This is a genomic window from Neisseria sp. 20925_1_37 (assembly GCF_041433255.1).
Lineage (GTDB): Bacteria > Pseudomonadota > Gammaproteobacteria > Burkholderiales > Neisseriaceae > Neisseria > Neisseria flavescens_D.
Genome location: NZ_JAPWBC010000005.1, coordinates 115,343 through 170,668, shown reverse-complemented (window position 1 = coordinate 170,668; position 55,326 = coordinate 115,343). Strand labels below are relative to the sequence as shown.

General features: G+C 48.5%; 72 protein-coding genes (2 of these 72 only partly in view). 15 read left to right on the top strand and 57 right to left on the bottom strand.

Annotated features, from left to right (window positions below; genetic code table 11):
* The 3 genes from O3661_RS06035 to O3661_RS06025 all read left to right on the top strand — a co-directional run.
* Positions 1-649 carry the 3' portion of an ATP-binding cassette domain-containing protein gene (locus O3661_RS06035; RefSeq protein ID WP_199903546.1) on the top strand. Its footprint begins 44 nt before the window's first position, so the window shows 649 of its 693 coding nt (coding positions 45-693); its start codon lies off the left edge, out of view; its stop codon occupies positions 647-649.
* Between the two features lie 309 nt (positions 650-958).
* Entirely contained in the window at positions 959-1,573 is a 615-nt protein-coding gene (locus O3661_RS06030) for a CadD family cadmium resistance transporter (RefSeq protein ID WP_003678684.1), read from the top strand.
* A 283-nt stretch (positions 1,574-1,856) separates the two neighbouring features.
* The gene (locus O3661_RS06025) at positions 1,857-2,954 is read left to right on the top strand and encodes an NnrS family protein (RefSeq protein ID WP_371492648.1); all 1,098 of its coding nucleotides are present in this window, start codon (positions 1,857-1,859) and stop codon (positions 2,952-2,954) included.
* Positions 2,955-3,005: 51 nt separating this feature from the next.
* Here the strand turns inward: O3661_RS06025 and pgi are convergent, their stop codons facing one another.
* From pgi to zwf, 5 genes are all read right to left on the bottom strand, one after another.
* Positions 3,006-4,649: a glucose-6-phosphate isomerase gene (gene pgi / locus O3661_RS06020; RefSeq protein ID WP_371492647.1), complete on the bottom strand. Its 1,644-nt coding sequence runs from the start codon at positions 4,647-4,649 to the stop codon at positions 3,006-3,008.
* 143 nt (positions 4,650-4,792) lie between these two features.
* Positions 4,793-5,641: a DNA-binding transcriptional regulator HexR gene (hexR, locus tag O3661_RS06015; RefSeq protein WP_004519348.1), complete on the bottom strand. Its 849-nt coding sequence runs from the start codon at positions 5,639-5,641 to the stop codon at positions 4,793-4,795.
* 77 nt (positions 5,642-5,718) lie between these two features.
* On the bottom strand, positions 5,719-6,699 hold the full coding sequence (locus tag O3661_RS06010; RefSeq protein ID WP_039861966.1) for a glucokinase: 981 nt from the start codon (positions 6,697-6,699) through the stop codon (positions 5,719-5,721).
* The gene (gene pgl, locus O3661_RS06005; protein WP_371492645.1) at positions 6,680-7,375 is read right to left on the bottom strand and encodes a 6-phosphogluconolactonase; all 696 of its coding nucleotides are present in this window, start codon (positions 7,373-7,375) and stop codon (positions 6,680-6,682) included. The genes O3661_RS06010 and pgl overlap by 20 nt, the downstream gene beginning before the upstream one ends.
* Before the next feature lie 63 nt (positions 7,376-7,438).
* Positions 7,439-8,884 carry a glucose-6-phosphate dehydrogenase gene (gene zwf, locus O3661_RS06000; protein ID WP_371492644.1) on the bottom strand — a complete coding sequence of 482 codons (1,446 nt, stop codon included), beginning with the start codon at positions 8,882-8,884 and terminating at the stop codon, positions 7,439-7,441.
* A gap of 481 nt (positions 8,885-9,365) precedes the next feature.
* On the opposite strand from zwf, the gene edd reads away from it, so the two are divergent.
* Positions 9,366-11,201 (top strand): phosphogluconate dehydratase, encoded by a 1,836-nt coding sequence (gene edd, locus O3661_RS05995; RefSeq protein ID WP_070826583.1) that lies wholly within the window; start codon positions 9,366-9,368, stop codon positions 11,199-11,201.
* A 90-nt stretch (positions 11,202-11,291) separates the two neighbouring features.
* A complete protein-coding gene (locus O3661_RS05990) occupies positions 11,292-11,930 on the top strand; it encodes a bifunctional 4-hydroxy-2-oxoglutarate aldolase/2-dehydro-3-deoxy-phosphogluconate aldolase (RefSeq protein ID WP_003745733.1) in 639 nt (212 codons plus the stop codon).
* A 101-nt stretch (positions 11,931-12,031) separates the two neighbouring features.
* Here O3661_RS05990 and O3661_RS05985 read toward each other — a convergent pair whose 3' ends face one another.
* The 24 genes from O3661_RS05985 to O3661_RS05870 form a co-directional block, all read right to left on the bottom strand.
* On the bottom strand, positions 12,032-12,400 hold the full coding sequence (locus tag O3661_RS05985; protein WP_371492643.1) for a hypothetical protein: 369 nt from the start codon (positions 12,398-12,400) through the stop codon (positions 12,032-12,034).
* A 68-nt stretch (positions 12,401-12,468) separates the two neighbouring features.
* Entirely contained in the window at positions 12,469-14,079 is a 1,611-nt protein-coding gene (locus O3661_RS05980) for an NAD(P)-binding protein (RefSeq protein WP_371492642.1), read from the bottom strand.
* 65 nt (positions 14,080-14,144) lie between these two features.
* Complete coding sequence (locus O3661_RS05975) at positions 14,145-15,860, bottom strand: DUF4178 domain-containing protein (protein ID WP_371492640.1); 1,716 nt, start codon at positions 15,858-15,860, stop codon at positions 14,145-14,147.
* Positions 15,861-15,957: 97 nt separating this feature from the next.
* Entirely contained in the window at positions 15,958-17,784 is a 1,827-nt protein-coding gene (locus tag O3661_RS05970) for a hypothetical protein (RefSeq protein WP_371492639.1), read from the bottom strand.
* Between the two features lie 170 nt (positions 17,785-17,954).
* Complete coding sequence (locus O3661_RS05965; protein ID WP_371492637.1) at positions 17,955-18,536, bottom strand: hypothetical protein; 582 nt, start codon at positions 18,534-18,536, stop codon at positions 17,955-17,957.
* Between the two features lie 25 nt (positions 18,537-18,561).
* Positions 18,562-18,945: an adenosylmethionine decarboxylase gene (speD, locus tag O3661_RS05960; RefSeq protein ID WP_371492636.1), complete on the bottom strand. Its 384-nt coding sequence runs from the start codon at positions 18,943-18,945 to the stop codon at positions 18,562-18,564.
* Positions 18,942-19,088, bottom strand: coding sequence for a hypothetical protein (locus tag O3661_RS05955; RefSeq protein ID WP_162837292.1), 147 nt, complete (start codon positions 19,086-19,088; stop codon positions 18,942-18,944). The genes speD and O3661_RS05955 overlap by 4 nt, the downstream gene beginning before the upstream one ends.
* Before the next feature lies 1 nt (position 19,089).
* Positions 19,090-20,610: a DUF4178 domain-containing protein gene (locus O3661_RS05950; RefSeq protein ID WP_371492635.1), complete on the bottom strand. Its 1,521-nt coding sequence runs from the start codon at positions 20,608-20,610 to the stop codon at positions 19,090-19,092.
* A gap of 160 nt (positions 20,611-20,770) precedes the next feature.
* The gene (locus O3661_RS05945; RefSeq protein WP_070838552.1) at positions 20,771-21,784 is read right to left on the bottom strand and encodes an SPFH domain-containing protein; all 1,014 of its coding nucleotides are present in this window, start codon (positions 21,782-21,784) and stop codon (positions 20,771-20,773) included.
* 50 nt (positions 21,785-21,834) lie between these two features.
* Positions 21,835-22,233: a DUF350 domain-containing protein gene (locus O3661_RS05940; protein ID WP_039861961.1), complete on the bottom strand. Its 399-nt coding sequence runs from the start codon at positions 22,231-22,233 to the stop codon at positions 21,835-21,837.
* A 229-nt stretch (positions 22,234-22,462) separates the two neighbouring features.
* Positions 22,463-23,233 carry a DNA adenine methylase gene (locus O3661_RS05935; protein ID WP_049332814.1) on the bottom strand — a complete coding sequence of 257 codons (771 nt, stop codon included), beginning with the start codon at positions 23,231-23,233 and terminating at the stop codon, positions 22,463-22,465.
* 51 nt (positions 23,234-23,284) lie between these two features.
* Positions 23,285-23,392, bottom strand: coding sequence for a Com family DNA-binding transcriptional regulator (locus O3661_RS05930; RefSeq protein WP_107831888.1), 108 nt, complete (start codon positions 23,390-23,392; stop codon positions 23,285-23,287).
* Between the two features lie 139 nt (positions 23,393-23,531).
* On the bottom strand, positions 23,532-24,743 hold the full coding sequence (locus O3661_RS05925) for a hypothetical protein (RefSeq protein WP_371492634.1): 1,212 nt from the start codon (positions 24,741-24,743) through the stop codon (positions 23,532-23,534).
* Position 24,744: 1 nt separating this feature from the next.
* Complete coding sequence (locus tag O3661_RS05920; protein WP_371492633.1) at positions 24,745-25,212, bottom strand: hypothetical protein; 468 nt, start codon at positions 25,210-25,212, stop codon at positions 24,745-24,747.
* A 2-nt stretch (positions 25,213-25,214) separates the two neighbouring features.
* Positions 25,215-25,838 (bottom strand): hypothetical protein, encoded by a 624-nt coding sequence (locus tag O3661_RS05915; protein ID WP_371492631.1) that lies wholly within the window; start codon positions 25,836-25,838, stop codon positions 25,215-25,217.
* Positions 25,835-28,249, bottom strand: a complete 2,415-nt coding sequence (locus O3661_RS05910) for a tail fiber domain-containing protein (protein ID WP_371492630.1) — start codon at positions 28,247-28,249, stop codon at positions 25,835-25,837. The genes O3661_RS05915 and O3661_RS05910 overlap by 4 nt, the downstream gene beginning before the upstream one ends.
* A gap of 2 nt (positions 28,250-28,251) precedes the next feature.
* The gene (locus O3661_RS05905; RefSeq protein WP_371492629.1) at positions 28,252-28,830 is read right to left on the bottom strand and encodes a phage tail protein; all 579 of its coding nucleotides are present in this window, start codon (positions 28,828-28,830) and stop codon (positions 28,252-28,254) included.
* Positions 28,823-29,938 carry a baseplate J/gp47 family protein gene (locus tag O3661_RS05900; protein WP_371492627.1) on the bottom strand — a complete coding sequence of 372 codons (1,116 nt, stop codon included), beginning with the start codon at positions 29,936-29,938 and terminating at the stop codon, positions 28,823-28,825. The genes O3661_RS05905 and O3661_RS05900 overlap by 8 nt, the downstream gene beginning before the upstream one ends.
* A gap of 41 nt (positions 29,939-29,979) precedes the next feature.
* Positions 29,980-30,357: a GPW/gp25 family protein gene (locus O3661_RS05895; protein ID WP_070822354.1), complete on the bottom strand. Its 378-nt coding sequence runs from the start codon at positions 30,355-30,357 to the stop codon at positions 29,980-29,982.
* A gap of 78 nt (positions 30,358-30,435) precedes the next feature.
* Positions 30,436-31,044: a phage baseplate assembly protein V gene (locus tag O3661_RS05890; RefSeq protein WP_371492625.1), complete on the bottom strand. Its 609-nt coding sequence runs from the start codon at positions 31,042-31,044 to the stop codon at positions 30,436-30,438.
* Positions 31,028-32,128 carry a phage late control D family protein gene (locus O3661_RS05885; RefSeq protein WP_371492623.1) on the bottom strand — a complete coding sequence of 367 codons (1,101 nt, stop codon included), beginning with the start codon at positions 32,126-32,128 and terminating at the stop codon, positions 31,028-31,030. Before O3661_RS05885 ends, O3661_RS05890 begins: the two co-directional genes overlap by 17 nt.
* A gap of 10 nt (positions 32,129-32,138) precedes the next feature.
* Positions 32,139-32,357 (bottom strand): tail protein X, encoded by a 219-nt coding sequence (locus O3661_RS05880; protein WP_371492622.1) that lies wholly within the window; start codon positions 32,355-32,357, stop codon positions 32,139-32,141.
* Complete coding sequence (locus O3661_RS05875) at positions 32,354-33,250, bottom strand: phage tail protein (RefSeq protein ID WP_049332799.1); 897 nt, start codon at positions 33,248-33,250, stop codon at positions 32,354-32,356. Before O3661_RS05875 ends, O3661_RS05880 begins: the two co-directional genes overlap by 4 nt.
* Positions 33,250-35,520, bottom strand: a complete 2,271-nt coding sequence (locus O3661_RS05870; RefSeq protein WP_049332797.1) for a phage tail tape measure protein — start codon at positions 35,518-35,520, stop codon at positions 33,250-33,252. Before O3661_RS05870 ends, O3661_RS05875 begins: the two co-directional genes overlap by 1 nt.
* A 37-nt stretch (positions 35,521-35,557) precedes the next feature.
* Between O3661_RS05870 and O3661_RS05865 the strand changes: the two genes are divergently transcribed.
* On the top strand, positions 35,558-35,764 hold the full coding sequence (locus tag O3661_RS05865) for a hypothetical protein (protein ID WP_049322395.1): 207 nt from the start codon (positions 35,558-35,560) through the stop codon (positions 35,762-35,764).
* Here the strand turns inward: O3661_RS05865 and O3661_RS05860 are convergent.
* From O3661_RS05860 to O3661_RS05725, 28 genes are all read right to left on the bottom strand, one after another.
* Complete coding sequence (locus O3661_RS05860; protein WP_232445004.1) at positions 35,761-35,901, bottom strand: GpE family phage tail protein; 141 nt, start codon at positions 35,899-35,901, stop codon at positions 35,761-35,763. The two genes, O3661_RS05865 and O3661_RS05860, sit on opposite strands and share 4 nt — an antisense overlap.
* 22 nt (positions 35,902-35,923) lie before the next feature.
* Positions 35,924-36,220, bottom strand: coding sequence for a phage tail assembly protein (locus tag O3661_RS05855; RefSeq protein WP_049322394.1), 297 nt, complete (start codon positions 36,218-36,220; stop codon positions 35,924-35,926).
* Between the two features lie 102 nt (positions 36,221-36,322).
* The gene (locus tag O3661_RS05850) at positions 36,323-36,838 is read right to left on the bottom strand and encodes a phage major tail tube protein (protein WP_049322393.1); all 516 of its coding nucleotides are present in this window, start codon (positions 36,836-36,838) and stop codon (positions 36,323-36,325) included.
* Between the two features lie 11 nt (positions 36,839-36,849).
* A complete protein-coding gene (locus O3661_RS05845) occupies positions 36,850-38,244 on the bottom strand; it encodes a phage tail sheath family protein (protein ID WP_371492621.1) in 1,395 nt (464 codons plus the stop codon).
* A complete protein-coding gene (locus O3661_RS05840) occupies positions 38,244-38,747 on the bottom strand; it encodes a Gp37 family protein (RefSeq protein WP_049332827.1) in 504 nt (167 codons plus the stop codon). Before O3661_RS05840 ends, O3661_RS05845 begins: the two co-directional genes overlap by 1 nt.
* Before the next feature lie 2 nt (positions 38,748-38,749).
* Positions 38,750-39,178 carry a gp436 family protein gene (locus O3661_RS05835; protein WP_371492620.1) on the bottom strand — a complete coding sequence of 143 codons (429 nt, stop codon included), beginning with the start codon at positions 39,176-39,178 and terminating at the stop codon, positions 38,750-38,752.
* Positions 39,178-39,444, bottom strand: coding sequence for a hypothetical protein (locus O3661_RS05830; RefSeq protein ID WP_063068501.1), 267 nt, complete (start codon positions 39,442-39,444; stop codon positions 39,178-39,180). The genes O3661_RS05835 and O3661_RS05830 overlap by 1 nt, the downstream gene beginning before the upstream one ends.
* A 2-nt stretch (positions 39,445-39,446) precedes the next feature.
* Positions 39,447-39,779 carry a capsid cement protein gene (locus tag O3661_RS05825; RefSeq protein ID WP_371492619.1) on the bottom strand — a complete coding sequence of 111 codons (333 nt, stop codon included), beginning with the start codon at positions 39,777-39,779 and terminating at the stop codon, positions 39,447-39,449.
* Between the two features lie 3 nt (positions 39,780-39,782).
* Positions 39,783-40,046, bottom strand: a complete 264-nt coding sequence (locus tag O3661_RS05820; protein ID WP_263341770.1) for a Gp49 family protein — start codon at positions 40,044-40,046, stop codon at positions 39,783-39,785.
* Between the two features lie 82 nt (positions 40,047-40,128).
* The gene (locus tag O3661_RS05815; protein ID WP_049322386.1) at positions 40,129-41,064 is read right to left on the bottom strand and encodes a hypothetical protein; all 936 of its coding nucleotides are present in this window, start codon (positions 41,062-41,064) and stop codon (positions 40,129-40,131) included.
* A gap of 46 nt (positions 41,065-41,110) precedes the next feature.
* Positions 41,111-42,244, bottom strand: coding sequence for a 2-oxoacid:acceptor oxidoreductase (locus O3661_RS05810; protein WP_070646938.1), 1,134 nt, complete (start codon positions 42,242-42,244; stop codon positions 41,111-41,113).
* 214 nt (positions 42,245-42,458) lie between these two features.
* Entirely contained in the window at positions 42,459-42,803 is a 345-nt protein-coding gene (locus O3661_RS05805; protein ID WP_079453739.1) for a Mor transcription activator family protein, read from the bottom strand.
* Complete coding sequence (locus O3661_RS05800) at positions 42,796-43,275, bottom strand: gp16 family protein (RefSeq protein ID WP_049322384.1); 480 nt, start codon at positions 43,273-43,275, stop codon at positions 42,796-42,798. Before O3661_RS05800 ends, O3661_RS05805 begins: the two co-directional genes overlap by 8 nt.
* 147 nt (positions 43,276-43,422) lie before the next feature.
* A complete protein-coding gene (locus O3661_RS05795) occupies positions 43,423-43,731 on the bottom strand; it encodes an HU family DNA-binding protein (RefSeq protein WP_160311363.1) in 309 nt (102 codons plus the stop codon).
* Between the two features lie 22 nt (positions 43,732-43,753).
* Positions 43,754-43,939, bottom strand: a complete 186-nt coding sequence (locus tag O3661_RS05790) for a hypothetical protein (RefSeq protein WP_049332783.1) — start codon at positions 43,937-43,939, stop codon at positions 43,754-43,756.
* 2 nt (positions 43,940-43,941) lie between these two features.
* A complete protein-coding gene (locus tag O3661_RS05785; protein WP_049332780.1) occupies positions 43,942-44,553 on the bottom strand; it encodes a DUF3164 family protein in 612 nt (203 codons plus the stop codon).
* A gap of 158 nt (positions 44,554-44,711) precedes the next feature.
* Positions 44,712-45,167, bottom strand: coding sequence for a hypothetical protein (locus O3661_RS05780; protein WP_049332776.1), 456 nt, complete (start codon positions 45,165-45,167; stop codon positions 44,712-44,714).
* The gene (locus tag O3661_RS05775) at positions 45,151-45,639 is read right to left on the bottom strand and encodes a hypothetical protein (protein ID WP_049332774.1); all 489 of its coding nucleotides are present in this window, start codon (positions 45,637-45,639) and stop codon (positions 45,151-45,153) included. Before O3661_RS05775 ends, O3661_RS05780 begins: the two co-directional genes overlap by 17 nt.
* Positions 45,636-45,830 carry a hypothetical protein gene (locus O3661_RS05770; RefSeq protein ID WP_371492616.1) on the bottom strand — a complete coding sequence of 65 codons (195 nt, stop codon included), beginning with the start codon at positions 45,828-45,830 and terminating at the stop codon, positions 45,636-45,638. The genes O3661_RS05775 and O3661_RS05770 overlap by 4 nt, the downstream gene beginning before the upstream one ends.
* Positions 45,827-46,003 carry a hypothetical protein gene (locus tag O3661_RS05765; protein WP_160311362.1) on the bottom strand — a complete coding sequence of 59 codons (177 nt, stop codon included), beginning with the start codon at positions 46,001-46,003 and terminating at the stop codon, positions 45,827-45,829. The genes O3661_RS05770 and O3661_RS05765 overlap by 4 nt, the downstream gene beginning before the upstream one ends.
* Positions 46,000-46,140, bottom strand: a complete 141-nt coding sequence (locus O3661_RS05760) for a hypothetical protein (RefSeq protein ID WP_160311361.1) — start codon at positions 46,138-46,140, stop codon at positions 46,000-46,002. Before O3661_RS05760 ends, O3661_RS05765 begins: the two co-directional genes overlap by 4 nt.
* Positions 46,141-46,150: 10 nt before the next feature.
* A complete protein-coding gene (locus tag O3661_RS05755) occupies positions 46,151-46,384 on the bottom strand; it encodes a hypothetical protein (protein ID WP_049332770.1) in 234 nt (77 codons plus the stop codon).
* A gap of 1 nt (position 46,385) precedes the next feature.
* On the bottom strand, positions 46,386-47,531 hold the full coding sequence (locus tag O3661_RS05750; protein ID WP_371492614.1) for an ExeA family protein: 1,146 nt from the start codon (positions 47,529-47,531) through the stop codon (positions 46,386-46,388).
* On the bottom strand, positions 47,515-47,709 hold the full coding sequence (locus O3661_RS05745) for a hypothetical protein (RefSeq protein WP_070646923.1): 195 nt from the start codon (positions 47,707-47,709) through the stop codon (positions 47,515-47,517). Before O3661_RS05745 ends, O3661_RS05750 begins: the two co-directional genes overlap by 17 nt.
* Before the next feature lie 40 nt (positions 47,710-47,749).
* Positions 47,750-49,528, bottom strand: a complete 1,779-nt coding sequence (locus O3661_RS05740) for a DDE-type integrase/transposase/recombinase (RefSeq protein ID WP_141756556.1) — start codon at positions 49,526-49,528, stop codon at positions 47,750-47,752.
* 3 nt (positions 49,529-49,531) lie between these two features.
* Positions 49,532-50,374 (bottom strand): hypothetical protein, encoded by an 843-nt coding sequence (locus O3661_RS05735; RefSeq protein WP_070822345.1) that lies wholly within the window; start codon positions 50,372-50,374, stop codon positions 49,532-49,534.
* Positions 50,375-50,409: 35 nt separating this feature from the next.
* On the bottom strand, positions 50,410-50,688 hold the full coding sequence (locus tag O3661_RS05730; RefSeq protein WP_070822344.1) for a winged helix-turn-helix transcriptional regulator: 279 nt from the start codon (positions 50,686-50,688) through the stop codon (positions 50,410-50,412).
* Positions 50,688-50,888 carry a DNA-binding protein gene (locus tag O3661_RS05725; RefSeq protein ID WP_070822343.1) on the bottom strand — a complete coding sequence of 67 codons (201 nt, stop codon included), beginning with the start codon at positions 50,886-50,888 and terminating at the stop codon, positions 50,688-50,690. The genes O3661_RS05730 and O3661_RS05725 overlap by 1 nt, the downstream gene beginning before the upstream one ends.
* Positions 50,889-51,030: 142 nt before the next feature.
* Here O3661_RS05725 and O3661_RS05720 point away from each other — a divergent pair, with 142 nt between their 5' ends.
* From O3661_RS05720 to O3661_RS05680, 9 genes are all read left to right on the top strand, one after another.
* Complete coding sequence (locus O3661_RS05720) at positions 51,031-51,702, top strand: helix-turn-helix transcriptional regulator (RefSeq protein WP_371492612.1); 672 nt, start codon at positions 51,031-51,033, stop codon at positions 51,700-51,702.
* A gap of 16 nt (positions 51,703-51,718) precedes the next feature.
* A complete protein-coding gene (locus O3661_RS05715; protein ID WP_079454253.1) occupies positions 51,719-51,949 on the top strand; it encodes an excalibur calcium-binding domain-containing protein in 231 nt (76 codons plus the stop codon).
* Between the two features lie 23 nt (positions 51,950-51,972).
* Complete coding sequence (locus O3661_RS05710; protein ID WP_371492611.1) at positions 51,973-52,533, top strand: hypothetical protein; 561 nt, start codon at positions 51,973-51,975, stop codon at positions 52,531-52,533.
* Positions 52,534-52,587: 54 nt separating this feature from the next.
* Positions 52,588-53,673 (top strand): hypothetical protein, encoded by a 1,086-nt coding sequence (locus O3661_RS05705; RefSeq protein WP_049332763.1) that lies wholly within the window; start codon positions 52,588-52,590, stop codon positions 53,671-53,673.
* Complete coding sequence (locus O3661_RS05700) at positions 53,651-54,022, top strand: ASCH domain-containing protein (protein WP_049332761.1); 372 nt, start codon at positions 53,651-53,653, stop codon at positions 54,020-54,022. The genes O3661_RS05705 and O3661_RS05700 overlap by 23 nt, the downstream gene beginning before the upstream one ends.
* Positions 54,023-54,105: 83 nt before the next feature.
* Positions 54,106-54,609, top strand: coding sequence for a glycoside hydrolase family 108 protein (locus O3661_RS05695; protein ID WP_049322369.1), 504 nt, complete (start codon positions 54,106-54,108; stop codon positions 54,607-54,609).
* Positions 54,610-54,622: 13 nt separating this feature from the next.
* A complete protein-coding gene (locus tag O3661_RS05690; protein WP_049322420.1) occupies positions 54,623-54,796 on the top strand; it encodes a hypothetical protein in 174 nt (57 codons plus the stop codon).
* Complete coding sequence (locus O3661_RS05685) at positions 54,721-55,050, top strand: hypothetical protein (protein WP_371492609.1); 330 nt, start codon at positions 54,721-54,723, stop codon at positions 55,048-55,050. Before O3661_RS05690 ends, O3661_RS05685 begins: the two co-directional genes overlap by 76 nt.
* On the top strand, positions 55,034-55,326 hold the 5' portion of the coding sequence (locus tag O3661_RS05680; RefSeq protein ID WP_070646916.1) for a hypothetical protein. 103 nt of this gene lie beyond the right edge of the window; 293 of the gene's 396 nt are visible here — the first part of the coding sequence; the start codon lies at positions 55,034-55,036; its stop codon lies off the right edge, out of view. The genes O3661_RS05685 and O3661_RS05680 overlap by 17 nt, the downstream gene beginning before the upstream one ends.

Here is a 55,326-nt window from a genome sequence, read left to right as displayed (position 1 = left end):
CATCGTGCGCGATTTCAGTTTGAACCTGCAACATGGCGAAGTGAAAGCCTTGTTCGGGCCGAGCGGCTGCGGCAAGACGACAGTTTTGCGGCTGATTGCGGGCTTGGAAACGCCGAAATCGGGCACGATACGCAATACTTTCCGCAAAACGGGTTTTCTGTTTCAGGAAAACCGCCTGCCGGGAAACTTGACCGCGATGCAGAATATCGCTATTTTTATGGACAAACCCGATGAAGGCGAAATCATCGCGCTGGCGGCGAAAGTCGGGCTGACTGCGGGCGATTTGAACAAATATCCGACCGAATTGTCCGGCGGCATGGCGAAACGGGTAGCATTTTTGCGCCTGCTGCTGTGCGGCTGCGACCTTGCCTTGCTGGACGAGCCGTTCGTCGGTTTGGACCGCGATTTGCGCGATATTTTAGTCGCCATGCTGGTGGAAAAAATCGAGCGGCAGGGCATGGCGTGTATGCTGGTAACGCACGACCGCTTCGAAGCCGCACGCCTGAGCCATGAAATCATGCTGCTTTCCACTAAGGGCATGAACGTGCAAAACGTGATTACCCTGCCTACGCCGCTGTCCGAACGCGATTCGGCTTTTGAAGAAGCCGTGGTGGCAAGAGAGTTTCAGGGGATTCATTATTATGAGTGATAGGAATTTAAATTTCTGACAAACCTTGCGGTTCGTTGCCCTCTCCCTAACCCTCTCCCACGGGGAAAGGGGATCAGGTTTCTCAAAATCAGAGAGCCGTAGAATTGGGAATCAGATGTCAGGTAAACCTGAAAATGTTCAGGCTCGACAGCCCAATTCCCTCTCCCCGTGGGAGATGGCTAGGGAGAGGGTAAGCAAGCCGCAGGCTTGCCTCTTTAGCGAAAGATACGAATCTGTTATCCGAACGCGATTCGGTTTTTGAAAAAGCCGTGGTGCCAAGGGGGCAGGGGATTCATTATGAGGTGCTTTATGTTTTCGACTGTGATTACTGCTGCTGTTTTATATATTGCTACAGCAGTAGATTTGTTGGTAATACTATTAATATTTTTTGCTAGAGCAAATACTAGAAAAGAATATCGAGATATTTATATCGGACAATATTTAGGTTCTGTAATTTTAATATTAGTTAGTTTATTTCTAGCTTTTGTTTTGCATTATGTTCCGGAAAAATGGGTGTTGGGTTTATTAGGTTTAATACCGATTTACTTAGGTATTAAAGTTGCTATTTACGACGATTGTGAGGGCGAAAAAAGAGCTAAAAAAGAATTGGATGAAAAAGGGTTGTCAAAATTAGTCGGTATTGTTGCTTTGGTTACAGTTGCTAGCTGTGGTGCAGATAATATTGGACTTTTTGTTCCTTACTTTGTGACTTTAGATCTTGTCGACTTATTAGTTACTCTTCTTGTATTTTTAATATTGATTTTTGTTTTAGTATATACAGCACAAAGATTGGCTAATATTGCAGGTGTTGGTGAAATTGTAGAGAAGTTTAGTCGTTGGATAATGGCTGTTATTTATATTGGTTTAGGATTATTTATTATTATTGAAAACAATACAATTCAAACAATAATATCAATAATATGAATGATACGGGCATTTGAGTATCTGACAAACCTTGCGGTTCGTTGCCCTCTCCCACGGGGAGAGGGAATCAAGTTGCTGAAAATCAAAGAGTGCAGGATTGGGAATTAGATGGCAGGTAAACCTGAAAATGTTCAGGCTCGACAGCCCAATTCCCTCTCCCCGTGGGAGAGGGCTAGGGAGAGGGCAAGCAAGCCGCAGGCTTGCCTCTTTGGCAAAAGATACGGCCCTGTCCTCCCAATAAATCTATATCCGAAAGCATCTTCATGCAGAATCAAGCCAAACCATGAATAAGTTTTTCACCCACCCCATGCGGCCGTTTTTCGTCGGTGCGGCGGTGCTTGCCATACTCGGCGCGTTGGTGTTTTTCATCAGCCCCGGTGCCGTCATTTTGCACCGCCAAATCTTCTTAGAACTTATGCTGCCTGCGGCATACGGCGGTTTTCTGACTGCCGCCATGCTCGAATGGACGGGCTATAAAGGTCGTCTGAAACCCGTTGCCACCGTCTTGGTGGCATTGTTGCTCGCCGCATCCGCCATACTGCCCTTTTCTCCGCAAACCGCCTCGTTTTTCGTCGCCGCCTATTGGCTGGTATTGCTGCTGTTCTGCGCCTGGCTGATTTGGCTCGACCGCAACACTGACAACTTCGCCCTCTTGATGCTGCTTGCCGCATTTACTATTTTTCAGACGGCCTATGCCGTCAGCGGCGATTTGAACTTACTTCGCGCGCAAGTACATCTGAACATGGCGGCGGTCATGTTTGTATCCGTCCGCGTCAGCATTCTTTTAGGAGCGGAAGCCCTTAAAGAATGCCGTCTGAAAGACCCTGTTTTTATTCCAAATATCGTTTATAAAAACATCGCCATTACTTTCCTGCTGCTGCACGCCGCCGCCGAACTTTGGCTGCCTGCGCAAACCGCCGGTTTTACTGCGCTCGCCGTCGGCTTTATCCTGCTTGCCAAGCTGCGTGAGCTTCACCATCACGAACTCATGCGCAAACACTACGTCCGCACTTATTACTTGCTCCAACTCTTTGCCGCAGCCGGCTATCTGTGGACAGGTGCGGCGAAACTGCAAAATCTGCCCTCCTCCGCTCCATTACACCTGATTACCCTCGGCGGCATGATGGGCGGCGTGATGATGGTGTGGCTGACCGCCGGTCTGTGGCACAGCGGCTTTACCAAACTCGACTACCCCAAGCTCTGCCGCATTGCCGTCCCACTTCTCTTTATGGCTGCCGTCTCGCGCGCTTTCTTAATGAACGTGAACCCTATTTTCTTCATCACCGTTCCTGCGATTCTGACTATCGACGTGTTCGTACTGTATCTTTTCACATTTGTACTGATATTTCGGGAAAATGCGTTTACGGATGATCCGGAATAAAACAAAAGGCCGTCTGAAAATTTCAGACGGCCTTAGCTTTAAATAAATGCTTTATTTGTTGGCGTTCAAATAAAGATTAATCAGGCGTGTAGTGGAGCTGTCGTGTTTTTGCACTTCGGTCTCGCCGGTCAATTCGGCAAGAATGGTTTTGGCCAGTTGTTTGCCGAGTTCTACGCCCCATTGGTCAAAGCTGTTGATGCCCCAAATAATGCCTTGGACGAAGGTTTTGTGTTCGTACATGGCAATCAGGCTACCCATATTGCGCGGGTTGATTTTGTCCATGAGGATGAGGTTGGTTGGACGGTTGCCAGAGAAGGTTTTGTGTGGAACCAGTTCTTCGATACGCGCTTCGTCCATGCCTTGGGCTTGAAGCTCGGCGCGTACTTCGTCAGGCGTTTTGCCACGCATAAAGGCTTCGGCTTGGGCAAAAACGTTTGCCAACAGGATTTCGTGATGGCCTTGCAAATTGCTGCGTTTTTCAAGAGAGGCAATCAGGTCAATCGGCGTGATGTGCGTACCTTGGTGCAGCAGTTGGAAGAATGCGTGCTGGCCGTTGATACCGGTTTCGCCCCAAATAATCGGGGAAGTTTCGTAACCGACCGGTTTGCCGTCAAGGGTAACTTGTTTGCCGTTGCTCTCCATATCGAGCTGCTGGATGAATTTGGGCAGGCGGTGGAGATGTTGGTCGTAAGGCGCGATAACGTGGCTGCCACCGCCGTAGTAGTTGATGTACCAGATGCCGATAAGGGCGAGGATGACGGGCATGTTGCGCTCTAGCGGCGTATTGATGAAGTGTTGATCCATCAGGTGTGCGCCGTTGAGCATTTCGATGAAGTTTTCTTCGCCGAGATACAGCATAATCGGCAGGCCGATGGCCGACCACAGGCTGTATCGTCCGCCGACCCAGTCCCAAAATTCAAACATATTGGCGGTATCGATACCGAATTCGGCAACGGCTTTTTGGTTGGTCGATACGGCAACGAAGTGTTTGGCCACGGCGCTTTCATCGCCTGCATGATCCAAGAACCATTTACGCGCGGTCAGGGCGTTGGTCAGGGTTTCTTGGGTGGTAAAGGTTTTGGAAGCAATGATGAACAGCGTGGTTTCAGGGTGGGCTTTGGACAATACGTCGCGCAGTTGGGAGCCGTCCACGTTGGAGACGAAGTGCATGTTCAGGCGCGGATGACCGAAAGGCTTGAGCGCAGTACACATCATCAGAGGGCCGAGGTCGGAGCCGCCGATACCGATGTTGACGACGTCGGTAATGACTTGATTGGTATAGCCCAACCAGCTGCCGCTGCGGACTTCATGCGCGAACTCGCCCATGCGTTGCAGGACATGGTTGACTTTAGGCATCACATCCTCACCATCCACAACAATGGGGGCATTGGTGCGGTTGCGCAGGGCAACGTGGAGTACGGCGCGGTTTTCTGTCGTATTGATTTTTTCGCCGTGGAACATTTGCTGCATCCGCTCCGGCACGCCTGCTTCACGCGCCAACTCGAACAAAAGCGACATGGTTTCGTCGTTGATACGGTTTTTAGAATAATCCAAAGTCAGGCCGCCAACCTGCAGCCAGTAGCGCTCGGCACGTTCGGGGTCTTGCTCGAACATTTCGCGCATGTGTTGTTCTTTGGTTTCGTCAAAATGTATCCATAATTTTGACCAAGCTGGTAAATCGTGAAGGTGTTTCATCGGATGCTCTCCTGGATAGTGGACAGTTTTGTTGAGAAAACGGCCGTGAGGTCGTCTGAAACGGGAACGGGGTGGTTTCCGTTTTTTGAGGTTTCAGACGGCCTTGATATGGAACGAGGTCGTCTGAAAATGTCAGTGAAGAATCAATCTTTATCGTATTCGATGTGCTTGTTATGTATGCTTTTTTTACTTTTTTGCAGTTGCGTGCTGGCAGTGTCGCCCAAACGCAAGGCCAAACCGATGGCAAGAATGTCGATAACGGCCAACTGCAGAAGGCGGGACACCATAGGCGTATAAAGCTCGGCATTTTCCTGAGTGGCAATGCTCAATACGCAGTCGGCCATTTGAGCCAACGGCGAATCATTGCGAGTCAGCGCGATAACGGCTGCGCCGTTTTCTTTGGCGATACTGGCCGCATCCAACAATTCGATAGATGAGCCGGTATTGGAAATCGCCACCAACACATCCTGCTCAGTCAATACGGAAGCCGCCATCAGCTGGGTATGCGTATCGACATAGGCAACGGTGGACATACCGAAGCGGAAGAATTTGTGTTGCGCATCTTGGGCAACGATGCCGGAGTTGCCGACACCATAAAACTCAACGCGTCGCGCGTGCATCAGAATGGCAATCGCGTTTTCAAGCTCGGATTCTTTCAGGAAGCGGCGCTCGCCCAAAAGGGAGGCTGCGGCATTGCCCAATACTTTTTCGACCACGCTGCCCATGTTGTCATCGGCGTTTAATTCTTCATGAACGTAAGGCATGCCTTCGTGGCCGATGCTGGCAGACAAAGCGAGTTTGAACTCAGGCAAGCCTTTGTAACCCAAGCTGCGGCAGAAACGGATTACAGTCGGCTGACTGACGGATGCACGCTCGGCGATTTCCGCCACAGCGGCATGAACGAACCATTTCGGCTCGGCCAGCGCAGATTCGGCAACTTTGCGTTCCGCACCGGAGAGATTGGACAATGATTCGCTGATTTTGCTTAACATATACTCTACCCTTTGATTCTTTGACGTTCAGGACAAGGCACATTTTCGCACCCTGCCCTGCACCGCCGTTTGTGTGTTTAAACGTTATTTAAATGATTGTCTAATGCGACCGCCGCGCCGACGATGCCCGGAAACTCGCTCAATACGACATACACGGGAATGGCGGCAAGATAAGCCTCAAAGCGGCCTTTATTTTCAAAGCGGCTGCGGAACGGGGATGTTTTAAAGTAATCCAACACGCGCGGGATAATCCCGCCGCACAAATACACGCCGCCGCGCGCACCCAATGACAAAGCCAAATTGGAAGCAACCGTACCCAGCATGGCGCAGAAAATATCCAAAGTCTGACGGCAAATCGGCGATGTTCCGCTCAATGTCTTATCGGTGATTTCAGAAGGCTTCAGACGGCATTGTTTGATGTTGTCGCGTTTGGCCAATGCTTCGTAAATCAGGCTCAAACCTGCGCCGCTCAAGAAACGCTCGGCAGAAACATGGCCGTATTTGTTTTTAGCGTATTGCCAAATCAATACTTCCATATCGTCAAACGGCGGGAAGCTGGTATGGCCGCCCTCGCCTGCCAACGCTACCCAGCCGGCAGCGCTGTGCACCAAACCGCTGACACCCAAACCGGTCCCCGGACCGATAACGGCTTTAGGCGCAAATTCGATGGGCTTTTGACCGCCGATTTGTATCAAGTCTTTCTTATCGGTTTTTGTTACCGCCAAAGCCTGGGCGGTAAAGTCGTTCAACAGAATCAACGTTTCAAAACCCAAAGCCTGGCGGGTGGTTTCGATGGAGAATGCCCAGTGGTGGTTGGTCATCTGCACCCAGTCGCCCAAAATCGGATTGGCAATCGCAAAGGCGGCGTGCAAGACTTTCGGACTGCCTGCGCGTTCCAAATAAGTTTTGGCGGCATCGACAATGGTGTCGTAATCCTGGCAAGGCAAGACTTCAGCCTTTTCAATGACCTGTGGTGCAGTTTCAAGTGCAAAACGGGCATTCGTACCGCCGATATCGGCAACCAAACGAGGATAAGCTTCAGTGTGCATAGTAGACATGGCAGTTAATTCCTTGGTGATTGAGAATCAGGCTGGTCGGATATTCGGTATCGGCCCTTGCGGCGGCTTTATCAAATACTGCTTTTTTCTCTGCGCCTTGAATAGCCAAAAACACATTCGGCGTTTTGGCAATCGCACCCAAAGTCATGCTCACACGCTCATGCGGCGCGGTAACTGGCGTAGTATGAATCAATGTCGGGTCATTGGCTTCATTGATTGCGGCCTGTAATTGAGGCGCTTGAGGGAACAACGACGCCGTATGCCCGTCTGAACCCATGCCCAACACCAGCACGTCAGGTTGCTTGTAATGTTTCAATGCGTAAGCAACGACAACTTCAGGTTGTAATTCAGTTTCAGACTTTCCGTCTTCAACAACAGGAATCCATGTGGCAACGGCCGCGTTATTTTTGAGCAGATATTCGCGTACCAAGCCTGTATTGCTGTCGGCATGCGTGGTCGGAACGATACGCTCGTCCACCAAAGTAATGCCGACATTTTGCCAATTTAAATCTTTTTGCGACAAAGCCTCGAAAAACGCAATCGGCGAACGACCGCCGGAAACGGCCAAAACTGCATGGCCTTTCTCATTCAGCGTGGCTTGCAATGCGGCGGCAACGGCATCAGCCAAAGCTTGAGCGGCAGTTGCAGCGTTTTCTTGTTCGTGCCAAACAAACATGTTTCGTCCTTTCATGGTTTCAGACGGCCTTTTGTTGGAAAACAAGGCCGTCTGAAAGAAATATTATTGCTCTTCGTGCCACTTGTTGCCGTCACGGGCCAACAGCACGCGCGCAGCTTCAGGGCCCCAAGAATGGGCTTCGTAAGCATGCGGAGGCGTTGTATTGTTCGCCCAGTTTTCCAAAATCGGCATCACATATTCCCAAGCGGCTTCAAGTTCGTCACGACGGTTGAACAAAGCGAGTTTGCCGTTAATCACATCCAGCAGCAGGCGCTCATAAGCCTCGGCACGGCGACCCTCTACGGCTGTGCCCAAGTCCACGCCAATCGATGTCACTTCGACTTTGTTGCCTGCACCCGGGGTTTTTACTTGAGTGTAAAGGCGGACGGATTCGGTCGGTTGTAGTTCAATAACCAAACGATTCGGCGCAGGTTGGCTGTTGTCAAAAATATGGTTTTGCAGCGGACGGAAGTTCAACACGATTTCCGCCACTTTGCCTGCCATGCGTTTGCCGGTACGCAGGTAGAAAGGTACGCCTTTCCAACGCTCGTTTTCGATTTCGGCTTTGATGGCGACATAGGTTTCAGTGAAACTGCCTTTCGGTACATCAACTTCTTCCAGATAGCCGTTCATGCCGTTTGCTGCAACATATTGGCCGCGAATAACATTTTCGTTGACGGATTCGATGGTCAGCGGTTTCAGCGATTTGATGACTTTCACTTTCTCGTCGCGTACGGCATCGGCATCCAAGCTCGCCGGTGCTTCCATCGCAGTCATACAAAGCATTTGCATCAAGTGGTTTTGCACCATGTCGCGCAATGCGCCTGTAATGTCGTAAAACTCGCCGCGTTCTTCCACGCCCAACTGTTCGGCGATGGTCAGCTGTACACTTTCAATGTATTTATTGTTCCACAAAGGCTCGAACATCACATTGGCAAAACGCAAGGCCAGCAGGTTTTGCAGGCTTTCTTTACCTAAATAATGGTCGATACGGTAGATTTGCTCTTCTTTGAAATAACGGGCCACATCTGTATTGATTTGTTGGGAAGAGGCCAAGTCCGTACCCAACGGTTTTTCCAAAACCACGCGTACGTTATCGGCATTCAAACCGATTTCGGCAAGGTTTTCACAGGCTTGCGCAAAGAATTTCGGCGCAGTTGAGAGGTAGATCACGACATTTTCAGTATTCTTGCGCGCTTTTACCAAGTCGCCCAAAGCAATGAAGTCGTCTTTCTTTGTCACATCGACTTTCAAATACTCAAGACGTCGGATAAACGATGCCCACGCTTCATCTGAGAAGTTTTGTTTGACATGGATTTTAGAATTCGTTTCCACTTTAGCCAAAAAGCCGGCGGTATCCAATTCGCTGCGGCTTACGCCCAAAATACGACCTTCGGGATGAAGCAAACCGGCTACATGCGCCTGATACAGGCAAGGCAAAAGTTTACGCATTGCCAAATCGCCGGTCGCGCCAAATAACACCAAATCAAAATTTGTCTGTGTACTCATTGTTTCATCTCTCGTTGAGGAAGCTTGCTTCAAAACTTTTGGACTGTCATCATCTATAAAAATCGATTAGAATCAAAAGCCTTTAAGCAATAAGCAGTAAAAAACCAATCGCCTGCACCAAAATTTCAAACAAGCGGGCTAATGAGTAGTAATACTACACATGGCTACACATTTTGTCTATTCTCATTTTTACAAATTGTTTGATTTAACATAAAAGTTTGATGACTTTTGCAGCCCATCCTTTTACGAATTGACCATACCTCGATTTAAATCAAATTTCTTACATTTAGCAAATTATTTTGTAACAAAATTACAGATTTTGTACTATAATATGCGGACGCTTCGAAGAGAAATCTTCAAATATTCAGACGGCCCTTATTATTCGTTCCCACAGCTCAAGGCCGTCTGAAACATACCCAATACAAAAATCAGAAACGCGCAAACAAAATCCCTATCATATCGTTTTGCCAGGAGACAGCACATGAACCCCACTCCTATTCACCCTAAACTCGCCGAGATTACCGAGCGCATCATCGAGCGCAGCCGCCCGACGCGTGAAAAATATCTGGCGAAAATCCGCAGCGCCAAACAGATGGGACGCTTAGAGCGCAACCAACTCGGCTGCAGCAATTTGGCTCACGGCTATGCCGCCATGCCTAAAAGCATCAAAATCGAAATGCTTCAGGAAACCGTCCCCAACTTAGGCATCATCACTGCCTACAACGACATGGTTTCCGCACACCAGCCGTTTAAAGACTTCCCTGACCAAATCAAAGACGAAGCACAAAAAAACGGCGCGACTGCCCAAGTCGCCGGCGGCACGCCCGCCATGTGCGACGGCATCACCCAAGGCTACGCCGGCATGGAATTGTCGCTGTTTTCCCGTGACGTGATTGCCATGAGTACCGCCATCGGTCTGTCGCATCAAATGTTTGACGGCAGCCTGTTTATGGGCGTATGCGACAAAATCGTTCCCGGCCTGATGATCGGCGCTTTGTCTTTCGGCCATATTCCGGGCATCTTCGTTCCGGCAGGCCCGATGTCCAGCGGTATCGGCAATAAAGAAAAAGCCCGTACCCGCCAGCTTTTCGCCGAAGGCAAAGTCGGCCGTGATGCCTTGCTTGAAAGCGAAATGGGCTCTTACCACAGCCCGGGTACTTGTACCTTCTACGGTACCGCCAACTCCAACCAAATGATGATGGAAATGATGGGCGTGCACCTGCCTGCCGCCGCCTTCGTCCACCCATACACCGACCTGCGCGAAGCCCTGACCCGCTACGCAGCCGGACATCTTGCACGCGGCATCAAAAACGGCACCATCAAACCATTGGGCGAAATGTTGACCGAGAAATCCTTCATTAACGCCCTGATCGGCCTGATGGCAACCGGCGGCTCGACCAACCACACCATGCACCTCGTCGCCATGGCGCGTGCCGCAGGCGTGATTTTGAACTGGGACGACTTTGACGAAATTTCCTCCATCATCCCGCTGCTCATCCGCGTGTACCCCAACGGCAAAGCCGACGTGAACCACTTTACCGCAGCAGGCGGCCTGCCTTTTGTTATCCGCGAATTGCTGGACGCAGGCCTGTTGCACGACGATGTCGATACCGTCGTCGGACACGGCATGCGCCACTACACCAAAGAGCCTTTCCTCATCGACGGCAAACTCGAATGGCGCGAAGCCCCCGAAACCAGCGGCAACGACGACATCCTGCGCAAAGCCGACAACCCGTTCTCCCCGGACGGCGGCCTGCGCCTGATGAAAGGCAACATCGGACGCGGCGTGATTAAAGTGTCCGCCGTGCGCGAAGGCTGCCGCATCATCGAAGCGCCCGCCATCGTATTCAACGACCAACGCGAAGTATTGGCTGCGTTTGAGCGCGGCGAGTTGGAACGCGATTTTGTCTGCGTCGTCCGCTACCAAGGCCCGCGTGCCAACGGTATGCCCGAGTTGCACAAACTGACCCCGCCTTTGGGCATCCTGCAAGACCGCGGCTTTAAAGTGGCGCTGCTGACCGACGGCCGTATGTCCGGCGCGTCCGGCAAAGTTCCAGCCTCCATCCACATGACGCCCGAAGCCTTGATGGGCGGCAACATCGCCAAAATCCGTACCGGCGACCTGATCCGCTTCGACTCCGTTAGCGGCGAACTCAACGTCCTGATCAACGAAGCCGAATGGAACGCCCGCGAAGTCGAACGTATCGATTTGAGCGCGAACCAACAAGGTTGTGGCCGCGAACTTTTCGCCAACTTCCGCAGTATGACCAGCAGCGCAGAAACCGGTGCCATGAGCTTCGGCGGCGAATTTGCCTAAACCCTTTTCAGACGGCCTTTTAAAACAATCAGGCCGTCTGAAACCATGTTAACGAACCTATTACGATACAGTCCCCAACGGAGACCTAAAATGTCCAAACTGACCCCACGCGAAATCCTGACCGCCGGCGCAGTTGTGCCTGTGATGGCGATTGACGACTTGAGCACCGCCGTCGATTTGTCCCATGCACTTGTCGAAGGCGGCATCCCCACCCTCGAAATCACCCTGCGCACCCCTGTCGGCCTCGACGCCATCCGCCTGATTGCCAAAGAAGTACCCAACGCCATCGTCGGCGCGGGTACGGTAACCAATCCCGAACAGCTCAAAGCCGTCGAAGACGCAGGCGCGGTTTTCGCCATCAGCCCTGGTTTGCACGAATCCCTCGCCAAAGCCAGCCACAACAGCGGCATCCCCCTGATTCCCGGCGTTGCCACTCCGGGCGAAGTCCAACTGGCTTTGGAACACGGCATCGACACCCTCAAACTCTTCCCTGCCGAAGTCGTTGGCGGCAAAGCCATGCTCAAAGCCCTGTACGGCCCTTACGCCGATGTTCGCTTCTGCCCAACCGGCGGCATCAGCCTGGCAACTGCACCCGAGTACTTGGCACTGCCTAATGTCTTGTGCGTCGGCGGCTCATGGTTGACTCCAAAAGAAGCCATCAAAAACAAAGACTGGGATACCATCACCCGTCTGGCTCGCGAAGCTGCCGCTTTAAAACCAAAAGCCTAATCAGGTTATAAGGTTAAAAAAAGGCCGTCTGAATATGATTTCAGACGGCCTTTTTTTACTGCAAGCATACAAATCAAGCATTATTCGGCTTAATATTTATCCTAACTGGCGGCATTAACACACAAAGATTCAATCTTACCTGTCCTCGGGAAGCGGATAGTGTAACGTCCTTTCTGATCAATTTCGGCAAAGCTGAAGCGGTTTTCAGGCGTATCACCATCAGCCCCTACTTCCAAAGCAATCCGTTTGCCTTTCGGGTCTTTCACAACGACACCGGGACTAACAGGCGCGAATGAAAGCACTAAACCGGCATCTGCCGAACTATTAAAACCATACACTTGGCCACGTTTAACCTGTAAGGGTTGGTCAATGCAGCCTGTTTCGTTCAGAGGCAGCATTTTTTCAGCAGAGGCAAATGCCGCGCTCCCTAACCCTAAGGCAACAATCAGAGAAAAACTCAAATATTTCATATAGTTTCCTTTTAAAATTGAAATTTGAATGTAAACAGAAATTTAGCCGAATATCCTCCTCATTCTAATTATCCTTTTTCCAACACTTTCCGTGCCGCTTCCACACCCCAATATAAAGCCTCTTCAAATACCGAATAACTGCTTAAGTCACTGTGTGCAAACAATAATCCAGTATTTCGATTTCTGATTTTTAATAAAGCCTCATCGCTTAAATAGCCGGGCTTCGGCACGCTCATGCCATGCCCGCGCACGGTAATGTCAACATGGGAAACGTGCCGCCAAAAGCCTTCGCCGTAAGCGGTAAGCAGATCTTGGGCGGCAAGCTGGAGCAGCTCTTCATCGCTTGCTTCAAGCAGCTGGCGGCGGACGGCTTGTGGCGTATCGTGATTGAGCGCGGCGTAGGCAGTAAAAATCGTGCGTTCAGGACGGGCAACCCGAATAAGCTGATTGGTCGCAACAACATAGCCCAACCCTTGGCTGCCGTAAACCACATTGTCCCACGCAAGTTCGCTGTTGTTTTTTTCTTTCGGGAAACTGTGCAGTTCAAAATTGGAAACCAGCCATGGCGCGTATTCGGAGATGTCCAGACCAAATTGTTCGGGAGATTCAATAATGCGGGCGGCAACCATCAGCGGCATAGCGGAGATAACGTATTGCGCGGTGACGGCAACGGTTTCCCCTTTTGCATTATCACGCAGCCACACTTCAATCCGGCCGTCTGAAAGCGGTTTAACTTTGACAGCAGAAGCATTAACCGAAGCAGGTTTCTCCAAACGGATACGGTTTTCAGACGGCCATTGCCAGCCTTCGTGCAAATCGGCATGACGGCGCAGGTTTTCGGAAAGATGTGCCAAACCTTCGGGCCAAGTGAGGACGGTTTCCGCGCTGTTGCGGGCGGCAAAATAATGCAGTCCGGCAAAGGCGGATACTTGCGCTATGCCCTGTCCGTAATCGTCGCGGCAACAATAATCGAGATACCATAAAAGTTCGGGCGAGTGGTAACCTTCTTGCTCAAGCCATTGTTTGAACGTTAAATCATCAAGTTTGCGCCATGTCTCATCTACCGATGACAACGCAATCGGAATGGCAAAAATTTTCTTACCGTCATCTCCGTAAGCCTGTTTCATACGGCCTATCAAATCAAAAAACCGTTTGGAATCCGCATCTTCTTTCGGCAATAAATGTTCCACCCATTTATCCTGATATAAGAGGCGTGATTCGGGCGCATAGACCAAATCGGTTTCCCTAAAGCTGCCGTCCGGCTGCAAAATCCCGAAATCCGCCAACATCTCGCGCACATACACGCTTTCTTTCGACGGCAAAGCCAAATAATGCGCGCCACTCGGCGCTTTCAGGCCGTCTGAAGACGTATAGGCAGCATTGTTGCCATTGCGTTCAAACCCTTCTGCCAACAATACATCGCAGTGATTATGCTTCGCCAAATACCACAATGCCCCCAAACCAGCTGCACCGCCACCAAGTATCAAGGTATTGCATCCATAACGACGAGCCGGCGCTTGTAACAATTCTCCGTCGCGCAACAAATGCCCTAACGGCAAGCCAACACGGTTAATAGAAACCGGCGGTTTGCGGTTGAGGTATTTGTAAGTCTGCCAAGAAAAAGCAGAAGCAGCGCCAAGCGCGGCGGTATAACTGAGAAATTGACGGCGAGTTAGCATGTTTTTGAAATAGGTCGTCTGAAAAAAATGAGATAGCGGTTGCTTTAGTTTGAGTGCACCTCGTACTATTTATGTCCACCAGAATAACCACTGTAGCCGCTGCCCGAATAAGACGAATCACCTTCATCTACGCTAACATAGTTGAATAAGGTAGCAATAAAAATCATAAAGAAGAAGCCAAGTATCATAACCCCCCTCTCTTCTTCGTAATCGTCGTCATCTTTAAATCTCTCCGCTATCCATATCCACACCAATGCAAACAAACTAACCCCAATGCCTTCAAAGCTCAACAAATCCGGAGACAACCACGCCGGAAGATTGATAACGATGAGAATCAACGTAGCAAAAGCACGGATTCTGTCATCACGATCTTCAGGACGCCTCTCTTCGTTTGTCAGCCATAAGCCAAACGCACCTACCGAATCACGCGGCAGGTCGAATGCCTTTCTCATTTGGCTGTAAGGAATAGGTTTGCTTCTGCTCCAAACCGTTTCATCCTTGCCCTGTTCGGCACACAATCTGGAATTGTCAGAATAATCTGTTGCTGAACGGTATTCGGTATAGTCAATCAAATCCCCGCTTTTGACACACCAATAAAACGCTCCCGCTGCTGTTTCAACCCGCCCGCCGTAACGATCAACCACCTCCTCATCGATAGGGTTGCCGTTGACATCAAACTCCGGCCATGCTTGCAAAGTTTCCGAAAACCGCCAGCTATTTCCCGATTCTACCAGCCAAGCAAAGCCCTGCTGTGTATTGTAAAGCAGGTATTCCGTCCACTTCCCAAACCGCTCTTCCTTGACAACATAGTTACGGGTAATACTGCCGAAAGGGATTTCGGCATATTGTACGGCGCCAATCACCCGATATTCCGTATCGTTCAGACGGCCTACTGTGCCAATATTCAGCGTAAACAAGTTCTGCTGTTCCTGCCGTGCTGTATTTTCCTTCATCAATTCGACAGTATCTTTCGTCGTATTCAGACTGCTGCCGCAAGAGGAACAAAGAAGAAAAGAAGTTACGCCACTTGGCCAATGAACCGATGAGCCACAATTAGGGCAGGCTTCGGCGTGAATTTCTCCTTTCAGACGACCTGCACTTGCCTGAATCTCATCATCGCTGCGTAAGTTTTCCAGCCTCAGGCTATTCAAACTGACAACGCGGCCAAGATAAATGGTGAGTGGCGATACTGTAAAATCTATGGTCAGAAACAGCTTGCCACAACGAAAATCACAAACCTTACCTGTCGCCTTTTTTGCGGTCAGGTTAAACGGTAACTCTCCTTGTGCATCAGTATTGCGGTAATGGATGGTGCGTGCGTCTGAAACGACAAAAGTTTTACCGTCCAACTCGAAAGAGCTCTGCCCAAGGCGAACTGACTCAAAAGTTGTCGGCAACCCTTTTGCCTTGCCTGAAGCCTCACAGGTCATAGCATATAAATCACCAACTTCAGACAGCCAACCGGTCAGACCATCATCGAACAAAGCATACCATTCGTTCCATACGCCGACATCGTAATGCACCTGCAATCTTCCGATCAGCGTAAAATTCCGATGCGCAAAAACACCTCTCGTACCGATTTGCAACGGACTGAAATCCTCCAAGAGCGCAGAATCCCGCTCCGAATATGAGACAATGCTCCCGCTTTTTTTCTTTCCTTTTCTAACTACCAGCATACTGTGACAATGGCCACACACCAGCGTCACGGCAGTAGCGGAATACGCCTCAACAGGCGCACCACAGCTTGGACAATCGGTTTTAAAAAAAGGCGTTTTTTCCATATAACGTTAATATTTCAGTTTAAGCAGAACAAGGTTTAAGACCGTCTGAAAACAGCATATGCAAGACTTCAGACGGCCTCTTAATGAAATGTTTACATCAATCTTGTTGAACTTTCGGAGCTTCTTTGAAACGTTTCTTGTTAAGCAGCGTGTCGGCAAAATATGTGAACCGTTTTTCTTCGTTCATATTGCTCATGACATAGTACACCTGTTTGCAACCAGGTTCGTTCAAGATAATCGACTCGGCATCGTTAGTTTCTAGAATGCCTGATTTCTTTATGGTTTTGCTGATGTTTTTGATACATTGCCAGTATGCTGCTTCGCGTTTGTCATCATTTTTTATCAGTTCGAAGGATCGTTTCACCTCTTTCCCTTCTAATACTAACTTATAGGAAAACTTAACCAAGGAAGGCCCCTCTTCATATTTATCTTTTGAAGCTAATAGCTCTTCTAAAGTTTGACCCTGAATTTTTTTTAAGAAGGTACGGTAATACAGAATACACTGAGTATCGCTTAGCCAATCTATTCCTTCTCCTTCTTTACAACGAGCTCGTAGTTCAGTAAGTAATTCATCTATACTTTTTTTCTCTAACTTGTCCATTTCAGGCTGTATTTTTTCAATCAAGATTAACCTCAGGGCAGTAGAAATTATCTTTTTCTGCTTCTGTTCTTCTTCCGTACCCGAGAAGTCACTTTCGATATCTGGATAGTCTTGTTTTATAGTGCTCCTAAAATTTTGCCAAGGTGTTTGGGCATATTTTTGAGCCAAGCTTTTTTTGGTTTGTAAGACTTCAGGCGATTCTTCCAGCTGCTTCCGCCATGCTATTCCTGATAGCTCTTCATCGATGAGAAATTTCTCGTTTTCTTCCTGGCTTTGTTTGACTATTTTGTGGAAAATTTTGCTTTCAACCGCGACATTTAAATCCAGAGGAAACTCCAATTGTTTCATAATGTTATCGGTAACGGCACATTCGGGATAAAAACCGAGATAAAACTCCGGCTCGAAATTTTCTTCAAAGCTGTCCATTTGGGTAACCGAGACTTTTTCTCCGATTTTTTTTACACACTGCCTATATTCGGAATCGAGTTTACCGTAGTCTGACATTAATTCTCGATTTATTTTCTCCAAAGCAGATCCAAGGGTAAAACGATAAGCTTCAAATAAAATAGGAACAGGCATATGCTCGCCGTCGTTATACTGTTTTTCTATCTCCACTAATTCGGATAGTGTTTTTTTCGAGAGTTTTTCTTTTAAAACATGATAATAGACTTTACATGAAGGAATATAGTCCCAAGTATCCTCCTTGCAGGTTTGCGACATCTTTTGGGTCAGCGTTTCAATATTGTTCGCTTCTGATTCTGCTATAACCTGTTTCGCTTTATCGATAAAGATACGTTCAATGGCTTCTTTTTTTGCATATTCTTCTGATGTGCTGTCTGTGTAAAGGAAATGGACAGATTCCTGATAGAGTGCGGCAGGATAAAAATTTTTCCAATCTATTTCTGAGTATTTCTTTTCTAGTTCTGCTTTAAACCGCATAACCTGTGCCTCAAATTTTTGCTTGGTGGCTTCACTTTCCTCATTTTCCCTCTGCCATTTGCGTAATGGTTCTGCGGAATTAGCAGCCGTCCACGCAGCGATACAAGAAAATAATTCCGCATTATCTTGGTTGAGCATTAAAAGGTCATCGGGATATGCAGCAATCATTTGTTGATCTCTGCTGTTTTCCATATCAACGCCTGCTTTTTCAAATACTCTGTCTTTCAAACATTGCTCTTTTTTTGCTTGGGCTTCGTCAAGATGTTGGAAATAATATGCACGGTCTTTCACCGTTGAAGCATGAGAAACCGAAGGATGATGACTGACACATGCTCCTAAGGTGAGCATGGATAAGGCAAAAATGATGGAAGTACGAACATGCATTTCTGATTTCCTTAATCAGGATATTTTAAAAATGTGAGATAAGGCCGTCTGAAAACGGATCGAATATGCTTTCAGACGGCCTGTCTTTTAATAAAGAATACGTTAAATCTTTTTTCTTGATTGTTCTGCCATATGGTGAACTTTGTTTTCTTTAACTAAAGCCAAGTTTACTAATCGGCAAAAAATTGTACATCTCTCTCTTTTACCCATCCGGTCGGGCAAACGCCTTTTGCGACAATAAGCAACTGACCTTCATTATCAACATGAGTGGAAAGACGACATTTTTTGCCTTTGGGCGGTTTGATTTTCCATTCAGTCGGGAAATCGGTAGGTTTGGTGCAGTTGTCAGGCAGGCTCATATCATGGCAACTGATTTGGTTTTCTTTGATTGCCAAAGGTACTTTTTTTACTTTTATCCAAGAGTATCCTTCTTCGGTATTTTTGCTGCCATTACCAATAACGCAAAGGTATTGCATATGGTGCAATTGAGCGATTGAAGATGCTTTATCGTCCAGTTGAGCTTGCAGGGATGCTCCTTGGTTATTACTGACATAAACTTGATTACGGCAATACTCGGTACGTTCATGTGTTAATTTTTTTGCTTCGGCACTTTCCACTCCAAGCAAAAACAAACCCGCAAGCAAGTAAATAACCAATGGCAAACTTCTGTTTCTCTTCCAATATTTTATTTTAAGCATTTTGTTTAAAAGCCTTTTTATACAAAATTTGTTATCTAATTTACTATCAGCCAATTTTTTTCAGACGGCCTGACAGATTTTATTGTTCAACCGATGGTTGTATATCGTCCAATATACCTTCGCCACGTTGCGCAACCGTCCAAACAGCCCTTTCTGCCGCCAACTCCCTGCACAAGATTTCCTTCACTTTTTCCAATTTCATACCGCCGCAAATAAATGCATCAATAGCAGCGAAGCGGTGTTCAGGCCAAGTGTGGATACTGATATGGGACTCGGCAAGCAGCAAAACGCCGGTTACGCCGCCTGCGCCGCCGAAGGTATGGAAGTGTTCGGTCAATATGGTGGCTTCTGCGGCTTGGGCAGCAGCTACCAAAGTAGTTTTCAGACGGCCTTCATCTTTTAAGATGGCTTCATCGCAGCCATATAAGTCCAATAGACCATGATTACCGGGCATGTGGGTCATTTATGGCCTCCAGAATAGCCGCTGCCGCCGTAATAGCCGCCGGAGTGCATACGCGAGCCGTCAGAATCGGAAGAGCCGTAGCTGATGATCATGGAGATGACGATGATGATGGTGCTGAAAATGATGTAAGTAATTCTCGACATGTTAATCCTCGTCTTCGTCTTTTTTGCCCATGGTCCACAACAACCAGCATCCTATAAAGATGACGGTAAGCGCAGCAGAACTGTCGCCGGTCAGAAACGCAGGGAGATTGACGATAACCAAGATGGCGGTCATTATGATTCTTAATGATTTATCAATACCGTCCGCCGCCATGTTTGCAGTGTAATGCGGAGCTTGGCTGGTCAGATTAAACGCATCTGCAATTTCCCGATAAGCAATGGGGGCACTTCTACTCCATGCCATTTCGTGATTGTTCAATTCGGCACAAAGTTTGCGGTTTTGTCCGTCGCGGTAGTCGCTGTAATAGTTCAAATCGCCGCTTCGGATGCGCCAGTAGAACGCACCGGCAGCGACTTCGACCCTGCCGCCGTAGTCGTAAAGTTTGCCGCAGCCTTGCGGTTGGTGGTTGCGGTCGAGGCGCGGCCATGTGTTTTGGGTTTGGGAAAGGTTCCAGCCGTCATCGGATTCGACCAGCCACAGAAACCCCTGCGTCGGGTTGTAAAGCAGATACTCCGACCATTGACCTTCGGGCGTGAGCGTGCGGTTGAGGCCGCTGAACAGGTTTTCAAATGTTTCCTGCGCGTCTGTTTCGGCGTATCTGACCGCGCCCATAACGTAAAATTCGCGGTTTTTCAGACGGCCTTGTCTGCCGACGGGCAGGGTAAACAGGCTTTGCTGCGCCGTGCGCATGGCGTTGGCGGTAATGAGTTCGGCTTTGTCTTTGCCGATTGCCAATTCGCTGCCGCAGCTTGGGCAGTTGAGATGGGCGGTGAGGCCGTTGACCCAGTGGACGGACGAGCCGCAGTTGGGACAGTTTTCTGAGGAAATACTGCCTTTCAGACGGCCTGCGCTTTCTTTGATTTCGTCTTCGCTGCGGGTGTTTTCCAACTTCAAATCATCCAAGTTCACCATGCGGCCGAAGAAGGTTTCGGGGGTGTCGTCGCTGTAATCGAGCGTGATGAAAAGGTTTTCGCAACGCCAGTCGGAAACCCGATTTTCTGTATCCTCTTTTAAAACAAACGGCAGCTCGCCCTGTGCGGCCGCGCGTTTCAAGCTGATTTTGCGGACATCAGAGGCAATATAGCGTTTATCTTGAAAAGTCAGCTCACTAAACCCAGCTCGCGTGTCTTCAAATCTCGGCGGACTATCGATTTCGACCGGCATGGTCATCACATATAAATCACCCGCCTCAGAAAGCCAACCGGCTCTGCCGTCGTCAAACAGCGTATACCATTCATTCCACGCACCATCGTCGTATTGCACCTGAAGCCGTCCAACCAAGGTAAAGCGTTGTGCGACAAATGTGCCGCTGGTTCCGATTTGCAGCGGACTAAAATCTTCCAGCAATGCGGAGTCGCGGCCGGAGTCGACAACGCCGTTATCTTTCCGCACCAGCATGCTGTTGCAATAGCCGCACACCAGCGTCACGGCAGAAGCAGAATGCGCTTCGACAGGTGCGCCGCAGCTTGGGCAGTCGGTTTTGAAGAAAGGAGTTTGAGACATGGGTTTGCTTTTTCAGAATGGGTTGGAGTGTTTCAGACGGCCTTAACGTTTTTGAAGTCGAACAGGCTTAATCAAATCATTTGAAAGGCCGTCTGAAACCTTTTCATAGAAGCAACTCAACGCTTCTTTGAATGATATTTTTCAGACGGCCTTCAATTGATTAACCAATCAACTGTTTCAACACTTCAGCCTTAGCTTTATCAAAATCTTCTTGCGAAATCAAACCGCCATCCAGCAAAGACTTGAGTTTCACCAATTTCGCCTGCGGATCTTCGGCAGCCGGCTGAACATTTTGCTGAGCCTGTTGCGCATTCGGCTGCATCATGCCTGACATAGCACCCGCCATCGCCTGACCAATACCGGCACCCACGCCCAAACCTGCACCGATTCCGGCAAGTCCGCCTTCATTTTGTGCCGCAAGCGGGATGGATTCGGCGGTTTGATATTGGGTGTAACGTCCCAAATCGCCGATAACGCCCATTGAAATTTTCTTATCCAATGCAGCCTGAATAGACGCAGGCAAGGTAATGCTTTCAACAGTGAAGTTTTCCAGCGCCAAACCCAGCTTGGCAAATTCCGCGCCAAGCAATTCGCCGATTTTTTGCGACAGCAAAACTTGGTTCGCCGCCATATCCAAAAATGGGATACCGGAGCTACCAAACGCGGCCGCCAATTGGGTGACTGCAATATTGCGCAGTTGGTTTTCCAAGTCTACACCGCTGTATTGCGCCGCCACGCCGCTGACTTCTTTGAAAAATTTTGCCGGATCGCTGATGCGGTAAGAATACATACCGAACGAACGCAGTTGCACCGCGCCAAACTCGGCATCGCGCACGGTAACAGGTTGGGACGTACCCCATTTTCGTGCGAGCTGTTGTTTGGTATTGAAAAAGTAAACATCCGATTTAAACGGAGACTCAAAAAGCTTGTCCCAGTTTTTCAAGTTGGTCAGCACTGGCAGCGTTTGCGTATTAAGCGTGTAACGCCCCGGTCCGAACACGTCGGCGGTTACGCCTTCATCGACAAACATCGCCATCTGCGCCTCACGCACAGTCAGGCTCGCACCGTTTTGGATCTCCTCATCGGCAATCGGAAAACGCCACATCAGCAGGCTGTCATCGGGATTCGGCCATTGAATAACGTCGATAAACTGTTTCTTGATAAAGTTGAACATTTCAACTCCTTATAAAATAAATAGGGATACAAAATTCAAGGTATGGGTATTCAAGTCAAACAAGCAGCGTTCAAAATGCCAATCGAAATGGATACTGCGCCAAATAACGCGCCGACGGCGACATTATTACCGATGAGTTCTGCGGTAGCGCCTTTAATCATCATTGTCGCAGCGAAATAGACAAAAATCTGAATTACGGCTGCGGCAAGGGCCCACAGGATAAAATCGATGAAGCTGACGCTGTGTGCAATACTTGATGCCAGCGTCAGACAGAAACCGACCAACGCGCCGCCAAATGACAAGGCGCAGGCAAGGTTGCCGTTTTTAATCAGGCGCAATTCTTCAACGGGTGTAATCCGCAGATATACGGCAGCAAAAACAACGGTCATGGCGATACCTGCCAACATGTATTGCAGGTAGAGCAGATATTGGGACAGAGAAATACTCACGATAAGATTCCTTGGTTTGCAATAAAGTGATTATGCCATATTTTTGAAGATAAACCCTTCGGAAAATATGGCATTTTTAGAAGCACTTCAGGCTGAAGCGCGCCGAGATAAATCAGACGATTTTTTGAGAAAAATGAAATGCTCTTTTATTTCATAATGTGAAAGCTATTTTCAAATCCTGCCAATCTTAGGCAGGATTTTTTCTATAACGCGACGACACCGTCGCTTTTTACCAATTGCAGATAACTAGCTCTCCACTTGTTTTTTGTGTTTTATCTCGACTAATAGAATATACCAGGTTCAGTTCGGTAATTCGGAAGCCTTTAAACAATTCACGGATATCTGGGTGGTCGTTGATAGAGAGCATGACTTTACCCTTACATTCGCGCATCATTTTAGCCAGCAGCTCATACTGATGCCAATCAAATGAGCGATCATAGCCTGCAGTTTGCCAATACGGGGGGTCTGCGTAGAAAAATGTATGCTCTCGGTCGTACCGTTGAAAACAACGCTCCCATGATTCATTTTCCACATATACGCCACTCAACCGATTACGAGCAACTTGAAGTTTATCTGCAATTTGAGCTGCATTCCATGCCTTACCAGTTGTAGCTGTTCCAAAGTGCTGATCGCAAATTTTGCCTCCAAAGGCATTATGTTGCAGATAGAAAAAACGTGCGGCACGCTGAATATCGGTCATGCAGTCAGGAGGTGTTGATTGGAGTCTTGCAAATACTTCTCGGCTGGTTAGTGTCCATTGGAATTGGCGCACAAATTCATCAAAATGGTGCTGTACAACACGATATAGATTGATAAGTTGACCATTCAAGTCATTCAATACTTCAACCTTTGCTGGTTGCGGTCGCATAAAGAATAATGCTGCACCACCGGCAAACAGCTCAACGTAACAAGTATGCTCGGGGAACATGGGTAACAAATGTTTTGCCAAACGGCGTTTGCCACCCATCCATGGGACGATAGGCAGAGGCTTTTGAGTCATAACTACTCCTTATATATTAAGTATAGGTACTCAAAGGCACTCAGATTTGAATTACTCTGTTTTAAATTGATTCAGCAGTTTGCAGCGTGGACACTTGATTTCAAAGCAGCCACGGCCAACAGCCAAAAGTTTAAAACAATTTTTGCAACGGCATTTCATTTTTCACAGTTCCCTTATCGTTAGTGATAGAATCACCGTGCCTCGCGCGAGGTACGGTAAAAAAGGCTAACGCAGGTATGGACTGCTGAGGCTGGCGCGGAGAACGGTGGTAGGACACCGCCGCGCAGCCGTTTCTCTTTTAACTAATTGAATCGCTCCATTCTTCTACATATAAGAAGACAGAGTAATCAACGTCAATCTTAGGCTTGTCATAATTAGTGCGAATTCTGACGCTACGGTCAGTTTTTGCCCCAAAGTTATGATTGAGGAACAAGACGACCATCGTTTTATGTTCAAGAGCCAGATATACCTTTGGATCATTGTAAGTATTCTTGAACTTAGCCTCCAACCATGTATATCCGCCATCTGCCCATAAATCTTGGGTCAAATGAATCTTTTCACATTTACGTAAACCGAGAAGTCTTCTGAGTTCTGCAATTTCAGCAGTAATGCTGCTCTGTGTTTCCGATAATGTCTGTAGGTCTTCGATTTTCTTTTGTAACGCAGCCAACTCCTCACTTTCTTCAGCTGCGGCTGCAGACTGCTTTGCAACTTCCAAGTCGGCCATTACTTTAGAAATTTTCAGATGTAGGGCTTCAATCTCATCACTGCCCTTGGCTGAATCAAACTGGATACGCAAGATCTCCAATTGACTCTTCAAAGCAGAAACTGTTGCATCAGACTCAACCAGTTTATTCAATGCATTATCCAGCTCAGCCTTTTGTTTCGCCAGTTCCACCGCCTGTTCAGAAATATTCGCACTGCTACTTTCCAATAACTTCAGACGGCCTTCTAATGAACCAGCAGACTTAATTGCCGCTTGAGCAACGGCCAATTGTTCAGACAATGCTGCGATTTCAGAGCTTTCATCGGCATCCTTAACGGCGACCTCAAGCTGCTGAATCTTGGCCAATAAACCGTCAATAACCGCAGAATCAGTTGTGCTACCAGCTGACGGCAACACAATAATTGCCTGACCGCTGACATCAACATTAACTGTCTCTGCGGGCGGCTCATCATCCGACAAATCAACAACAACATTCGTTACACTCGGTTTAACTTGAATCTCGCCTTGCAGATAGGTTTTAACCACATTTCCGCAAACCGCACGTAAGTCATAAGATGCACGGAGCCAGGTTAAACTACGGGTTAAGGCGGACGGAAATAGTAATACAACCAAATTGTCCGCAACCTTGATTTCAGGACGAACTACCGAACCATCCCCGGCCACGATATCCATTTGAAAATGCGTATGAGACAAATCCAACGGAGTTGATTCGGCGGTCAATCTCACCTTAAACAAGTGCGTGTCGCCGCGATAAAGAGTGAAGTTTTTTGTTTTCGGCTGCATTTCAGACGGCCTTTCTCAAGTCAACCGGCGAACATAATGATGGCTCGGCTACTCCCATTACTGCCCCGCACCATTCCGAGCAGAACCATTTGTCCGCCGACTGCCTCAAAAAACGACGGAAAAACGATGTCACGCATAACACACCCAATAAATCATAGCGCTTGCCCTTAGTGCATCTCCACAAAGAAAACAGACGCTCCATGACAATTTGTTGATTATCCAGCACAATCAAATCCCACTTTTCGGCAGGCAACGGCATACGTTTGCAGCGCACACCACCATCACGAAAAGATGATGAATAGCAATCAAAGAGGCCGTCTGAAAACTCTACCGACACCGCAATTTCACAGTGAGAATATTGACCGCCGGTAACTTTGCGTATTACCCATTCGATAATGCGGAAAGCCAAGTCCTTGGGCGTTTTTATCGTCTTGCGGCCTTTATATAAAGCCAAATAGACTTTTGCCATTTTCAGACGGCCTCCGGCAAAGAGAATACAATCTCGATTTTGTCTAAATCAGATTGTTTCTTAGCAGCTTCAATTTTGCTTTGCAGCGCTTGGCGCTGGCCTGCCACATGGGCGGCAAGTTGCTCATAAGCCAGCGTTTTACGCAACGCAGCAGCCTTAAGCGTATCAGCCGGGATACCACGGGCTGTGGCAATGCCGTCAAGCACCGGCGTTGACGCGGCTTTATCTGCCTGCCAAGCCTTCGCTTCGGCGGCTTGAATTGCCCAGCTTGCAAACTCAAATTCAGGTACGCTGTCGATACCAGCGTGCTTGTTAATAAAAGCCTGAGCGGCAGCATTTAATGCGACGAGTTTTACGGATTTTAAGCCGTCAATATTTACCGATTCAGGCGGGGTCAGGCTGACGCCATCAGGCAGGCTTCCGATTTGTTGCCAGATTTGCTCGCCATCTTTGGTAAATACCAAGACGCCGCGATAATCGGGAATAATCTCCCAGCTCTCGCCCGTCCATCTTGCCGCTTGGTTTTCTTTCAGCGGCGGAACTTCGGCTTCGATACTTTGGCGGCCGTCATCAAAATATTGCTCTTCTACGAACAGGTCGTCTGAATCAATTACACATCTTGTCATTTTTTCAATTCCTTGATTTCGGTTTCTAATGTTTCAATTCTTGCGGCCATTTCTTGAATGGCTTTAGTCAAAACTGGGATGAACGTTTCGTATTCGATGGTGTATGTATCGTTCTTTTCATTTACCATCGGCAGGCGGCCATATTCATCTTCCAGTGCGGCAATGTCTTGTGCGATAAACCAATGCTGCAAACGGTCTTCTTTATGACGGCCGTCTTTTGTTGGGTTCTTCCACCATTCGCGGACTTTGACTGCGCGTTCTTCTTCTGGAAAATCGGCAAACAATTCGTCAACATAAGCATCGCGGCGGTCGTAGTAGCCTGTGACCGGCTTCAATTTCATGATAAATTTCAGGCCGTCTGAAAGCGGTTTGATGTCGGTTTTATCGCGGCCATCGGAGCGGATGTTGACAGCGGTCGGGGCATATAGGGTTTGCCCGTTTGTGCCGATTTGGATTTCGTTATCGCCATTGATTCGCGCGCCATAGCCGATGGCGATGGAGTTTGTGATTTTGCCTTTTAAAATATCGCCTTGGACATTTCGATACCCGGCACTATCACCAATAACAACGCATTGCTCACTGCTTGCCGTAGGGATTGTCCAATACCCAATAGCGGTGGTTGAAATATGGGTGCCTGTTCGCAATGATGACGCCCCGATTGCGGTCGTTTTTAGATAATTGTCTCCAAACAACGCGGCATCTGCGCCGATGATTGTTGAATATCCTGCAGTCAAAGCCTTATTCATCGCGTTTGAGCCGATGATGGTCAACTCTTCGTTTTTAGTAGCAGCTGAATTTGCAGAATAGACGTATTTCAGCTCAGCTGCACCGGTGGCGGTCAGTTCTTTAGAGCTTTGAATGGTGAATGTATTGCCGTTCACCGATACAACCTGAGCCGGGACGACGTCGTTTTGTAAGGTTTGCGCCGTGCCTGATGTAAGGCGTATGCCCACCCAATAATTCGCTTGCGCACCACGAATGTTGGGAAATGTAAGCGTAATGCTTTTTCCAGATTGGGCGTAGGTACCTACTTCGGTTCCCGTCCAGACAACATCTCCGCCATTTGGAGCGCGGTTTCTTTCCAGGTTCTCCATTGCCGCCGCGCCGATTACGGTAACTTTTTCAGCCATTTTTGTATTTCGCGCCGCGCTCCCGCCAATGGCAGTTTGAGCTGCGCGGCCTTGATATGATTGCAGTACGGCTTCGCCGATTGCGATTGTTTTTGAGGTTGGGGATGGCCAGAAAACTTCGATTTCGCCCGTTAATCCGACTGGGGCTGTCCCTGCCATCGCGCCTGCGCCAAGTGCAATATTTGATGACCCTGAACTCAATCCTTGCCCGGCATTTCGCCCAATTGCGACATTTGAAAAGCCACTTGTGATTCCACGGCCTGCATTGCCGCCAATGCCGATGTTGCGCGTGCCAGCCATTTTTGACTGTTCATACCATTCTGTTTCAGCTTGTACGTTGATTAAGCTGTCAGCTCCAATAGCAATATTGTCCCTGCTTACTTTAGAAAAACCCTGCGCACGGTCACCAATAGCGATTGCGGAAACACATTTTTCCATCTGCCCCATTGCGCCTTCGCCAATAGCGATTAAACCTGCACCGGTCCATTCATTCGATTTGAGGTTGGCTGCTGCACCAGAACCAGTAATAAAACGGCCAATGCCCGTGCGGGGTGTCTGATATTGCACATCAACAATTTTTCCGTTGATGTTAAATTTTCCGTTTGTATATTTATTGCCATGCGGATAGTTATTGCCAACATCAATAGTTAATCCTAAACAATCCATCACTACATTTAAACCAGCAGTATCAGCAGCGTTAAATGCAGCAACTTCATTGTTGCGGTTGGAGTCATATCCAAAATCACGTAAACTTAAGACACTAAAATGCAGACGGTGCCAACGCATACCGTTGGAGGCAACGATAATGGTACCGCCATTGTCGACACTGGTTTTGTCATTTGGGGCTGCGACAAACAGCCCACCACCAATACCAGGGGTAGACGCGTAATAACCACTCACATTGACATATAAACCGTTACTTTCGTAGTTTCTTAATTCATTTACATCTTTGACTGATACACTTTGGGAAGCGAGATAATCCACAATAGCTTTAGGAGTGACTGCATAACCACCATCATCCTTATGTTTCACGATGTCAGAAGTTAGTTTAGTAATCCCTGCCTTGAGCTCTGTAGCTGATTCAACGGATTTTTTATATTTATTAAATTCATCTTCTTGATTTTCATACTTCTTCTTCAACCACTGTGTTCGCGCTCCCAACTGCTTGGCCTGGCGATTCGCTACACCATCTGCCCCTCCCATAACTGGGTCGGTCATTTCGATTTGATATAAATCGTCCACCCATTCTGGGGTGACTTTATTTTCTTGTATTGTTGCCATCTTTAAGCTGCTCCGAAATTGTAATCGCCGTCAAAATTTACTTTGCCGTTGTAATAAAGCGGTGTGTCCTGATAGTCCAAACGCACCAATACGCAGCGTGCTGGTGCAAAGGCCGGAAGTGTTTCCCGCAACAGGAGGGCTTCCGTATTGGTAATCGGCCGGTTGAAAATAATTGAGTAGTGCGCCCACAATCTATGGTCGCCATACATATAAATGCCTTTATGATTAATACTGCCGTCGTAGATTTGGCCGCCCAATCCCTCAATCAGTTTGATTTCGCCAAACCCCAAACGGCGGCAGATTTCACGCACCGCCCATGGTGTACCTTTGCGACGGTGCAAAAATACGGCATCTTTAATGAGCTTGCGACGGGTTTTATTGTCTTTGGCCAACCAATAACCGTCTGAGCCAACCATGCTTCGGCTCTCGGCCAACAGTTCAAGGTGTTTATCATCTACTTGCTCAAGCAAACGTGGAATGAGCTTAGTGAGTGTGAGTCGTCTGTAGCCATTACTGAGATTAGCCAAACGCGTAAAGCGTGGGTCTTGGTCGATAATTAAGGCATATTTGAGCTTAGCCATCCTGCTGCTCCATATCGACGGACAGCCCAAATGACACGCACCGCGCCCATTGATTAGGCGCAATCAAAATGGCATCGCTGTCGCGCAATTCGCCATACTGATTGGACAAAATGACGTTGTACACGCCGCTTACCTTCAAGGCCGTCTGAATATCCAAAGGCACAACATCTTTGCCGAGCTTGGAATAGCGGGCGGTTTCATAGTCTGACCAAGCCGCGCTGGCAGCAGCTAAGACCGATTTTGAATCAGCTCCTTTGAACAGCACCAAGCGGGCATCAATTTTGTATTCCACCACTTCTGGCGCACGCACGATCACAGTGTCACAGAGTGGACGTACCGTCTCATCGCTCAATGCCGCTGACACCTTGTCAATCAATTCTTGGCCGGGCAGTCCGTCAGTCGTCAGCAACGTAACGGCTACCGTGCCGCCAATCGCGTTTCCGGAAGAATCAACATCGTTGCCGACGTGGACACCAACAATCGCTTGTGAAACCCTGCGTGCGTAATACTCGTAAGCCTTTCTCGGTCCTCCGACTGAGAATGCTTCAAAGGCAAGCAAAATACGCTCTCGGTAGGAGTCGTCACTCTCAATAACAACTCCGCCGGACGATACAGTAATATTGCTGACCTCAACGTCAATCTCATCATGCAGTGGCTTGACCAAAGTATTGATTTGACCGATTGTCCAGCCATTTCCGGCTGTTCCGGTTATTGTGCATTGCGCCGGTAAATCGACCGTATTACGGCTGGATGACAAAGTTGCCGATGTGGTCGTTTTAAAAGTCAGTTCACCTACGCTAACTTGAGTACCAACCGGTATAAAAACCTGTTCTGCAGACAAGTTGGCATCACACGAAAATCGCAATGTTGTCAGTGCAGGTTGTGCCTCCAATCGTGGCGTGGCCACATCGTCGCCACATAAATCCAACATCAAACCAGTCGCAAAGCGCACGTGCTGTTGGCGGTAGGCTTCATTCACCTGCTGACGAGTCAATGCTTCACGGTAGGCGTACACATTAATCAGCAAACGTTCGATATGAGCCGGTTGCAAGGTTTTGCCACTGTCGCGCTCATATCTAGCAATGGTATCGGCCAAAATCGTCTGCAAATCATCATCTACGACCTTGACGTCTTCACGCTTTAAATTGTTTAAATCCACGTTGCATTCTCCAAATTCACAGCCGTGCTATAGACCTCGCCCGATACATCATCGGCCACACGCCAGCGTACGGTCATAGTGATGTGTGGGGCGTGGCCGCTAAAGGTTACGTCTTCGACGCCGGCGCGTTTTTCCCATGTCTGAATAGCCAATACGACTTCACGTACGATATTTGGCACAAACACGTCTTCCGGCGTGTCGATGTAATCGAAATGGTTGCTGCCAAAGTCCGGACGAGTTACATCCGAGCCTTTTCTCGTAGACAAAATGTTATGAATACACAGATCAATATCGTCCACGCCCTGAGCCAAGCCGCTGTCGCCGGGGGCGAGCTGCCAGTGTTTGGAAATCGGCGTGTCGAATTGCATAAGAAATCCCTGTATCCGTAATGAATACAGGGATTTTATGAAAGGCCGTCTAAAACTGATTTTAAAACGGATTAAAGACTATTCAGGTAAACCAGTTTTACCACCAGAGTCCCCGGGATGTTTATGTTGGGACAAAGGAATCCCATTGAGGATAATCTCACCATTCACTACCATAGTACCCTCAATATTTGCAGCATCACCACCACCTGAATTAACTGCTGACAGACCAGCTGTATAAGTCAACAATCCATTGACTGTCGTATTTCCGCTAACCATCGTTTCTGGAGTTTCGATAGACACTTTGGCTCCAGCTTTAATTTTAACCACTCCGTCAGTCTGAACAGAAACATCCCCGCTGGCACGGTCATGCTCAATCACAGTGCCATTTTTAAATCGGCGTATCCATTTGTCTTTATTGCTTGCAGGAGGCTTATCGGCTGTGCTGTAAATTGCGCCAATCACACAGCCGTTTTCGCCGCGCGCGTCCAGCAAGCAGACAACTTGCTCACCTTCGTCAGGCAGGCTGTAAAACTGATTACCACCGGCAGCCAGTGTAATCATCGGCAGCCAGTCGGTTTCCATGTCTTCCAGGGCAGGGATTTTGACGCGCAGATTGTGACCGGCTTCATCTACCGCCGATACCACGCCGAATTGTAGGGTTGCCCCGAAATCATGGGTTTGTTGCATCCTGCTGCTCCTCGTCATCAATATACTCAATCATCTTAATCTCCAGCTCTGTCGTGTAGCCACTGTTGCTGCGATATTCATGCCGCGCTTGCTTCACCAGATACTTACCGGAAAACTTACCCATGTTTTTCAGCCTAACGGTTTGCCCTGCAACCAGCAGCGCATTGCCGAACAACGTGATGTCCCCGGCACATTGATCGTCTTGTGCGTCAGCCAGTTTGGCATCGGCACGAGCATTAAGCTGCGCTTGGCTCTCTCCTTTATTCGGCACTATTTTCAAGGTGTCACCAGTGTGGCCACGTTTAGATTTGGGGCGTAAAGGTTTTGTTTTCCGCTTAGCAGACACCGTTTTTTTGGTTTTCGGGTCATAACCGCGCATCTCAACCTGGGTTGGCACGCCTTTAATCAAGTCACGTAGACGAATTCTCATCATATCTTCTGGACTCAACACCACCACGGCTTCACGCTCTTTCAGGGTAGCATTATCGGTAAACACCAGCTTATCCCCGACAATTTTGAAGGTGTGGCCATACTCTTTGGCCAACCGGCTTAAAAACTCAACGTCGCGTTCCTGATACTGAGTTACGCGTTTTATTTTGATGTCTTTAACTTGCCCGGTAAGCTGCAATTTCAAACGGCCTGCCACTTGACGAACAATCTCTGCAAGCGTGGTATTTTCATACGCACGACCTTTTAAGGTACGGCTTGCTTTACTGATACCTGCAGACAAAGCCTTCATGCTTACCGTTGACGGAGGATGGTTATACTCAATTTCAGCGATCTCAAAGCTGCCCAATGCCACCAAACCGGTAAATTGGTCGCCCAAACTCAACGCAAGTGCATCGCCTTGCTCAGGATACCAGCCACGCAGCCAGCGGCCGTCGGTATCTTCAAATTCTACCTGTAGCTCATCAGATTGCCCCTCAAGATAATCTGTATAAACAAAGGAAATCAGATACGGTGCAATGTCGCCGGTGATGTCTTTGTTTTCGTAGCTCAGTGTGAAATCCGGCTTGGTTACCGGATGAGTGCCACCCGTACCACCCTGAGCGTCCAAGCCGGACAAAAAACCTTTAATATCCATCTCAACCCCTTCAGCGCATCCAAGGCGGCAAATCGGCCTGACTGTTTTTTGGTTTGCTTTCCAGCACCGGCACAAACACCGTCAAGCCGCTGACAAACTCTTCCGCCAACGGCAAATGCGGATTTGCCGCAATAAGGCCGTTAATCAGTAGCGCGTTGCCGTAGTGCTTATGGGCAATCAAATCCCAGCGGTCACCGTCTTTAGTTATATAACGTAAAACTGCACTCATGAATCACTCCGTGTTGCAAGCCATCCAGTCAAAGTTTCAACTGCTGACGCTCCATTCGCCATCGCCTCTGTTGCCGTCATAATGGATGCGCCGGCGGCATCCAACCAACCTCCGACTGAACCGCTCTCATAACCCGATCTTAGGCTTGCAACCGTATTACCAAGCGCATTTCCAGCCATACCGAGCTGCTCTGCCAGTTTTGTTGCGCTCGTCAAGTCACCAACAACAGCCGTCACTTCTCCAATGCCGTTTAAGTTTTGTAGAACCGGCGCAGCAACACCAAGTGCATCACCGACCAAGTGCAAAAGCCCGGCAGGATCATTTTTTAGCTCTTTCGCCGCTGTAATAATGCCTCGTACTTGTTCAATGCCACTTTCTGCAGCCCTATAAATTTTTACTCCTGTCTCAACCGCTTTGATTACCTCAGACGCCTGTGCCTGAACCGACTCGGGCAGCAGGGACAGTAATGGATTTTGTTTGCCGCTGATAATCGCTGGTGTTGGCAGCGGATTATTTGGGTCGCCGACAAACTCGGTCAGCTCCACATCCAGCTCACGCGCGGCGGTACGGCCTTTGCTATCCTGAATCAATGTGCGCTCGGTCAGGTTTTCAATTACAAACCAACCGACAAATCGCCCTGAACCATAAACCAACGACACTGCCTGCTGCGCCTCCAGAGCAGCCAGTAAGCCCTTGTAGGCCGTGTCGGGATTCCCCAACATCCAATGCAGCTTTAACCCAAATCTCAGCGTGGTCAGCTCATTTTCCATCGCCTGCAGGCGTGGTCTTCCCTTAAGCACTTCATGCTTGGCAAACTTGGCCGAGTGCTGCGCTTCCAAGCTGGAAAAACTTTGCAAGGTTTCAAACCGTACATCGCCCAACATTGCATACATCAGAAAGCCCTCCGTTCACGGTCGGCCATCATACGTTGAAACAGCGTTTCAAATTCGCGCAAGCCCATTTGCAAGGCCGTCTGAATTTGTGCAGGGTTACCACCTGGCGCGTTGATGGTCGGATTAAAATGGATGGTCACACCGCCAGTGGCGGACGCAGCCTGCCGCGCCTGCTCGAAATCTGCACGATGACCGGATACACGCGCAGCAACATCAGCACGTAACTGACCGACACGGTTCGTAAAACTGTCTTTCAGACGGCCTGCCCATGTGCCGATAGTACCGATTGGCCGACTGGCCGTGCGACGGATACCGATGTCCAAACCTTGAGTGATAAAGCCACCGAAACGGCGGAATTCACGACTTGGAGAATGGATATCCATTACCGCCTGGAATTTTGCCTTAATCGAATTACCGATAGATGCAATTGTGTTATATACAGCTGCCGCCGCTGATTTAATGCCATTGATCAATCCCTGAATCAGCATCCGACCAAAGCCGGAAAAGGTTGACGGTAGGGTTACTCCAAACCAGCTCATCACACCAGCAAATGCCTGATAGAACAAACCGAGTGGTGAAAAATTGAGAATGGTTTCTGCAATATTGCCTATGCCACTACTGAAGAAGGCTGTGATTTTTGCCCAAAGTCCACTGAAAAATGTTACTAAGCTTTGCCATAATGCCTTTGCACCACCAACGACAGCAGACCAATTGTCATAAAGCAAATATGCAGCCACAGCTAACAAGCCTATAGCAATACCAATAGGATTGGCCATCAATAACATGCCTAAACGCATGAATAGGCCGGTAATCTGTAAAATCCCCGTGCGGAAGATATTGACGATAAACATACCGCCAAGGAGCGTGGTTTTAAATAAGGCCAAACCACCTATAAAACCAATCAGTGTACGGGTCAATGTAGGATTGGCAGCCGCCCAATCAGAAATACTATGAATAATGGGCGCGATAGATGACATTAAAGAATTAATCGCTGGTAGTAATGTCGAGCCAATAACAATCCCCAACTCTTTCAAGCTGTTTTTAAAGATTTCCCAATTGGCAGCTGTAGTCTCTGAGCGAGCAGCAAACTCTTTACTCATCGAACCTTCGAAACTCAACTTGCCATCTTTTCCTGTATCCTTTAAAGCTCTGATTGATTTCTCGTAAAGATCTACATTACCAGCCAAGACTGCGATGTCATCCGCGTACTCCAATCCGAATAAATCAACCAATGCACCCATTTGTTGTTCTTTGGGCAGCTTATTCAACGTCTTCAAAAAATCCTGTAAAGCTTGTTCCCCATTTTCGGAAATCGCTTTTTTCAAATCTTTTGATTCCAGGCCCATCATCTGCAAGGTTGCTTGAAATTTTTTCCCTTGTTTGTCGGCAGTCATCAACTTGGTCAGCATCCCATTAATTGCCGTACCGGCAACCTCGGGAGACTTACCCAAACTGATAAAAGTATTTGCTAAAGAGGCAGTCTGTAGCTCAGTCAATCCAAACTGTTTGGCCACACCACCGACACGTCCTAATGCATTGACAATATCTGAAGCTTTTGCGGGGCTATTATTGGATAAATGGTTAATTGCATCGCCAAGCTTACCAATCTGCTCAATAGGAATCTTATAGACATTGGCCAGCTTAGCCATACTTTCACCGGCCTGATCTGCGGACATATCAAAAGCAACCGACATCTTGGCAATCGTTTCCGTAAAGCCAATAATATCGTTCCGAGCTATACCAAGTTGACCGCCCGAAGCAGCAATAGCGGCCAATTCCTCTGCTGCCATTGGAATTTTGCGGGTTAGGGCGAGAATATCATTGCCCATTTGCTTGAATTGCTGTGGTGTATCAAAGTCCACGACTTTTTTCACATCAGCCATTGAAGATTCAAAGTCCATGGCCAATTTGACCGGGACAACAGCCGTCGCACCAATTGATACAACTGACATTACCTGTTCGCGCATTTTTCCACGCTGTTCTTTCAGATGACCAAGTTTTGTATCAATATTGGAAAGTTTGAGTTGTTTTTTACGAACTTTATCGATAGCTGTGCCAAGTTGGGTATATTCACGCCGTAATTCATTTACGCGTTGCCGTGACATCCGCAGCGGATTTTGCAAAGTCTGACCAATCAAACGTTGCCGTGCAGACAAGCGTTGTTGTTCGTCATTCAGACTTTTGATTGAACCTTTAAGACTTTTCAGACCTGAAATCGCTGCCCCGGCAGCAAAACCGACCTTTACACCGATTGCCAAATCTGCGGACATGATTTATTATCCTAAGTAGATATTGAGGGATTTAAAAATGAATAAATTTTTTGATTTTGCTATCGATTTCCCAGCTGAAAAACTGGTTTCAGCAGCAATCCTTCTAGGATTCATAATCGGTAGCATTAAAGGAAATTGGGCGATGGGGATTGCTTACGGCATTTTCGCTCCGCTCACTTTAATCCCAGTAATATTACTCATCGCCTTTTTGGGTATTCTCTATAAATTTTTTACCCGAAACTAAATTGAAGACTTCCTGTAGCCCGCCTTGATTTGGCGGGCTGCTTCTTTTTGCCAGTCTTCAAACTCATCAAGCGGCATGGCATACACTTCTTGAACACTCCAGCCAAACCACCAAGCCAAATCAGCAACAGCATTCAAAAGCTTCTCATCGGCTTCTTTATTACTCAGCAGCGGCTTCGTCTTCTTGTGAGCGACGAAACCAGTCTTGCACCTGTTTGTAGTCATACAAATCCAGCTCGTCCAAATCTTCAGGCACCAAACCTGTGATGCGCGCGAAAATCGTCAACTCCTGCTCGGCATCGCTGCTCAAGTGCGCCACAGCACGCAAATCACCCACACGCGGACGGCGCAGTTTCAGTTCGGTCAGGTTTTCGCCCGTCGCCAAACGTACAGGATATTTCAGCTTTACAGTTTTGGTTGCACCCAAGTTTTCTTGCAGTTTTTGTGCTTCAGTCATCATTTAATCCTTTTGAAAATCAATAAAAAATTGCTGTACCCAAGAAAGATACAGCAATTCTGCCAAAGGCCGTCTGAACCGGCTTTTAATGTGTTTTAATACTTATGCGCCGATGTTTTTACGCATCTGTGCCAATACATCTACGCCGTCCACGCGCAGAATATTATTGAAGGAGTTGTAGTAGAAGAGCTCTCGGCCATCAGCGACTTGGCGGACTTCATTTACATGGAAAGTGCTGGAAAACTCTGCCTTTTCTTTTGGTTTAAAGCCACCCAACGCATCTTTGCCGAATGTGCCGGTCATGGTAGTGACCATCGGCACTTCTTTCTGCAAACCTGCTGCGTCGAATGTTTGCAGGTTAGAACGAATCATCAGCTGCACCGCTTTAAACGGATTCTTGCTGCGTGCGGCCACTTCGGGATAAAAGCTGTTCCATGTGATTTCGGATTCCAAAGCCTCCATGCCGCTTGGCAGCTTGATCGTACCGAAAAGACCCAAGCCGGTGACTTCATCCATGGTGAACTCGACTTCAGGCGCGGTAATTTCTGCCGCCTTGCCCAGTAGATTGTTGCCGTCGATATAGACGTTGGCATTGTAAATTGCATTTAATTGCGCCATGTTTCAGCTCCTTAATTGCCGCTGACCAAGTTGGCCAGATATTTGCGGGTCATTACCGAAGTATTGGTCAGGCGTTCGGCCGGAATTTTCGGCGTGTATTCATAAACGATGGGGACTTGGCCTTTGCTGAATGCGTCGACCAAATCGTAGTCGTAGTCCAAACTCAGAGAGAAGCCGACGATGGACGGCAACGTACTCATGTAGGTACGGACGGTTTCCAGCAGGCTGTCGAGCAAGGCTTCGTCAATCGGGCGGTCGACATATTGCAATTCGGCGCGACGGATGGACTCGTCAATCAAGTCGCCGGTACGTTGGGCTACCTCAAAGTTCTTGATGTGAGAAGTAGTTGGGAAACAGGCAAGGCGGTTACCCCACATACGATAGCCTGTACCGTAGGAATTGAAGACAGTCGTAATGCCTTTTTCATTCAGGCGGTTGGTTTCGGACTGCGGGTCGTCGGCGCGAGCAGTCAGACCGATTTCCACGCCAGTTACGCCCAAGAGTTCGCGGTTTGATTTACTGAACCAATAACCCTGCTCGACATCGGTCTTCATGCGCAGACCGGCAGCGTGGGTAGCCAGTGATTCCATACCCAGCAGACCGATCACATGCGGGAAAAACAGCTCGGCACGGTCGCTTGATGTCTGAAAATTAATCGTACCCAATGGCCCACGGCCTTCGAGAGCTTTGCTCAAGGTCGTGCCTTCAGGTGCGTTGATATAGGCAATTGCATTCAGGTTGTCGGCCACGGTAATCATTTTGGCGGCGACGGTAGCCGTTTCGTCGTAATTCGGCACAATAATGATTTTGGCATCTGCGCCTTGGCGATTGTAGCCTTCTGAGAGCAGCTCCAAGCCCGTGCGCTGTCCGGTAGCCGCGACATATGCACCGATGATGTCGGCCTCTGTTACTTTGGTCGGGTCTACGTAGCTGTAACTGATTTTCGGGGCGGTCGGTTTGGTTTTATACACAATCTCGCCGGTTAGCGTGTTGATGGTGTAGTGCTGGCCTTCGGTCAGTGCGGATGCGCCGTCAGTCAGGGCATAACCGGCAAGCAGTGCAGGTTTGGCGGTATAGGCCGTCAAGGTATTGCTGTCGACGGTCAATACTTCGTTCTGTACTTGGGTCTTATGGCGTGCGGGATCGCACACGTTAATCACATAAGCCACACCAGAAGCATAACGTGTCCAAATATTGGCCGCATCAGGCAAAGTAAAGCCTTTACCGGCCAGCTCACCGCCAAATTGTGCAAAGTCTTTCTTGGTTTGACACACAGTCAATTCGTTGACCGCACCGACTGGTGCAGTACCGACAATAGCCGTAATCGCACCGTCAACGGTATAGACAGGATTAGAACCACCGTCAATACGGATGGTCTCCGTACCATGATGATAGGCTGCTGCCATTATGAATTCTCCTTAGTTTTTAAATCAGGGTTTAATGCATTTCCATTCAAGCGGCCATGCACCTTAATGAGCAAGGGATTGGTATTGGGCTTACAAACTTCGACTTGTTGAGTTTCCGTCTGAACGGTCAGCTCATACTGCCATGCACCGGCATCTTCGTTTAAAAAACGCTCTTGCAATAAATGACACGGCAGACAGTTTGGAGGGCGGAAGCCGACAATCGCCAACCGGGCTTCGTCTAAAATCGCCAGCGTGCCTTCATCGCCGTGCAGATTGCTGCCGATAACGGTTAACACCAGCGTCATGTCGCGCTGCTGGGCAATGTTGCCCAAATGTTCCAAATCAGTGAACTTACTGCCACCGTAGCCCACCAAAATCGCACCGGTCGGGTGGATAAACTGGTATTCAGACGGCCTTTCGGGGAACGCTTCCACGATGACCCATGGAATGGCCGTCTGCAAATGCTCAACTACCGCGTCAATAACAGGACGTGTCGCACTCACAATCAATACCCCGTCATGTCAATACGCGAACCGCCACGCGTGTGATACGCACCTGGCTCCGGCTGCGCCTCTTTGTCCAAAGTATCAACGCCGATATGGATTTTGCCGTCGCGGATGGCTTCCAACGTTTTCAGAGTCGCGTTGTAGGCAGTCTCCAACGTCTTCGGGAAATCCACCCGATTGATGCGGCGCGAGTGCAGGAAATGGCGGGCAATGTTGATACACAATGGCGGCAACACCGTCGGCACCGACTTGAGAGGCAGCGGGTAGCGTCCGCGCAAGTAGCCGTCAACCAAATCACAGGCATACCGAATCGCTTCATCGACCACATCCCAGTCAGGGTCAGTCGCGCGCGGCTCATCGTTGGTCAACTGCACCAATTCCGGCTTACTCATAGCCTTGAGCATATTCTCGGCGTTGATGTAGTACATTACGCGTCCGCCTTTGTTTTGCGTTGCGTTTTGGTTTTGGACTCAGGATCTTCAGTCGGATTAGATTCAGACGGCGTTTTCTCTTGAGCTTCTGCCTGTTGTGCATCCAGCTCTTCGCCTGTAGTTGCCGTCGGCGTCACATGAGCGGCCACTGATTCGTATTGTTCAGGTGTCAACTCAACTGCTTCACCTGCTTCCACACGGAATTGCTTACCGGCTTCGTCTTCAAGAATCAATGCAGTGTTTGCGATATAAACCTTAGCCATGATTAACCTTTCAACAATACACGAACAGTTTCACCTGCGGCGGTTGCAGCAGTCAGAGCCGTACCGGCAATTTTTGCTGCACCGGATACTGCACAGCCTTGTGCGTCTGCGCCTACTTCGGCACCGATATCCACTGCGCCACCTGATTCGACAACAGCGATACCGACCACATCGACTGCAGCAGTATCACCAGTTTCAACATCATATGGAGCGACACCCAAAACGGCCTCGCCGACTTTAGCCTGTGCGCCTTTAAAATTAACAAAGCGGTTTTTCACAATCGCGCCTGTTGCGGTAATGGTAGTTACCAAAACTACTTGTTTTGTTTGTGCCATGTTTTACTCCTGTGCCATCTTGGCAGCGTATAAAGTTTCTTTAACGTGATAACCCTCAAGCTCCCAAAGCTTGTTTAAGGCATTTTCACGGGCAAGATCGCAGCCGATACTTTCGTTAAATGCCTTTGGATCGATACAGGCAGACTGACCGATTACGACGAAGCCGCTATCCAAAGTCAGAGAGCAAACCGTGGTCGTTTCACCGATACGCGAAAACGAAACTGAGGCTATTTTTTGTTCCAAAGCTTCCTTGGTAATTTGAAACATCTTTTCTCCATAGGCTGTCTGAAATTACTTCCCCACTGTTTCACAGACTGGTTACTACTTTCGTTTCAGACGGCCTTGTCAATTAATCTACTGCGTTTTCAAACAAGAAACCGCACGCACTACCCACCACAGCCGCTTTGCGGATATCGGTATAACGGGCGTATTCGACTTTGCCGCCAACTTCTTCATAACGGTCGACCACAGGCATGCCACGGCGGCGGAAGGTATAACCGAATGCAGGTTCGCCTTCGTCATTGCCGTCTGAAACCAAATCGGGTCGAACAATCAGGCTGGCAAATTTACCCCAAACATCCTTGGTGGGTTTGCCGGTTGCAACAGATGAAACAGCCTGACCGACAATGATGTCATCCAGTTCCAGCAGGTTTTTCAACTGCTCGACAGTCAACAGAGATTTACGGTCATTGGCGGACAGGGAGGCGAGGAGAGCCTTATTGCGCTTGAGTTGAGACAATACGCTGGCACCTACTACCAATACGCCGGGGCGCACACCGCAAGCTGCACGGACGGTTTCACGTGCACTTTCAATATCGGCCAACGGGTCTGAATTATCGGCACTCCACTTTTTCGTAGCCGCCAAATCTTTAGTGTGGCCACTCTGATAAGCAGATTTAGCCTGCAGCAAAGCAGCCGTTTCGATTTCTTGGCGCAGTTGCACACCCTTGGTAGCGCGACGGGTAGCTTTGGCTTGCTCGTTAAACAGCGATTCCGCTTGCTCACGGTAATCCACACCAGCCGCTAAATCGTGTTCTTCCAACACAATCGGCAGATAGTTCGGCGCATCCAACGTAATCACATTAGACGCCGCACCGACGGCACGCTTTGTGTCGTATTCGACAAAAGAGCCTTTGCCAAACACCGGCACCTGTACGCCTTCTTTATCAGTGAATACTTGAGGGAAAATTTTCTCGGCAATAAATTCCGCGTTTTTATAACCGACTGCCAGATTGGTTAAAACTGGATCGACCTGACCGCGAAGGCGGCGCAAATGAGAACTCATCGTTCATCCTTTCAAATTGAAATGCGACGACATCGTCGCTTTTGGGTTAAACGGCGGTACGGCGTGCCGCTTCTTCGTAGCTGATGCCTTCTTTAGCTGCCAAAGCCACAGCACGTTCGTGATGGCTCAGCGCATCAGGATTAGCCGCTTCGGCAAAATCGGCCGGCAGTCCGGAGGAAGCCATAGGAGTAGTCCCTTTGGTATAGTGGCCGCTTGGCAATACTTCCGGCAGGTTGCGCAAGAATTGGCGCAACGCTTCGCCAATGGTGCTGCCTTCGCCAAAATCGACGCTGGTATGTTCGGGGTATTCTGCGAAGTCCAATACCTGCACCACCAAATCCTTATCAGCGGGTTTCAGACGGCCTTCTTTTACCAAGGCTTCGGCAAATTCGGCATTCTGATCATGTTGACCTTCACGCAAGGCTTGGTTTTGCTCGTCTTGCAAGCGTTTCAGCTCTGCTTCCGCAGCGGCTGCCTTAGCTTCGGCTTGTTCACGGGCGGCTTTTTCGGCTGCCAGTTGTTCTTCGGGCGACATAGAGGTCTCCTTGTTTTCATGGGTTTGAGATTCGTTTGGGGTTACAGGGTCGGCAAATGCCGGTGTGGGCGGTTCGGGCTGCCAGTCTGCCAATTCTTCAATGTCGCGAATTTCCCAATCGGCAACGACTTTATCGGCGGTGGCCGCGTCGTACTGCTCAATCAGCCACTCACGCAGACGGCGGAAAATCGAGGCCGTGCGGCGGTGTGCATATTCGGAAAACTCGACATACTCATCGTCTTCAGCAAAATTAATGGCGGATAAACCTTTTACCGCAGGTGGTTGCGCACCGAGAAAACCGACATGGCGCAGATACCAAGAGCCTGGCTTCGGATTGCTCGGGCTGTCGGGCGGATAGAAACTGGCCGACACTTTTTTGTAGCGGCCGCTTTGTACAAGACTGACAAAATCATCGTCCATTTGCGCAAAATCGGCTGACAGCACACCACCATCGGCTTGCAGACTGCCCACCCAGCCATAGGCCGGAGCATCGGTCTTCGGATGGCCGATAACCAGTGGTGCTTCATGCAGCTTTGGATCATATGCAGCAGCTGCCTGAGCCACATCCGCATCGGTAATCGTCACTTTTCGGCCGTTATTGTCAGTACGCGTGCCGGATTTAAAAATTTCAAACAACTTTTTCACAAAAAAGCCCCATCGGATTGATGAGGCTATTTTGACAAAGGCCGTCTAAAACGGCTTTTAATGCGGTTTAAAACATGTTTTCCTCAAAATGCGCAAAAACGGCATTTTTAGCGAGTTTATGGCTCAGGGTAGGCAAACCCCCGACCAAGACGAGAAACGCAACATAAAAGCGGTCAGGATAAAACCTGACCGCCATTCCGTTTTATTACGAGACTTATCCAAACAAATCAGTCTGTCTTTTCGACCTTTCCGCATCTCCGACTGCTTTCACAATGCGATAGATTTGTTGAACAGTTAAATCAAATTTCTTACTTAACGCTGCATGATTCTTACCATTAAATTCCCGATATACCTGTTGGTCTCTTTCCGATACCTTGCCGATATGGTTCTTCGGAATATAAATCAATTGGCCTCCCCAGTTATCCGTAATGAATCTTGCCACCTTCTTACTTACCACCTTCGCCTGAGTTTTATCCAACATCGGCAGCTCAGAACATAAACAGGCAGACATTTGGTCTTCCAAATCGGTCACCAGTTCGGGTACGCGTTCATCAGCCACTTAGCACCTCCAGTTTTCTTTCCTCGCGTAACAACCATTGTTTCAAGTGTTCAATGACCTTCTGTGCATTATCAATATCAAGCCAGCCATGATAATCAACGCCGACCATACGCTTTACAAACCTGCCCAAAGCCAGCTCGGACGGATTTCTTACTGCACCGATACCGTGTAGCTCAAGCCATAACGCACGTATTTTTTTAATTTGGCCATCAACCGCAGGATGGGCAGGCCGGACTTTAATATCCGGCTTGTCACTTTTAGCCTGCGCTTTTGTCGTTACTACAAAACCACGCGCCTTCAGAGCCGTTACCACCAGTTCTAACTCATCGACCGACAACTTAGTGCTGCTCGTTTTCCCGCGCGAAATATTGGCCAATAGCGTACGGTACTCGCTATCGGCCATCATCAACTGCGTTTTACCGACGTGAATCAGACGGATTAAACGCTGTTTTTTCGCTTTTGCCGTTTCCATGCTAATCCTTTCTTTTCACATACTGAAACGCTGTTTCATATATTTAAATAAATCAATATATTATGCCTGATTCTACATTTGCCGGTAGTCATTTGGCAAATAAAAAAGGCCGTCTGAAAGTTTCAGACGGCCTTTTTTATAGCCTGGCTATGGATTGACTGCTTTTTTCAACGCCTTGCCCGGGCGGAATTTTGGCGTTTTACGGGCGGCAATGGTCAACGGCTCGCCGGTCTTAGGATTGCGGCCTTTGCGCTCGGCAGATTGGGCGGCGTGGAACGAACCGAAGCCGACCAACGTAATGTCTTTGCCGTCCTTCAGCGTCTGCGTTACCACGCTGACAAACGCATCGACAAATTCCGCTGCATCGCGTTTGCTCAATTCTGCCTCATCGGCGATGGCTTGGATTAATTCAGATTTATTCACTTTTTGACTCCTATTTAGATTTAAATGCGGCAGACCGTGCCGCGCGGTTCAGAAATTATTTTCTAGCCTTTCTTCTTTCTTCTTGTTTCATTTGTATAAATTCCACAGTTTCTGCTATTTTTTGAAATAAAATAAACATCATCTGCGCATCAGTCATCGGATTGTCGTATGTATCACCTGATGGTCTGATTTGAATGCTGCCGTTAGGCAGGTCTTCGATTTCAATAATAATTTTTGCCATTTTCACACCTTCGCCACATCCAAATTCATCAACTGATACTCCCCATCCTCGCCGCGCTGATACACCCGCACAAACGGCTTGCTAATATGCACCTGCAAACTGTCGGAGAGCGCATCCATCGCCCGTTGCCATTTTTCATCCGTAATTTGCAGGCGGCGCAGGCCGAGGACACGGGCGGTGCTGATGTTGCCTTCTTTATCCACTTGGAAGGCCGCGTTAATCAGTGTTTTCAATTCCGTGCGGCTACCTTCCGTCCATTCGTTGATACACTCATCAATCAAGGCTTTGGCGGCAATCAAACCTTCGTCAAATACCAACGTATCCTGCATGGCAAGGTTGACGCGGTATGCGCCGTCAAAGCTGTGCAGGCTGATATTGCCTTTCTTACCGCCGACATTCACGTCATAGCGGTCGGCACTCAACTGTACAAACGCAGCAATATCGTCCATCGCCTCGCGTTTGAAAGCGATTAAGTTATCCTGTACCGCGCGGGCTTTGGCGGCAATTTCCTGCACCAGCTCGTCGCGCAGCAGGTCGATTTCTTTAATATTGGCCAGCGGCACGAGATTGCCTTTGGCATCCTGTTTGTATTGTTTCATGTCTAAGTTACTCATAATGGTTCCTACGTCCTTCCAATTCCATTGATATTTGCTTCAATAAATCGTCATCAAATCCGTTGTTAGCGGAGAATTTTTCAAACTCTTCCCAGTATTCCGTCAGAAATTCGTTTATTAAGTCGGATTCCTGATTGTCAAAAAACGTACTCATTTGGCTATTTATTTCCCTTCTGCCTTTCGGCATAAATCCTTTTACATTCGTCCACCGACCGGTGGCGTTGCCCGTGTATCCAATCTCTATTCATGCAGGGTGCGTTTTTCAATCTGCCGACAATCTTTTTCAGTTCGGCGGCCTGCGCTTTGCCGTATTCCGTCGGGCGGTGCTTCTTTTCCAGCCTCGGCACCATCCTGACTTCGCCCGGTGGCAGGTGCTTGATAAGGTCGGCAGGGTTTGGCCACTCTGACGAGGACGCCGCGATAGCCCTAAAGGCTGCCTGTATCCTGATCCCGTCATGCTCCGGCTGCCACGACCGGCCGCTTAGTATGCCCAACCAAAGTTCGGCGACTGCCGTCAAATCCGCCGAGGCAGGGCGGCCTTTGAGGTTTAGGGCGGCGAGCATCATAAAACCCTGCGCGATTGCTTTTTTAAGCCAGCTATTGTTGTCCTCCATTTGACCACTCCATCAAATCGCCCAAACCGCTCCTCAATTTGGTACTTACCCCCTCTCCCGTGGGAGAGGGCAAAACCGCCGTTCCCGCCGTCTTTTCAGGCGACCAAAACGTGATGTTTTCCAACAAATAACCGTGGCTGGTCAGCGGCGGCGTCAACTTTCCCGCGTCCCGTGCCTCAAGGCATCGCGTTGCCGCCCAAATCCAAGCCTCGCGCGGGGCCGGGTAAGTTTTGCGGTTGCGGACAATCTTTCCGTCCCGTATCATCGGCGCAATCTCGCCGACGAGCTTTGAAACTCGGTTAAAACTTAAATCCTTTTCGGCGGGGCGAAACAGCGTCAGATACCGCAATACCGCCTTAAAAAGGTCGTCTGAAATGCCTGTCAGGGCAATCAGGGCTTCGCGGGCATCGTCATGGGCGATTAATACATCCAAGCTCATCACCGCACCACAGGTAGGGCAGCGTACTTTCATAGTGCCCCCTCCAAATCCTTACGGCTCAAACACCGCAATGCCGTCTGAACCACATCCTCAATTTCATCCGATAGCCGAGATGACACATACATCATCACAAACTTACCCGACACCGTTGTCAGCTCAGTGACAAGATGGCCGCCTTTTTCGCGCCATACCGACACTTTGATTTTGCTGTAATCCCTGTTCATTTTTCTTCTCCCGCGGACTCCAAAACCACGCCTGTTATTTTGTCTGTCTCGCTCATCCCGCCGTAAACTGCCTCCCAGTTTTTATCGGCTTCCAGAGCATCTCTTTGATCTGCCGTTGCCGCGACCGGCTGGCAGGCGGCAAGCATGGCGGTCAGTATCCATAACCCCCTCATTTGTACTGCCCCCTGTCATAGACGTTGATCTGCATAGGCTGTTTTTGGCGGCAAGGCTCGGTCAGCATTGCCTGTATGGCTACGACGATGGACAGCAGCACAATTACAATGGCAAATTCGATTTCATCTTTTTTCATGATTTCCCCTTTATTTTTCAGACTCTTCCGATTCGTTGATACCGGCCAGAACGGCTAACTCCACTATGTCCTGCCAAGTCAATACAAACCGCTTCCCAGTAGCTTTACTGACGATCATCGGCTCACATCCCACAGAGATTTCCATCGTGTATTCCATGCTGCCGACTTTCCCGGTAGCTACCTGTTTTCTAAGTGGGAGCAGCAAGTGATTGGGGTCAATAAATTTTCCGAATTTGTTATCCATCTCACACCCCCCGTACCACATCGCCGTCAACAAGTTCAAATCCCAATTCCGCCGCCTGATTCATCGCCGCAGCCACAAGATTATTGACGGCCAGAGGATAGAGCAGGCTGTTCTGTTCAATCCCTTTGCTCGTTCTGCTTTTCACAGTCAAACGTTCCGCTACTGCATCCACTGCACTTTGGTTCAAGATTTTTGAAACATCTGCACCGACCCGGGCAAACTTGTGTTTCAAATAACCTTCCAGTTTGCCGTCAGTCAGAGGCAGGAGGGTAACCACCTCGCAGCGTTGCACCACCTCGCGCACCGCAGGATTGTTTTCGCTGAGTTTTTGCGCCAACTCCGTTTGACCGATCAAGACAATCCCGAGCAGGCGTTCAAACCCGTTTTTCAGCTCGAAAAAGCGTTTCAGGTGTTTCAGGGTCGGCAGAGGCAGGCCATGAGCCTCTTCAATCAGCAGCAGGTGCTTGTTACCGGCTTTTGCGCTTTCAGTCAGAGCGCGATGGATTTGGCGGAAACGAGCCTCCGGACTGCGTTTCGGGCTTGTTCCGGGCGCAACCGCCTCCAAAATTGCCTCAGCGATATGTACCGCTTTGAGTGTCTTGCCCTTTTGGTCGTTGTCTTCCATTGCCAGCACATAAGGCTCAATCAACACAATCTGACGGCCTTCGCGGTTGATACGGTCTTGCAGGTCTTCGCGCAGTGTAGATTTACCCGCGCCGCTTTCACCGACCACTGCCACAAAACCGCCATGACAGGCCGTCTGAAACATTGCCTCACGTACATAACGCACATCTGACGTCATATACACATCGTCTGCCGACTGGATTTCATCGTTGAACGGGTCGCGGAATAATCCAAAATGCTGTTTTGCGGCTTGGTTCAGGGTTGCTTTTCGTAGTAACATCTCATTGTCCTTGTCTTCGTAAGTTGCTTGGGCAGGTGCGGTTTCCGGCTCGTTTCTCAGGCTCGCTGGGATTTCCGCACCATTCTTTTCAAAAAATTGTTTCAATTTCCTTCGCAGCTCGGCTGCGTTTTTTTTCGGCCATTGCCCGTGATTGACTACCGCTACCAGCATTGGCTTGCTGCATCCGATTTCGGCTGCGGCGGCGGCATAGGATTTGCCGATTTGCTTAAACGTTGTCTTCATTTCCGGCAGCCTTTCCGATTTCGACCGAAAAATCACTCAGTGCCGCCAGTGCGTCCGCATCTAAAAAACTCGCGCCGTAATTCACTTTCGGCAGGAAAAAGTCGTTTAAAGCACGTGCAGATTCAGCCAGCTTTTTCAAATTTTCATACTCATGTTTAGAGATAGTTATTGCTTCCATTTTTAATCCTCTACAAATGCGACGACGTCGTCGCATTTGCCTAGCCCGTTTTATGTAATTTCAGACGGCCTGCCGTTTTCAGCTTGTCAAAAACCGCTTCCAACTGACTGGCGGCCACACCGCCTGGGTAGTGTTTGGTAATGAGCGCAACAGCCTGTTTCCAGTCGCCACCTTCGGCTTCGATACGCGGCTTCAACAGCTTCGCTATTTCCACCTTGCTCAATACCTGCTCGGCGACTTCCATCCGGTTGTATTCCATCTGCTGGCCGCCACGATCCAAATAGAGCGTATTGCGTGTAGCGAGCGTATCTTCTTGGTGCTTGAATGGATCTATAGATCCACCGAACGGTACAGCCTTGCCTTTTCGATTGGCTGCGGCCTGTTCCAGCGTTTCCGCACCCATAGCCATCTTGTCGAGTTCCTTCGCATGTTGCTGGGTAGCAGTATTGCCCGGTGCCTTGTACTCCTCACCGATGACTGCCGAATCGGCTCTGAAGCCCATATCGTCAAACACCACTTCCGGCACAGCCACCCATGTTTCGCGGCCGTCTGCATCAAACGTTGCTACTCGCGCTCCGTTCTCTTCCCAAGGGTTTTTGGCTACTAAAACCTTCTGCCCAACCAATATGCCCTGAATGGCTTTCACACTGTAGAAACGACCGCCGAAGCGTATTTCTAAATCAGCCGATACCTTGGCTTCTTTTGGCGCACTGATTGCCAGCTCTCGGCAATATTCCGCAGGAGGCGGCAGGATCAGCTGCTCCGGTTTGATTTTGTTCCACGCCTGATAGCGGGTCATACCGTGACGGCTGTGAATCTGTGTACCGTTGTAGTAACGCATCCAACGCTCTGCCAGGGCATTCAGTTGGTCGATATCGTGCACCTCGGTAAAGCGCAAACCGCTTTCAAATGACGTTTCCACAATGTCATTGGCTTTCTCTACCTGACCTTTGGCACGGGGGTTGCCGGGTTTATTGATCTGCACATGCACATCAAGCGACTTGCACAGTGTTTTAAAAGCAGACGACGTATTCGCACTTCCCGGGTCAAGCATGACCATGCGCGGCACACCGCGTATCGGATCCTTATGTACATCCTCCTTGGCTTGCATCATGAAGATGAAGAAATCGCACAAGTTCGCACTCGTCTCGCCACCGAAGTAGTACCGGGCGACAATCGTTCCACTGGCATGGTCGGTGCCGGTGTAACGCCACACGCGGTCTTGCTCAATCTTCACAACATTTTTAGGTTTGTTCTTGTAGAATTCCTCTTCTTTCATCACCCTAAGTCCCGTATCCTTGCCGTGTCGCGGCAAGTAATACAAAACACACAAACTAGGGTCGATTTGCCAGCAATGATTCGGATGTTCAGATTTCATACGGCTGACAGGATCAGGCTGAAGTAATTGGTCGGGATGTAGCTTGTACTCTCGTAAAGCCCGGGTAATGGTGTTTTCAGAAAGAGGACTTACTTCCCCCGTTTCCTCATCAATCCGCGCCGCCTCGATTTTGCCGTTGGCTCGCAGCATCTCCACTGCTTGCTTGACCGACATCAACCGCTTGCCGTTGCGCCTCATGGCCTCCACCAGTACAGCCGAAATCAGTTTGGCTTCTTCCAGCTTCAGTTCCGTTTTACCGGCATCGCTTCGCCGTTTTCGGCTCGGCTTAACACTCACAGACTCCAATTTCCGATAGAGCGTAGCGAGCGATACCCCTAAATCCTGTGCCGACCGTTTCAGATACTCCGACCGTTCTCCCCGTCCAAGCAAAGCGGCTTGAGCCTCGATTTCAGTCAGTCTTTCTACCAATCCGGCGTTCATGATTTACTCTCCCAACCACTCCGGCGTCTCATCTTGAGGGGCTTCCATCGGTAGATCGTAGCTCTCGCGGATGATGTTGCAATCCAAAATAATCTGATTCAACGCCCCGACCATTTTTGCCTGATGACTAATCCCGTGCGCCTCACTGTGCGCATTAAGTTGGTCGAACAAATCTTTCAGACGGCTCACTTGACTGCGGATACCGACCTCAAGGCTTGATAACTGCATCGTCAATTCACTGCCCACATCTTCCGCCTTCGGCTCTCTTACACCGGCTTGCTTCTTAGCCAGCTTTTCCGCCAGCTCATCGACCTTTTTGTTTTTGTCGGCGATGACTTTGTCTTTCGCTTCGGCGGTTTCACGGCTTTCGCGCAAGGCGGCGCGCAATTCGTTGCGTGTCATACGGTCGATGTCGTCCAATGTGTGGCCGTTGATGTCGCCGCCTTCTGCCAGTTCGATGAGTGAATCGTCATCTTCAACTAAAAGTTCGAGCAGCTTGGATTTGCCTAAATCCATCAATTTGGGTTGGGCTGCTTTCATTTTCGGATCGATAAAACGCAGCGTCGCATTCATCAAGCGTTGGGCTTCGCGTTTATGCAGACCAAACTCTTTTTCAGTAATCTCCGCAAACCGGCCATGCGGTGTATGCTCTTTAATGATGATGAGTGCGCGGCCCAGCTCAAACATACCTTCCATGGTTTGGCGTACCGCAAAACGTCCGCGTTCAATCCAAACCGCTTCGTTGTAGGCTTCGCCGCCGGAATACTTCTCCATTACCGCCATACTGTGGATGGCCAGCTCGTTTGGCGTTGCGCCGACTGTGTGTCCCAATACTTCTGTTGCCATTTTTCTCTCCGTCAAATGCGACGCCAGCGTCGCATTTAATAAATTCGTTGTTCAAGTTCCTGCAAGCGTGCTTTCAGGCGTTCGTGTTGCTGGCGGAATCCTTCCGCAATCTGCAAGGTCTTCACGCTGTAAGCAAAATTGCCGTTATCCAGCTTTACCACCAAGCCCTCGGCAATCAGGTCATCCAAATCACGGCTTACCTGCGTGGGTGAGAGGCCGAGGCCGTCTGAAATTTCTTTGTTACTGATACCGATAATCGGGTGGGCTTCCAAGGCTTTAAAAACCCGCAGCAGTCGGATGCCTTTGGTACTCATCACGCGCTCCGTTTCTCTGCTTCCGATTTGGCCTTTATTCCCAGCTCCACTGCGATTTCATGCGCTTTGCCGCGATTGGCTTTAATCGTGCCGTTTAAAATCCGCGACACATATGTCGGGTCGTACCCCCGCTCGTCGCACCAAGATTTGATGGTTTCGCCTCGTTTGCGGAAACCTTCCTTCACTTTTTCTGCATTCACGGAATATCTCCTATTTCCATCTCGTGATAGAATGTTGAATATTTAAAGATTTAAACAATCTTGCTTAAATGTTGGATAAATATTAACTGGATTATTTCCATAATGCAAGATTATTTCTAGGATATTTTTCGAGATTAATTCTATGAGTTTGATTTTTACTGGAAATATTCGCAAGTTGATAAGCGAAAAAGACCTGACAATTGCAGAATTTGCTGAAGCGATTAATGAAAAACTGTCGCGTGTGAATGATGTTTTAAGCGGAAAACAACGTCCGCCATTTGATATGGTAGAAAAAATCCTGACAACTTTTGATATTGACGCAAATTGGTTGATTACAGGAAAGAATAGTTCTTCTAAAAATCCAGATGAGCAAAAGAATTATTCCGAAGAACATGAATACGACTACGTCCCGATGTTTGATGTTGAGGTGTCTGCAGGCAACGGTGCAGCCGCCTATGGCGCAACCGAACCGGCCATGCACTTGGCGTTCCGCAAAGACTGGCTCAAATCACGCGGCCTGTTTGCAAAAGACCTCAACTGCGTGGTGGCACGCGGCGACAGCATGGAGCCGACCATCAACAGCAAAGACACGCTATTGGTCGACACCAGTAAAAACAACCCGCGCGACGGCCAAATTTATGTGATTCGTTCCGGCGACACGCTGTGGGTGAAGCGCATCCAAAAACAGATTGGCGGCAGCCTGCTGCTGATTTCGGACAACGAAACCTATCCGCCGATGTCATTGATGTTGGCAGACCACCCCGATATTCAGGTCATCGGACAAGTGATCCAAATCTCAAAAGACCTGAGCTAACAAAGGAAAACAACTTATGAAGAAAAAAATTTTTGCGGCATTACTGCCTGTTTTATGTCTATTGATGCCGCATCAGGCTGTTGCTGCAGCCAAATGCAAAGATTTCCCGACACATCAAGCCGCGCAAAAGTATTATTTGGCCAAGAAGCCGGGCTGGAAAAGTTTAGATCGTGATGGCGATGGGAAAGCCTGCGACTGCAACCCCGGCGGCAACGGTAAGAAATGTCCGAAAAAGCATAAGAAATAAACCAATCAGACCAAGGGAAACTCATGAAGAAAATCTTACTTACACTATCGGTTTTAGTTGCATTATCTGCGTGTGGCGGCCAAGCTGAAGAACAACCGGCATCTGCCCAACCTCAAGAGCAGGCACAATCCGAATTAAAAACCATGCCGGTAAGCTATACCGACTATCAATCAGCAGCCAATAAAGGGCTTGCCGACCAAAAAACCGGTCTGACCCTTCCCGAACATGTTGTCCCTACCGACAATGCGGAAGGGAGGAATCTGCTGCATGACTTTTCAGACGGCCTCACATTAACCGTTGATACCGATAAAGCCGACAAAATTACTGCCGTCCGAGTAGTTTGGAATACAGATGCAGTGCCTCAAAAAGCGGAAAAACTGTCCAAAGCCGCCTCAGCCTTGATTGCGGCAACCGCCCCGGAAGACCGCACACTGCTGCGTGATACCGGCGACCAAATCAAAATGGCGATTGACAGCCATAATGCGCAAAAAGACCCAACCCAAGAATGGGTGCGTGGTGGGATTGCTTATAAAGTCACTGTTACCAATTTACCGAGCGTGGTTTTGACGGCAAAGCCTGAGTAAATTGAATGACGTCTAATAACTTCAGATAGCTGTGATAAAAACAGGAAGAAAAATATGGAAAACTTACAATACAAACGTTTTGCTGATGTAAATCTGAACGACCCTTTTTTCGACTCTTTGAAATCATCTTATCGTGAATTTTCAGATTGGTTTCGAAGAAAAGCAGGAGAATATGCTTATGTGTTTTATGGTGACCGTGGTCTGATTGATGGTTTTCTATATTTGAAAGCAGAACCCCAAGTTATTGATGATTGTATTCCGGTATTATCCACCAACTTTAGTCGTGGCTGGTTGAAAGTAGGGACGCTCAAAATCAATGCCCACGGAACTAAACTTGGGGAGCGTTTTATCAAAAAAATCTTCGACTATGCGATTACATACGGGTTCAATGATATTTATGTTACTGTCTTTTCTGAACATGTCTCTTTAATTGCATTGTTTGAACGATATGGTTTTTGGAGAGAGGCCGAAAAGGTAACAGCAAATGGAACGGAACTGGTTTTGACTCGACGCTTCAACTTCAAATATGACGGTGTGGAAAACACCAATAAAAACTATCCTCTTGTGAATTTTAGGGGGGATACTACTTATCAACCTCAGATTTATTTACTGTCAATCTACCCTGAATGGCACACACGATTACTTCCGGATTCAATCCTGAGAAACGAAGATACTTCTATCGTACAGGATGTTTCTCCAACAAACAGTATCCATAAAGTATATTTGACGGCAATGAGTGGGATTGACCATTTAAAGCGAGGGGACATTTTGTTTATTTATCGAACTGGCGATAATGCTGGCCCTGCTTATTATCGCGCCTTAGTAAGTTCGGTATGTGTCGTTGAAGAATATCGGCATATCGATTCGTTTGGAAGTTATCATGAATTTGAGAGATACTGCGCTCCTTATAGCGTTTTCTCTCAAGAAGAGTTACAACGATTTTGGCAGGTAAGAAAGTATCCGCATATATTGAGATTCTCGTATAATATTGCCTTACCCAAGCGAATCATAAGAAAAGATTTACTTGAGCAGGTTGGTCTAAGTGAAGGTGCATATTTTGGTTTTATGCCACTTACCCACCAACAGGCATATCATATTTTGAGATTAGGTCAAGTCAATGAAAGTTTTGTTATCTATTAAACCCGAGTATGCCGAGAAAATTCTTAATGGCGAGAAAAAATTTGAATTTCGTCGGGTTTTACCTAAAAACAAAGCAGTTAAAAAAGTAGTGATATATGCCACTTTACCTATAGGAAAAGTAGTTGGTGAGTTTGAAATTGCAGAATTAATATCAGAGTCTCCTATCCGCTTATGGGAAAGAACGGCAGAGTTTTCCGGCATCAGTGCCGATTTCTTTGAAGCTTATTTTGAAGGTAAAGACATTGCACATGCCATTAAAGTAGGCAAAGTAAAGAAATATAATCGACAAAAAGATTTGGCAGATATTTTGCCAAACGGTATTGCGCCTCAATCCTTTTGTTACATTTAAGTTTTAACCCCCTTTAAAAGCCCATTCAAACGACCTTTCCTAAAATCCCTGTATTGATTTCAACCTCAATACAGGGATTTTTTATGTCCACCAAATTCAATCAATTCATTGAGCGCGTCCTCTCACACGAGGGTGGCTATGTCAATCATCCCAAAGACCCTGGCGGCGAAACCAACTGGGGCATTACCAAGCGTACCGCACAGGCAAACGGCTACAACGGCTCCATGCGTGCTATGACGCGCGAACAGGCGATCGGCATTTACCGTCAAGCATTTTGGGAACGCTATCACGCCGATCAAATGCCGGAAGCGGTTGCATTCCAATTCTTCGATGCCTGCATCAATCACGGTCATGGCAATGCTGCCCGTATGCTGCAACGCGCCGCAGGCGTGCCGGACGACGGCGTTATCGGAGCAGTCAGCCTCAAAGCCATCAATTCACTTCCTGAAAATGACCTCCTGCTCCGTTTCAATGCCGAACGTTTGGTGTTTTATACCAAGCTCGGCACGTTCACATCATTTGGCAAAGGCTGGATTCGCCGCGTGGCACAAAACCTGATTCATGCGTCTGCAGATAACACCGATTAAAGGGAGACAAACCATGTCAAAAAAGTCACTCATCGCCCTAATGACCGCAGCCATGCTGCCCGATTTCAGCCACAGCGACCTGGGCATTCGCTACGCCATGCCGACTCAGGGATGTTGGACGCAAGCCCACCGCAAGAGCGGGGTAGCCGCCGCGAAACGCGCAGCCAAAAAAAAGCGTCGCAAATAACCGCCTTTTTCAAATGGTTGGGCGGATTGGTATCTAATCCGGCCTCAGGGAAAATCAGCCATACCAAACTATGGGCAAACGTGGCAGCCGCTTCTATGACCTATAAGTTCTCGCAAACAGCGGATGCGCCGGAATGGCTCTGGTGGGCTTATGGTGCATTGGTCGGCGGGTATGCATTAATCAAACGCGGCATCGCGGCGATTCCGCAAGTCGCTGAAATCCATAAAGGAAAAGACGATGTGGAAAACGCTTAACCCTATTTGGCAGACCTTGATTCTGATTTTGCTGATAGCAGGTGCAGTACCAACGATTTATTTCTGCGGCTATAAGTCCTCGGCAAAGAAGGCGGAAGCTGAAAAAGCCGAAATCATTGCTACTTATCAGGCTTCAGCCTTGGTCGCCGAGCAGCTCTATACCGAAAAGCTCAAAGCGGCTAATGAAGAAAAACAGCGTTGGTTTGATTTCGCACAAGCACAAAGTCGCGATTTGGCAACCGCCTATCAGCAAATCGGCCGCCAAGCGGCTCAATT

Coding starts and splice junctions, on each gene's coding strand:
- O3661_RS06030 (WP_003678684.1), top strand. CDS start 959: ATGTTTTCGACTGTGATTACTGCTGCTGTTTTATATATTGCTACAGCA.
- O3661_RS06025 (WP_371492648.1), top strand. CDS start 1,857: ATGAATAAGTTTTTCACCCACCCCATGCGGCCGTTTTTCGTCGGTGCG.
- pgi (WP_371492647.1), bottom strand. CDS start 4,649: ATGAAACACCTTCACGATTTACCAGCTTGGTCAAAATTATGGATACAT.
- hexR (WP_004519348.1), bottom strand. CDS start 5,641: ATGTTAAGCAAAATCAGCGAATCATTGTCCAATCTCTCCGGTGCGGAA.
- O3661_RS06010 (WP_039861966.1), bottom strand. CDS start 6,699: ATGTCTACTATGCACACTGAAGCTTATCCTCGTTTGGTTGCCGATATC.
- pgl (WP_371492645.1), bottom strand. CDS start 7,375: ATGTTTGTTTGGCACGAACAAGAAAACGCTGCAACTGCCGCTCAAGCT.
- zwf (WP_371492644.1), bottom strand. CDS start 8,884: ATGAGTACACAGACAAATTTTGATTTGGTGTTATTTGGCGCGACCGGC.
- edd (WP_070826583.1), top strand. CDS start 9,366: ATGAACCCCACTCCTATTCACCCTAAACTCGCCGAGATTACCGAGCGC.
- O3661_RS05990 (WP_003745733.1), top strand. CDS start 11,292: ATGTCCAAACTGACCCCACGCGAAATCCTGACCGCCGGCGCAGTTGTG.
- O3661_RS05985 (WP_371492643.1), bottom strand. CDS start 12,400: ATGAAATATTTGAGTTTTTCTCTGATTGTTGCCTTAGGGTTAGGGAGC.
- O3661_RS05980 (WP_371492642.1), bottom strand. CDS start 14,079: ATGCTAACTCGCCGTCAATTTCTCAGTTATACCGCCGCGCTTGGCGCT.
- O3661_RS05975 (WP_371492640.1), bottom strand. CDS start 15,860: ATGGAAAAAACGCCTTTTTTTAAAACCGATTGTCCAAGCTGTGGTGCG.
- O3661_RS05970 (WP_371492639.1), bottom strand. CDS start 17,784: ATGCATGTTCGTACTTCCATCATTTTTGCCTTATCCATGCTCACCTTA.
- speD (WP_371492636.1), bottom strand. CDS start 18,945: ATGACCCACATGCCCGGTAATCATGGTCTATTGGACTTATATGGCTGC.
- O3661_RS05955 (WP_162837292.1), bottom strand. CDS start 19,088: ATGTCGAGAATTACTTACATCATTTTCAGCACCATCATCATCGTCATC.
- O3661_RS05950 (WP_371492635.1), bottom strand. CDS start 20,610: ATGTCTCAAACTCCTTTCTTCAAAACCGACTGCCCAAGCTGCGGCGCA.
- O3661_RS05945 (WP_070838552.1), bottom strand. CDS start 21,784: ATGTTCAACTTTATCAAGAAACAGTTTATCGACGTTATTCAATGGCCG.
- O3661_RS05935 (WP_049332814.1), bottom strand. CDS start 23,233: ATGACTCAAAAGCCTCTGCCTATCGTCCCATGGATGGGTGGCAAACGC.
- O3661_RS05930 (WP_107831888.1), bottom strand. CDS start 23,392: ATGAAATGCCGTTGCAAAAATTGTTTTAAACTTTTGGCTGTTGGCCGT.
- O3661_RS05925 (WP_371492634.1), bottom strand. CDS start 24,743: ATGCAGCCGAAAACAAAAAACTTCACTCTTTATCGCGGCGACACGCAC.
- O3661_RS05920 (WP_371492633.1), bottom strand. CDS start 25,212: ATGGCAAAAGTCTATTTGGCTTTATATAAAGGCCGCAAGACGATAAAA.
- O3661_RS05915 (WP_371492631.1), bottom strand. CDS start 25,838: ATGACAAGATGTGTAATTGATTCAGACGACCTGTTCGTAGAAGAGCAA.
- O3661_RS05910 (WP_371492630.1), bottom strand. CDS start 28,249: ATGGCAACAATACAAGAAAATAAAGTCACCCCAGAATGGGTGGACGAT.
- O3661_RS05905 (WP_371492629.1), bottom strand. CDS start 28,830: ATGGCTAAGCTCAAATATGCCTTAATTATCGACCAAGACCCACGCTTT.
- O3661_RS05895 (WP_070822354.1), bottom strand. CDS start 30,357: ATGCAATTCGACACGCCGATTTCCAAACACTGGCAGCTCGCCCCCGGC.
- O3661_RS05890 (WP_371492625.1), bottom strand. CDS start 31,044: ATGCAACAAACCCATGATTTCGGGGCAACCCTACAATTCGGCGTGGTA.
- O3661_RS05885 (WP_371492623.1), bottom strand. CDS start 32,128: ATGGATATTAAAGGTTTTTTGTCCGGCTTGGACGCTCAGGGTGGTACG.
- O3661_RS05880 (WP_371492622.1), bottom strand. CDS start 32,357: ATGAGTGCAGTTTTACGTTATATAACTAAAGACGGTGACCGCTGGGAT.
- O3661_RS05875 (WP_049332799.1), bottom strand. CDS start 33,250: ATGTATGCAATGTTGGGCGATGTACGGTTTGAAACCTTGCAAAGTTTT.
- O3661_RS05870 (WP_049332797.1), bottom strand. CDS start 35,520: ATGTCCGCAGATTTGGCAATCGGTGTAAAGGTCGGTTTTGCTGCCGGG.
- O3661_RS05865 (WP_049322395.1), top strand. CDS start 35,558: ATGAATAAATTTTTTGATTTTGCTATCGATTTCCCAGCTGAAAAACTG.
- O3661_RS05855 (WP_049322394.1), bottom strand. CDS start 36,220: ATGACTGAAGCACAAAAACTGCAAGAAAACTTGGGTGCAACCAAAACT.
- O3661_RS05850 (WP_049322393.1), bottom strand. CDS start 36,838: ATGGCGCAATTAAATGCAATTTACAATGCCAACGTCTATATCGACGGC.
- O3661_RS05845 (WP_371492621.1), bottom strand. CDS start 38,244: ATGGCAGCAGCCTATCATCATGGTACGGAGACCATCCGTATTGACGGT.
- O3661_RS05835 (WP_371492620.1), bottom strand. CDS start 39,178: ATGTACTACATCAACGCCGAGAATATGCTCAAGGCTATGAGTAAGCCG.
- O3661_RS05830 (WP_063068501.1), bottom strand. CDS start 39,444: ATGGCTAAGGTTTATATCGCAAACACTGCATTGATTCTTGAAGACGAA.
- O3661_RS05825 (WP_371492619.1), bottom strand. CDS start 39,779: ATGGCACAAACAAAACAAGTAGTTTTGGTAACTACCATTACCGCAACA.
- O3661_RS05820 (WP_263341770.1), bottom strand. CDS start 40,046: ATGTTTCAAATTACCAAGGAAGCTTTGGAACAAAAAATAGCCTCAGTT.
- O3661_RS05815 (WP_049322386.1), bottom strand. CDS start 41,064: ATGAGTTCTCATTTGCGCCGCCTTCGCGGTCAGGTCGATCCAGTTTTA.
- O3661_RS05800 (WP_049322384.1), bottom strand. CDS start 43,275: ATGGAAACGGCAAAAGCGAAAAAACAGCGTTTAATCCGTCTGATTCAC.
- O3661_RS05790 (WP_049332783.1), bottom strand. CDS start 43,939: ATGGCAAAAATTATTATTGAAATCGAAGACCTGCCTAACGGCAGCATT.
- O3661_RS05785 (WP_049332780.1), bottom strand. CDS start 44,553: ATGAGTAACTTAGACATGAAACAATACAAACAGGATGCCAAAGGCAAT.
- O3661_RS05780 (WP_049332776.1), bottom strand. CDS start 45,167: ATGGAGGACAACAATAGCTGGCTTAAAAAAGCAATCGCGCAGGGTTTT.
- O3661_RS05775 (WP_049332774.1), bottom strand. CDS start 45,639: ATGAAAGTACGCTGCCCTACCTGTGGTGCGGTGATGAGCTTGGATGTA.
- O3661_RS05770 (WP_371492616.1), bottom strand. CDS start 45,830: ATGAACAGGGATTACAGCAAAATCAAAGTGTCGGTATGGCGCGAAAAA.
- O3661_RS05765 (WP_160311362.1), bottom strand. CDS start 46,003: ATGAGGGGGTTATGGATACTGACCGCCATGCTTGCCGCCTGCCAGCCG.
- O3661_RS05760 (WP_160311361.1), bottom strand. CDS start 46,140: ATGAAAAAAGATGAAATCGAATTTGCCATTGTAATTGTGCTGCTGTCC.
- O3661_RS05755 (WP_049332770.1), bottom strand. CDS start 46,384: ATGGATAACAAATTCGGAAAATTTATTGACCCCAATCACTTGCTGCTC.
- O3661_RS05750 (WP_371492614.1), bottom strand. CDS start 47,531: ATGAAGACAACGTTTAAGCAAATCGGCAAATCCTATGCCGCCGCCGCA.
- O3661_RS05745 (WP_070646923.1), bottom strand. CDS start 47,709: ATGGAAGCAATAACTATCTCTAAACATGAGTATGAAAATTTGAAAAAG.
- O3661_RS05740 (WP_141756556.1), bottom strand. CDS start 49,528: ATGAACGCCGGATTGGTAGAAAGACTGACTGAAATCGAGGCTCAAGCC.
- O3661_RS05735 (WP_070822345.1), bottom strand. CDS start 50,374: ATGGCAACAGAAGTATTGGGACACACAGTCGGCGCAACGCCAAACGAG.
- O3661_RS05730 (WP_070822344.1), bottom strand. CDS start 50,688: ATGAGTACCAAAGGCATCCGACTGCTGCGGGTTTTTAAAGCCTTGGAA.
- O3661_RS05720 (WP_371492612.1), top strand. CDS start 51,031: ATGAGTTTGATTTTTACTGGAAATATTCGCAAGTTGATAAGCGAAAAA.
- O3661_RS05715 (WP_079454253.1), top strand. CDS start 51,719: ATGAAGAAAAAAATTTTTGCGGCATTACTGCCTGTTTTATGTCTATTG.
- O3661_RS05710 (WP_371492611.1), top strand. CDS start 51,973: ATGAAGAAAATCTTACTTACACTATCGGTTTTAGTTGCATTATCTGCG.
- O3661_RS05705 (WP_049332763.1), top strand. CDS start 52,588: ATGGAAAACTTACAATACAAACGTTTTGCTGATGTAAATCTGAACGAC.
- O3661_RS05700 (WP_049332761.1), top strand. CDS start 53,651: ATGAAAGTTTTGTTATCTATTAAACCCGAGTATGCCGAGAAAATTCTT.
- O3661_RS05695 (WP_049322369.1), top strand. CDS start 54,106: ATGTCCACCAAATTCAATCAATTCATTGAGCGCGTCCTCTCACACGAG.
- O3661_RS05690 (WP_049322420.1), top strand. CDS start 54,623: ATGTCAAAAAAGTCACTCATCGCCCTAATGACCGCAGCCATGCTGCCC.
- O3661_RS05685 (WP_371492609.1), top strand. CDS start 54,721: ATGTTGGACGCAAGCCCACCGCAAGAGCGGGGTAGCCGCCGCGAAACG.